This is a genomic window from Paenibacillus sp. NPDC055715 (assembly GCF_053617595.1).
The window spans coordinates 1-57,671 of sequence record NZ_JBSHGA010000019.1; the positions used below are offsets into that span (position 1 = coordinate 1).

At 48.4% G+C, this 57,671-nt stretch carries 49 protein-coding genes, 2 pseudogenes and 4 riboswitches; of the genes and pseudogenes, 24 read left to right on the forward strand and 27 right to left on the reverse strand.

Features of this window, described 5'->3' with window-relative positions:
• Nucleotides 1-364: 364 nt before the first annotated feature.
• On the forward strand, nucleotides 365-580 hold the full coding sequence (locus ACWGOO_RS20530) for a transposase (RefSeq protein ID WP_452486547.1): 216 nt from the start codon (nucleotides 365-367) through the stop codon (nucleotides 578-580).
• A 183-nt stretch (nucleotides 581-763) separates the two neighbouring features.
• On the opposite strand, the gene ACWGOO_RS20535 is transcribed toward ACWGOO_RS20530, so the two are convergent.
• On the reverse strand, nucleotides 764-2,866 hold the full coding sequence (locus ACWGOO_RS20535) for a bifunctional 2',3'-cyclic-nucleotide 2'-phosphodiesterase/3'-nucleotidase (protein WP_452486460.1): 2,103 nt from the start codon (nucleotides 2,864-2,866) through the stop codon (nucleotides 764-766).
• Nucleotides 2,867-3,086: 220 nt separating this feature from the next.
• Entirely contained in the window at nucleotides 3,087-3,521 is a 435-nt protein-coding gene (locus ACWGOO_RS20540; protein ID WP_452486462.1) for a pyridoxamine 5'-phosphate oxidase family protein, read from the reverse strand.
• Nucleotides 3,522-3,723: 202 nt separating this feature from the next.
• Nucleotides 3,724-3,833, forward strand: a riboswitch (TPP riboswitch).
• 195 nt (nucleotides 3,834-4,028) lie between these two features.
• Between ACWGOO_RS20540 and ACWGOO_RS20545 the strand changes: the two genes are divergently transcribed.
• From ACWGOO_RS20545 to ACWGOO_RS20565, 5 genes are all read left to right on the forward strand, one after another.
• Nucleotides 4,029-5,075: an ABC transporter substrate-binding protein gene (locus tag ACWGOO_RS20545; RefSeq protein ID WP_452486464.1), complete on the forward strand. Its 1,047-nt coding sequence runs from the start codon at nucleotides 4,029-4,031 to the stop codon at nucleotides 5,073-5,075.
• 359 nt (nucleotides 5,076-5,434) lie between these two features.
• Nucleotides 5,435-5,728 carry an MTH1187 family thiamine-binding protein gene (locus ACWGOO_RS20550; RefSeq protein WP_134911458.1) on the forward strand — a complete coding sequence of 98 codons (294 nt, stop codon included), beginning with the start codon at nucleotides 5,435-5,437 and terminating at the stop codon, nucleotides 5,726-5,728.
• Nucleotides 5,725-6,501 carry an ABC transporter permease gene (locus ACWGOO_RS20555; RefSeq protein ID WP_452486466.1) on the forward strand — a complete coding sequence of 259 codons (777 nt, stop codon included), beginning with the start codon at nucleotides 5,725-5,727 and terminating at the stop codon, nucleotides 6,499-6,501. Before ACWGOO_RS20550 ends, ACWGOO_RS20555 begins: the two co-directional genes overlap by 4 nt.
• Before the next feature lie 64 nt (nucleotides 6,502-6,565).
• A complete protein-coding gene (locus ACWGOO_RS20560; RefSeq protein ID WP_452486468.1) occupies nucleotides 6,566-7,522 on the forward strand; it encodes an ABC transporter ATP-binding protein in 957 nt (318 codons plus the stop codon).
• Nucleotides 7,519-8,367, forward strand: coding sequence for a TatD family hydrolase (locus ACWGOO_RS20565; RefSeq protein ID WP_452486470.1), 849 nt, complete (start codon nucleotides 7,519-7,521; stop codon nucleotides 8,365-8,367). Before ACWGOO_RS20560 ends, ACWGOO_RS20565 begins: the two co-directional genes overlap by 4 nt.
• A 176-nt stretch (nucleotides 8,368-8,543) precedes the next feature.
• On the opposite strand, the gene nfsA is transcribed toward ACWGOO_RS20565, so the two are convergent.
• From nfsA to ACWGOO_RS20590, 5 genes are all read right to left on the reverse strand, one after another.
• Nucleotides 8,544-9,287, reverse strand: a complete 744-nt coding sequence (gene nfsA / locus ACWGOO_RS20570) for an oxygen-insensitive NADPH nitroreductase (protein WP_452486472.1) — start codon at nucleotides 9,285-9,287, stop codon at nucleotides 8,544-8,546.
• A gap of 294 nt (nucleotides 9,288-9,581) precedes the next feature.
• On the reverse strand, nucleotides 9,582-12,038 hold the full coding sequence (locus ACWGOO_RS20575) for a heavy metal translocating P-type ATPase (RefSeq protein WP_452486473.1): 2,457 nt from the start codon (nucleotides 12,036-12,038) through the stop codon (nucleotides 9,582-9,584).
• Between the two features lie 114 nt (nucleotides 12,039-12,152).
• Nucleotides 12,153-12,353: a copper ion binding protein gene (locus ACWGOO_RS20580; RefSeq protein ID WP_452486475.1), complete on the reverse strand. Its 201-nt coding sequence runs from the start codon at nucleotides 12,351-12,353 to the stop codon at nucleotides 12,153-12,155.
• A gap of 60 nt (nucleotides 12,354-12,413) precedes the next feature.
• Complete coding sequence (locus tag ACWGOO_RS20585; protein WP_452486477.1) at nucleotides 12,414-12,764, reverse strand: metal-sensitive transcriptional regulator; 351 nt, start codon at nucleotides 12,762-12,764, stop codon at nucleotides 12,414-12,416.
• 111 nt (nucleotides 12,765-12,875) lie between these two features.
• The gene (locus ACWGOO_RS20590) at nucleotides 12,876-14,108 is read right to left on the reverse strand and encodes a multidrug effflux MFS transporter (RefSeq protein ID WP_452486479.1); all 1,233 of its coding nucleotides are present in this window, start codon (nucleotides 14,106-14,108) and stop codon (nucleotides 12,876-12,878) included.
• Between the two features lie 201 nt (nucleotides 14,109-14,309).
• Between ACWGOO_RS20590 and ACWGOO_RS20595 the strand changes: the two genes are divergently transcribed.
• From ACWGOO_RS20595 to ACWGOO_RS20615, 5 genes are all read left to right on the forward strand, one after another.
• Nucleotides 14,310-14,903 (forward strand): DUF5317 domain-containing protein, encoded by a 594-nt coding sequence (locus tag ACWGOO_RS20595; RefSeq protein ID WP_452486481.1) that lies wholly within the window; start codon nucleotides 14,310-14,312, stop codon nucleotides 14,901-14,903.
• 281 nt (nucleotides 14,904-15,184) lie between these two features.
• On the forward strand, nucleotides 15,185-17,035 hold the full coding sequence (locus tag ACWGOO_RS20600; protein WP_452486483.1) for a bifunctional diguanylate cyclase/phosphohydrolase: 1,851 nt from the start codon (nucleotides 15,185-15,187) through the stop codon (nucleotides 17,033-17,035).
• A 271-nt stretch (nucleotides 17,036-17,306) separates the two neighbouring features.
• Entirely contained in the window at nucleotides 17,307-18,983 is a 1,677-nt protein-coding gene (locus ACWGOO_RS20605) for a copper resistance CopC/CopD family protein (protein ID WP_452486549.1), read from the forward strand.
• A gap of 48 nt (nucleotides 18,984-19,031) precedes the next feature.
• Nucleotides 19,032-19,781, forward strand: coding sequence for a YcnI family copper-binding membrane protein (locus tag ACWGOO_RS20610; protein ID WP_452486485.1), 750 nt, complete (start codon nucleotides 19,032-19,034; stop codon nucleotides 19,779-19,781).
• A gap of 375 nt (nucleotides 19,782-20,156) precedes the next feature.
• Nucleotides 20,157-21,404: a stalk domain-containing protein gene (locus ACWGOO_RS20615; protein WP_452486486.1), complete on the forward strand. Its 1,248-nt coding sequence runs from the start codon at nucleotides 20,157-20,159 to the stop codon at nucleotides 21,402-21,404.
• 112 nt (nucleotides 21,405-21,516) lie between these two features.
• On the opposite strand, the gene ACWGOO_RS20620 is transcribed toward ACWGOO_RS20615, so the two are convergent.
• Nucleotides 21,517-21,900, reverse strand: coding sequence for a winged helix-turn-helix transcriptional regulator (locus ACWGOO_RS20620; protein ID WP_452486488.1), 384 nt, complete (start codon nucleotides 21,898-21,900; stop codon nucleotides 21,517-21,519).
• A 187-nt stretch (nucleotides 21,901-22,087) separates the two neighbouring features.
• Between ACWGOO_RS20620 and ACWGOO_RS20625 the strand changes: the two genes are divergently transcribed.
• On the forward strand, nucleotides 22,088-22,762 hold the full coding sequence (locus ACWGOO_RS20625) for an NAD(P)H-dependent oxidoreductase (protein ID WP_452486490.1): 675 nt from the start codon (nucleotides 22,088-22,090) through the stop codon (nucleotides 22,760-22,762).
• A 542-nt stretch (nucleotides 22,763-23,304) separates the two neighbouring features.
• Here ACWGOO_RS20625 and ACWGOO_RS20630 read toward each other — a convergent pair.
• Nucleotides 23,305-23,712, reverse strand: coding sequence for a TIGR02328 family protein (locus tag ACWGOO_RS20630; protein WP_452486491.1), 408 nt, complete (start codon nucleotides 23,710-23,712; stop codon nucleotides 23,305-23,307).
• Between the two features lie 41 nt (nucleotides 23,713-23,753).
• On the reverse strand, nucleotides 23,754-25,010 hold the full coding sequence (locus tag ACWGOO_RS20635) for a DUF445 domain-containing protein (protein ID WP_452486493.1): 1,257 nt from the start codon (nucleotides 25,008-25,010) through the stop codon (nucleotides 23,754-23,756).
• A 288-nt stretch (nucleotides 25,011-25,298) separates the two neighbouring features.
• On the opposite strand from ACWGOO_RS20635, the gene ACWGOO_RS20640 reads away from it, so the two are divergent.
• The 5 genes from ACWGOO_RS20640 to ACWGOO_RS20660 all read left to right on the forward strand — a co-directional run bounded on the left by ACWGOO_RS20640 (nucleotide 25,299) and on the right by ACWGOO_RS20660 (nucleotide 35,598).
• Nucleotides 25,299-26,186, forward strand: a complete 888-nt coding sequence (locus ACWGOO_RS20640) for an AraC family transcriptional regulator (RefSeq protein WP_452486495.1) — start codon at nucleotides 25,299-25,301, stop codon at nucleotides 26,184-26,186.
• Between the two features lie 99 nt (nucleotides 26,187-26,285).
• Nucleotides 26,286-26,365: riboswitch (cyclic di-GMP riboswitch) on the forward strand.
• Nucleotides 26,366-26,405: 40 nt separating this feature from the next.
• A riboswitch (cyclic di-GMP riboswitch) is annotated at nucleotides 26,406-26,488 on the forward strand.
• A 13-nt stretch (nucleotides 26,489-26,501) separates the two neighbouring features.
• Nucleotides 26,502-27,308: a transglutaminase domain-containing protein gene (locus tag ACWGOO_RS20645; protein WP_452486497.1), complete on the forward strand. Its 807-nt coding sequence runs from the start codon at nucleotides 26,502-26,504 to the stop codon at nucleotides 27,306-27,308.
• Nucleotides 27,309-27,494: 186 nt separating this feature from the next.
• Entirely contained in the window at nucleotides 27,495-31,133 is a 3,639-nt protein-coding gene (locus ACWGOO_RS20650) for a collagen binding domain-containing protein (RefSeq protein ID WP_452486499.1), read from the forward strand.
• Nucleotides 31,134-31,229: 96 nt separating this feature from the next.
• Nucleotides 31,230-31,856, forward strand: a complete 627-nt coding sequence (locus ACWGOO_RS20655) for a class D sortase (RefSeq protein WP_452486501.1) — start codon at nucleotides 31,230-31,232, stop codon at nucleotides 31,854-31,856.
• A 205-nt stretch (nucleotides 31,857-32,061) separates the two neighbouring features.
• Nucleotides 32,062-35,598: a collagen binding domain-containing protein gene (locus ACWGOO_RS20660; protein WP_452486502.1), complete on the forward strand. Its 3,537-nt coding sequence runs from the start codon at nucleotides 32,062-32,064 to the stop codon at nucleotides 35,596-35,598.
• Between the two features lie 237 nt (nucleotides 35,599-35,835).
• Here the strand turns inward: ACWGOO_RS20660 and ACWGOO_RS20665 are convergent, their stop codons facing one another.
• On the reverse strand, nucleotides 35,836-36,309 hold the full coding sequence (locus tag ACWGOO_RS20665) for a cupin domain-containing protein (protein WP_452486504.1): 474 nt from the start codon (nucleotides 36,307-36,309) through the stop codon (nucleotides 35,836-35,838).
• A 304-nt stretch (nucleotides 36,310-36,613) separates the two neighbouring features.
• Here ACWGOO_RS20665 and ACWGOO_RS20670 point away from each other — a divergent pair, with 304 nt between their 5' ends.
• From ACWGOO_RS20670 to ACWGOO_RS20685, 4 genes are read left to right on the forward strand one after another with little or no spacing between them, the layout of a single operon-like run.
• Entirely contained in the window at nucleotides 36,614-37,372 is a 759-nt protein-coding gene (locus ACWGOO_RS20670) for an amino acid ABC transporter ATP-binding protein (RefSeq protein WP_452486506.1), read from the forward strand.
• Between the two features lie 54 nt (nucleotides 37,373-37,426).
• The gene (locus tag ACWGOO_RS20675) at nucleotides 37,427-38,254 is read left to right on the forward strand and encodes a transporter substrate-binding domain-containing protein (protein WP_452486508.1); all 828 of its coding nucleotides are present in this window, start codon (nucleotides 37,427-37,429) and stop codon (nucleotides 38,252-38,254) included.
• A gap of 18 nt (nucleotides 38,255-38,272) precedes the next feature.
• Complete coding sequence (locus ACWGOO_RS20680; RefSeq protein WP_452486510.1) at nucleotides 38,273-38,932, forward strand: amino acid ABC transporter permease; 660 nt, start codon at nucleotides 38,273-38,275, stop codon at nucleotides 38,930-38,932.
• Nucleotides 38,933-38,946: 14 nt separating this feature from the next.
• Nucleotides 38,947-39,597: an amino acid ABC transporter permease gene (locus ACWGOO_RS20685; protein ID WP_452486512.1), complete on the forward strand. Its 651-nt coding sequence runs from the start codon at nucleotides 38,947-38,949 to the stop codon at nucleotides 39,595-39,597.
• Nucleotides 39,598-39,974: 377 nt separating this feature from the next.
• Here ACWGOO_RS20685 and opp4A read toward each other — a convergent pair whose 3' ends face one another.
• The 6 genes from opp4A to ACWGOO_RS20715 form a co-directional block, all read right to left on the reverse strand.
• A complete protein-coding gene (opp4A, locus tag ACWGOO_RS20690; protein ID WP_452486514.1) occupies nucleotides 39,975-41,795 on the reverse strand; it encodes an oligopeptide ABC transporter substrate-binding protein in 1,821 nt (606 codons plus the stop codon).
• Between the two features lie 41 nt (nucleotides 41,796-41,836).
• Complete coding sequence (locus ACWGOO_RS20695) at nucleotides 41,837-42,736, reverse strand: ABC transporter permease (protein WP_452486551.1); 900 nt, start codon at nucleotides 42,734-42,736, stop codon at nucleotides 41,837-41,839.
• Between the two features lie 39 nt (nucleotides 42,737-42,775).
• Complete coding sequence (opp4B, locus tag ACWGOO_RS20700; RefSeq protein ID WP_452486516.1) at nucleotides 42,776-43,744, reverse strand: oligopeptide ABC transporter permease; 969 nt, start codon at nucleotides 43,742-43,744, stop codon at nucleotides 42,776-42,778.
• Nucleotides 43,745-43,757: 13 nt separating this feature from the next.
• Entirely contained in the window at nucleotides 43,758-44,684 is a 927-nt protein-coding gene (locus ACWGOO_RS20705; RefSeq protein WP_452486518.1) for an ABC transporter ATP-binding protein, read from the reverse strand.
• Nucleotides 44,662-45,711: an ABC transporter ATP-binding protein gene (locus ACWGOO_RS20710; protein WP_452486519.1), complete on the reverse strand. Its 1,050-nt coding sequence runs from the start codon at nucleotides 45,709-45,711 to the stop codon at nucleotides 44,662-44,664. The genes ACWGOO_RS20705 and ACWGOO_RS20710 overlap by 23 nt, the downstream gene beginning before the upstream one ends.
• Nucleotides 45,712-46,017: 306 nt before the next feature.
• Nucleotides 46,018-47,607 (reverse strand): DUF6359 domain-containing protein, encoded by a 1,590-nt coding sequence (locus ACWGOO_RS20715; protein WP_452486521.1) that lies wholly within the window; start codon nucleotides 47,605-47,607, stop codon nucleotides 46,018-46,020.
• Nucleotides 47,608-47,820: 213 nt separating this feature from the next.
• Nucleotides 47,821-47,934: riboswitch (glycine riboswitch) on the forward strand.
• Between the two features lie 210 nt (nucleotides 47,935-48,144).
• Here ACWGOO_RS20715 and sdaAB point away from each other — a divergent pair.
• Nucleotides 48,145-48,834 carry an L-serine ammonia-lyase, iron-sulfur-dependent subunit beta gene (gene sdaAB, locus ACWGOO_RS20720; protein ID WP_452486523.1) on the forward strand — a complete coding sequence of 230 codons (690 nt, stop codon included), beginning with the start codon at nucleotides 48,145-48,147 and terminating at the stop codon, nucleotides 48,832-48,834.
• The gene (sdaAA, locus tag ACWGOO_RS20725) at nucleotides 48,824-49,723 is read left to right on the forward strand and encodes an L-serine ammonia-lyase, iron-sulfur-dependent, subunit alpha (RefSeq protein ID WP_452486525.1); all 900 of its coding nucleotides are present in this window, start codon (nucleotides 48,824-48,826) and stop codon (nucleotides 49,721-49,723) included. The genes sdaAB and sdaAA overlap by 11 nt, the downstream gene beginning before the upstream one ends.
• Nucleotides 49,724-49,879: 156 nt before the next feature.
• On the opposite strand, the gene ACWGOO_RS20730 is transcribed toward sdaAA, so the two are convergent.
• Both ACWGOO_RS20730 and ACWGOO_RS20735 read right to left on the reverse strand, forming a co-directional pair.
• Nucleotides 49,880-52,216 (reverse strand): Ig-like domain-containing protein, encoded by a 2,337-nt coding sequence (locus ACWGOO_RS20730; RefSeq protein WP_452486527.1) that lies wholly within the window; start codon nucleotides 52,214-52,216, stop codon nucleotides 49,880-49,882.
• Nucleotides 52,217-52,350: 134 nt separating this feature from the next.
• On the reverse strand, nucleotides 52,351-52,812 hold the full coding sequence (locus ACWGOO_RS20735) for a pyridoxamine 5'-phosphate oxidase family protein (protein ID WP_452486529.1): 462 nt from the start codon (nucleotides 52,810-52,812) through the stop codon (nucleotides 52,351-52,353).
• Nucleotides 52,813-53,002: 190 nt separating this feature from the next.
• On the opposite strand from ACWGOO_RS20735, the gene ACWGOO_RS20740 reads away from it, so the two are divergent.
• Nucleotides 53,003-53,374 carry a LysR family transcriptional regulator substrate-binding protein gene (locus ACWGOO_RS20740; protein WP_452486531.1) on the forward strand — a complete coding sequence of 124 codons (372 nt, stop codon included), beginning with the start codon at nucleotides 53,003-53,005 and terminating at the stop codon, nucleotides 53,372-53,374.
• Between the two features lie 29 nt (nucleotides 53,375-53,403).
• On the opposite strand, the gene ACWGOO_RS20745 is transcribed toward ACWGOO_RS20740, so the two are convergent.
• The 8 genes and pseudogenes from ACWGOO_RS20745 to ACWGOO_RS20780 form a co-directional block, all read right to left on the reverse strand.
• Complete coding sequence (locus ACWGOO_RS20745) at nucleotides 53,404-54,588, reverse strand: response regulator transcription factor (RefSeq protein ID WP_452486533.1); 1,185 nt, start codon at nucleotides 54,586-54,588, stop codon at nucleotides 53,404-53,406.
• Nucleotides 54,569-54,766, reverse strand: coding sequence for a sensor histidine kinase (locus tag ACWGOO_RS20750; protein ID WP_452486535.1), 198 nt, complete (start codon nucleotides 54,764-54,766; stop codon nucleotides 54,569-54,571). The genes ACWGOO_RS20745 and ACWGOO_RS20750 overlap by 20 nt, the downstream gene beginning before the upstream one ends.
• Nucleotides 54,767-54,793: 27 nt before the next feature.
• The gene (locus ACWGOO_RS20755; protein WP_452486537.1) at nucleotides 54,794-54,964 is read right to left on the reverse strand and encodes a sensor histidine kinase; all 171 of its coding nucleotides are present in this window, start codon (nucleotides 54,962-54,964) and stop codon (nucleotides 54,794-54,796) included.
• Between the two features lie 113 nt (nucleotides 54,965-55,077).
• Complete coding sequence (locus ACWGOO_RS20760) at nucleotides 55,078-55,254, reverse strand: hypothetical protein (RefSeq protein ID WP_452486539.1); 177 nt, start codon at nucleotides 55,252-55,254, stop codon at nucleotides 55,078-55,080.
• A gap of 52 nt (nucleotides 55,255-55,306) precedes the next feature.
• The gene (locus tag ACWGOO_RS20765; RefSeq protein ID WP_452486541.1) at nucleotides 55,307-55,597 is read right to left on the reverse strand and encodes a hypothetical protein; all 291 of its coding nucleotides are present in this window, start codon (nucleotides 55,595-55,597) and stop codon (nucleotides 55,307-55,309) included.
• A 30-nt stretch (nucleotides 55,598-55,627) separates the two neighbouring features.
• Nucleotides 55,628-56,226: pseudogene (locus ACWGOO_RS20770) on the reverse strand (carbohydrate ABC transporter permease).
• A gap of 13 nt (nucleotides 56,227-56,239) precedes the next feature.
• Nucleotides 56,240-56,526 (reverse strand): annotated as a pseudogene (locus ACWGOO_RS20775) (carbohydrate ABC transporter permease); the annotation flags it as partial.
• A 157-nt stretch (nucleotides 56,527-56,683) separates the two neighbouring features.
• The gene (locus ACWGOO_RS20780) at nucleotides 56,684-57,424 is read right to left on the reverse strand and encodes a Crp/Fnr family transcriptional regulator (RefSeq protein WP_452486542.1); all 741 of its coding nucleotides are present in this window, start codon (nucleotides 57,422-57,424) and stop codon (nucleotides 56,684-56,686) included.
• Nucleotides 57,425-57,671: the final 247 nt, after the last annotated feature.

Genomic DNA, 57,671 nt, shown 5'->3' on the forward strand with positions numbered 1-57,671 from the left:
CCTGCGTAGGGTCGTTGGTGGTACTTCTATTTTACGCGGAGAGTCAAGTGTGTCTCTTTTTACATTTCATGGAACTGATTTTTAGCAAGTACAGTCAATGACATAGATACCTACAGAATTATCATTACTGTTCACATATAAAGTGTATGCCATATTATTGTATTCGACGGTTGATAATAAATATCCACTCAAAAGAATAGTTCTATATTTCAAATTTTCTTTATCAAAATAAACCAATTCATTGGTGTACTGTGTGGGAGAATAACCCGGATTAATACCCACCAGAGCAAGACTAGCGGAAAAAGCTAACCGTCGAGCAGAAAAAAGAGTTCCAAACCTTGAAAGACAGTCCCCTGAAGAAGGGATTCTTCGCTGGTTCCACAGCCGCATGACCAATGGTCTGCTGGAAGGGATTAACGGTCGGGTACAGGCCTCCAAACGACGAGCCCACGGCTACCGTAATGTGGACAATCTCATTGCGATGGTCTACATGGTAGCGAACAAAATGCGTATGCCATCTCTTGTGGCACGGAGGAGCGAGAACCGTGTTTTCCTCCTCCCTTTTTATACAAGATTGTAATAGATCTTTTAGAGTGAAGCTAATCTATGAAACGATTCTACTGTGGTCTACCCATCCAATAGAGCGAAGAGCCAAACAAATATCCTTCTCTAAAAGCAAAGGGGTGCCCATAGCCATTTCCGTAGCTTTTTGGGCACCCCTTTAAGAGATGTAGATCCTGTTCTACACATTAGTATAAAAAATTCACCTGGAAGTCTTTGGTTTGGTTGTTTTAGCTGGTTTAGCAACCGCAGGTTTAGTTGTTTTTACGGCTGGCTCCGCTGTTGCTTTTGCTGGAGCCACGGTTTCCTTTACAGAAGTCGTTGCTGCATTGGACTTCACGCCAGATTTCAGGCTATATTTGGCAAATCCGTCAGCCGCGCTGCCCAGGAATGAAATTTGTTGATTTCCGGCAAGCGCGTCTTTTGCATTAGGCGAGGATTCGAAGGTAACCTTAGCCTCATCGAAAGGAGCAATAGACCAGTTGTCATCCGCAGCCGGGTTAATCGTTCCGTTCGTACGAATGTAATCAATAACGACTTGGCGGCTTTCATCCGGCGCTGCCAGCACAATGCGTTTGCCGTCCGGGTTCGCCAGTTTGGATGAGGAAGCACGATAGTTATTGGTCGCTACGATAAATTTCTGTGCGGGATCAATCGCTTTCCCGTTGTATTGTAAATCCTTGATACGATGAGCCGAAGGATTAATAACGGTTCCCTTGGCATCATATCGTGCAGGCTGAGTCACATCAATCTGGTACTTCACACCGTCAATAACATCGAAATTATAGGTCGGGAAATCCTTGTTAATCAGCGATTGTTCCTCGGTTTTCTTTGGATCGATACGGGTGAACTGGCCCGCAGACCATTCCAGCCATTCCTGAATTTCAGCACCGGTAACTTCTACGGCCTGAACCGTGTTTGGGTACACGTACAGATCGGACACGTTTTTAATGGCTATCGTGCCTTCTGGAATGTTGGTGTAATACTCGGCACCATTTCGACCACCAGCCTTGAATGGGGCGCCAGCCGACAATACGGGAAGATTTTCGTATTCGGTCCCTTTAAGATGGTTTTGTACATACCACTTTTGTGCATTCGTCACAATCTGAATGGAGGGGTCATCCTGCACTAATGCAAAATAACTGTTAATCGGAGCGGTTGTGGTTCCTACCGGTTGACGAACATAATCCAGCGTTCCTTTATGCTCATCCTTGATCGCATCTATCAGTTTAAAGTCAGGAATAATCCGCACAGCCTGATTTTTGGTATTCACAACTGGACGCACCTCAGACTGAGAATTAGTTACGTTCCACTCGTTTTTTTTCTTTTCCAGACTCAGGTCAATAATGCCTAGCTCCTTGCCCCACGAGGAAGCTTCTACAGCCGGTACGCCATTAATCGTTCCTTTATCCAGATCTACACCCCTCATTCCCTTAAAGTCAGGGCCGGGGAAAGATTTATGTGCATGTCCAAATAGAATAGCGTTAATTCCCTCCACCTGGCTCAAATATTTAACGGCATTCTCCATCAATGGAGTTTGCGGTACATCCTCATAACCTGTGTGTGCCAGCACAATAATAATGTCGGCACCCTCGGTTTTCATTTGAGGAATAAACTTTTTCGCCGTTTCCACAATATCCTTCGTAACGACCTGACCCTTCAAATTGGCTTCATCCCACTGCATAATTTGAGGGGCTACCAAGCCGATTACGCCCACTTTGATCGTATAATCATCACCCTTTTCATCCGTTACCGTTTTATCAAGAATCCGATAAGGGGTAAAATAATTTTTAGTGCTTTGGCCCCCGATGTCAGCATAAACATTCGCATTTACGTAAGGAAAATCGGCTCCCTTGAGCGATTTCTCCAAAAAGTCGAGGCCATAATTAAACTCGTGGTTTCCCAGGGTAGCCGCATCGTAGCCCATCAAGTTCATCATCTTGTAAACAGGATGGACACGGCCTCCTTGCTCGAAGGTTTTGCTTCTGGCCATATAATCGCCCAACGGACCGCCCTGCAACAAGTCGCCGTTATCAAACAACAGGCTGTTTCTCGTTTCACTGCGCGCCTGCTGAATCAGTCCGGCAGTGTTAATCAAGCCATATTCGTTAATTTCCTTGTCTGCATAATAATCGTAGTTCATCAACGTGGTGTGAATATCCGTTGTTTCCATGATGCGCAAATTCACTGTAGAGCTCTCCCGAGAATCATTGGCAGCCCAGGACGGAGCGGCTGTAAATACCAGCATGCTACTGGCTACGGCTGCTGCTGTAAAGCCTTTAAACCATTTTTTATGAAATAACAAAATATATCCCTCCTCATAAGGTGTAGGCGTTATACACATACTTTTGCACATATATGTAAGCTTTGAACCCACCTTTCCTATTTTAATCCAACACCAGGAAAAAAAGTAGTCATTTACTCCACTTATTTATGAAGAAATAATAAATTTCCGAGAATATAAAAACCAGCAAACCTCCCAAATAACTCGGAGAATTGCTGGTTTCCTCCTATTCTATCCGTTTCTATTTCTCCCACACCTGACGTCCAGTTTGCTTACCCACATACTCAATGCGAGTCGGGTTTACATCCAGAATGACATAATCGGGATCATCCGGGCCGGAAAACCATTCTTTTAGGGAGTCGTTCCACACCTGTTTGCGTAATCCCTCATTAGCCGTTACCCGGACTGTAGCCTCGACCTCTACAACTTCCTTCGTACCGCCAACCTCATAGCCCAGCAGCAGATAAGCGTTTGGATTGTCCTTCAGCTCTTCTACCTTATGTGTTTTGCGATCTGTCGCCAGATGAATGTTCAGCCCTTCGTTAAAAAGAGCCATATAGCGCACCTTCGGCTTGCTGCCTTCCACCGTACCCAACGAGCAGAATTTGTTGTTATCCAAAGCCTTTACAATGGCTTGTTCCAGTTGGCTGCGATCCAATGTTTCCGTTTTACCCACGGTACAACAACTCCTTTTTGCAAATTAGAATTCCTGTGAATTGGTTTCCGCAAGATCATGGTCATTTCCAGACCAAAGCTCACATTAAAAGTGTACCCTGTCGTTTGGCAAATGAACCGTCACTTCTTCCCCCATGCTGGACAGACCCGCCTTCTAAGCATATAATCGTCGTAGTCAACCCGAATGAATAACCCATTCGACTATACAATGCCAGGGGTGCTGGAATCGGCCGGCTGAGAGTGTGTCCCAAGACACTGACCCTTACAACCTGATCTGGGTAATGCCAGCGTAGGAATGCTTAAGCAAGATGCGCCCTTTCTTTGACCAGGCCCATCCCCTACTTTGGTATATACAAGCGCAAGCGTCCCGGAACATCGGGGCGCTTTTTTTTGTGAAAGATGATGTTGTTGGAACAGATAGCGTCCGGCAGAAGTTATTTTTGTGAAATGGGAAAGATAAGCTGTCTGATCCGACGGATTACGGGTAATAAAAGGAGAGAACACAACGATGAAACGCATGAAAATGTTAAGCCTTGGGCTGATCAGTCTGTGGCTAATGGCCCTGACTCTGACCGCCTGCGGCGGAAGCTCCCCCTCTGCACCGCAAGGCGCGGCTCCTGCCGCCAACACCCAAACGTCTCCCCCGACCAAGGGACTCAAGGACGTTAAAGTCGTGCTCGACTGGACGCCAAATACAAATCATACGGGACTCTATGTCGCCAAGGACAAAGGATTTTACGAAAAAGCAGGCTTGAATGTCCAGATCGTTCAACCCGGCTCAGGCGGAGCCGATCAAATGGTTGCTTCCAATGCTGTACCTTTTGGTATCAGTTATCAGGAAGGCGTCACACAGGCCCGTACGCAAGGGGTACCACTCGTATCCATCGCTGCGGTCATTCAGCATAATACATCTGGCTTCGCAGCCCCGGTGGATCGCGGGATTAAGAACCCGAAGGATTTTGAAGGCAAAACCTACGGGGGCTGGGGTTCGCCCGTAGAAGAAGCGGTCATGAAATCCATCATGGACGCAAACAAAGGCGATGTAAGCAAGGTGAAGATCATCAACATGGGTAATGCCGATTATTTTACAGCCGTGAAGCGGGATATCGACTTTGCCTGGATTTTCTACGCATGGACCGGGATTGAAGCCCAATTACGGGGTGAACCACTGGATATGCTGTATGTAAAAGATTATTCCAAAAGCCTGGATTACTATACACCTGTGATTGTGAGCAACGAACAGACGATTAAAAATAATCCCGAGCTGGTCAAGGCCTTCATGGACGCGACCGCCCAAGGCTATGAATATACCATCGCTCACCCGGAAGAAGCCGCAAATATCTTGATCAAAGCTGTGCCGGAGCTGGACAAAAAGCTGGTACTCGCCAGCCAAAAATGGCTAAGCCCGCGTTATCAGGACGATGCTACCCAATGGGGCGTGCAAAAAGCGGAAGTATGGCAAAACTACTCCAACTGGATGTACGAGCGCAAGCTACTCAGCAAACCCTTGGAAGTCGATAAAGCCTTCACAAACAACTTCCTGCCCAAGCGCTGATCTTGTACATCGAACTTGAAAGTAGCCTTTGTGCCACTACGCAGTCGGATGGTGCTTCGCTTGTAAAGCACCATTCCGCCTACTTCGTTCTTATGCTTGTTTCGCTTTTATAAAAATGCCACACAACCTAGCTTAAAAACTAAGGTGCTTTTAAGGTGGTTGGCAGCGCAGCGGTTCATTTGAATCTGGAGAAGCGTAGCGCTCGCCTTTGCTGTGGGATTCTTACCTTTTAAATTTATCCAAAGAATCCCACAGCAACAGCGATCGTAAGATCAAATGAAACGCGGAGTGGTCTCTCAACCACCTTAAACCACCATATTTTCCCAAAAACACTCCACATGAAGGACAGGTGAATTCACATGGCTAACACACTGCTCAGTATTCAAGTGATTCCTAAAACCCCAAATAACGAGGACTCTTATGCATATGTAGATAAGGCGATTGAAGTTATTCAGCGCTCTGGTGTCAAACATCAGGTGAACCCCTTGGACACAACCATGGAAGGTGAGCTGGATGAGCTGCTGAAAGTGGTTAAGGACATGCACGAGGCACTGACAGAAGCAGGCAGTCCAAGTGTCATTTCACAGATCAAAATCGCACATAACCCGCAGGGCATCAGCATGGATAAGCTGACCGAGAAATATCGCCCATGAACCCGAAAGGCAAAAGCGCATCCTGGTGGAGAAGCGTATGGCCGCCCCTTGTGGCGGTCCTCTTCTTTTTAGCGGCCTGGCAGGGAGCGGTTTCCTATTGGCATATTGAATCATGGATACTGCCTGCTCCGTCCCTGATCGTGCAGGAGGGCATGGCCCAGTCAGCACTGCTCAGCGCGCACACTTGGGCTACCATTCGCTTAACGCTGGCGGGATTTGCTATCGGCACAGTGACAGGGCTATTGATCGCTATCATTCTTCATACCATCCCTTTTCTCAAATCAGCTCTGTATCCACTGCTCATTCTCAGTCAAAACATTCCGACCATCGCTCTCGGCCCATTGCTGATGGTGTGGTTTGGTTTTGGCATGTTGCCCAAGCTGATGGTTATTACACTGGTCTGCTTTTTCCCCGTGGCTGTAGCGGCCATGGACGGGCTAACTCGGACGGACCGCACGATGATGAGCTATATGCGCATGTCGGGCGCAGGCCGCATGGCTATTTTCATGAAGCTGGAGCTGCCGCATTCCCTGCCACAAGTATTTTCGGGCATCAAGATTGCCGCCACCTACAGCGTGATGGGCGCAATCATTGCCGAATGGATCGGAGCCAGTGAAGGAATTGGATATTATATGAACCTGCAAAAGTCGGCCTACCGTACAGATCTGATTTTTGCCGCCATTGGCATTATCGTTACACTTAGTTTGCTAATGTTCGTAGCTATTCTACTGCTTGAAAAATGGCTGGTACGCTGGAAACCCGATCAGGAATAGCTTCCAAATGGTATGACCAGAATACGCTGGAACCGAAGGATACCAAAGAAAGGACGTGGTGCGTATGAGTCTGCATCCTACTGACCTATCACCGCAAAATATGGCTGATGGACAATCAGCCCAAGAGGCCGTGGAACAGCAGGAACGTCCCTTTACTCCTCCAGCCTTGGAGCTGGACGGTATCAGCCTTGCCTTCCGTGAAAAGCGAAGCTTGCTACCCGTATTGCAAGATGTATACCTGACCGTCCAACCCGGGGAATTCGTCTCCCTAATCGGTCCGTCCGGCAGCGGCAAAAGCACGCTGTTTCACATCATTGGTGGGCTGCTCAAGCCCCAGCAGGGGCACATCCGTATGCACGGACAGGACGTAACCGGCGAACGCGGGCATATCAGCTATATGCCCCAGCAGCCCGCGCTCTTCCCGTGGCGTACCACGCTGGACAATGTGCTGCTCGGGCAGGAAAATGCGCCGCGTAAGGCTACAGCAGCGCAGCCCCGGCACACCAGCGAACGCGAACGCCGTGAGGAAGCCCTGCAATGGCTGGAGCAGGTCGGGCTTGGCCCATTCGCCAAGGCGTATCCGCATATGCTCTCTGGCGGCATGCAGCAGAGGGCGGCTTTCTTGCGCGCGCTGCTCAGTCCGCAAGAGCTGATGCTGCTGGATGAGCCGTTCAGCGCACTGGATGCGCTGACGCGCGGAGACATGCAGCAATGGCTATTGCGGATGTGGGAGAAGAACCGCCGCTCCGTGCTGTTCATCACTCACAGCATTGAGGAAGCGTTGCTGCTCTCCGACCGCATCTACGTACTGTCGGCACGACCTGCTTCGGTGATACACGTCGTAGACGTTCCCTTCCCCCGTCCTCGCAGGGAAGAAATCACCCTCGATCCGGGCTTTATCGAATGGAAACGGAAAATGACAGGCTGGATGCGCGAGGAAAAGCACAGACTGGAAGGAGACACGGGCAACGCTGGAGGCGTCCGTGAGGGTGCTTCAGGCAATGAGGCGAAACCGTTATGAATGACTCGAAGGACATGAAACTGGATGTGAGAACGCCATCGGCAGCACCCGCGCCGCTCATCGACGCGCACATTCATGTGGATAGCTATCCGCCTGAGCAGCAGGAGCTATTGCTCGCTTCGCTTGCTGATAGCAGCGTCGAAGCCGTCATAGCCGTGTCCATGCATCTCGCCTCCAGCCGGGCCAATTTGCGCTTGTCTGAGCGTTTCCCCGGTCTGGTACGCCCCGCCTTTGGCTTCCATCCCGAACAGCCTCTTCCATCGCAAGCCGAGCTTGATCTGTTGTTCGACTGGATGGACAAGCATGCAGAGCATATGGTCGCCATAGGTGAGGTCGGCTTGCCCTACTATAATCGGCTGGAAGCCTTGCGGAGCGGTGTTTCCTTTGACCTCGCTCCTTACATAGAATTACTGGAGCGTTTTGTCCGGTTTGCTCGGAAGCATAACAAGCCGATTGTGTTGCATGCCGTCTACGAGGACGCAGATATTGCCTGCGACTTACTGGAACGCCACGGCGTCACGCAGGCGCATTTCCATTGGTTTAAAGGCTCTGCCGCCACGACTGAACGCATGGCCCGTAACGGCTATTACGTCTCCTTCACACCGGATCTCTTGTATGAGGACGAAATCCGAAGTTTGGCAACACAGTATCCATCCGGTCAGGTGATGGCGGAAACGGACGGCCCTTGGCCCTTTGAGGGGCCTTTTGCCGGACAACAGACCCACCCACACATGACCAGCGAAGTTATTCGCGCGTATAGCAAACTGACAGGTCAAGATGAAACTGCCGTTCGGCAATTATTTTATGACAATACGAGACGCTTTTACGCACTGCCTGCTTTCTAAAGCCATATCAGCTATTCCCTGAAAAGATATACAAGCCAGCTTATAACAAAAGCAAAGAACCTCCTATTTTGCGGACTCATCATGCGCAAAAAGGAGGTTCTTTGTATTTTTCAAACATACCTATGGCTTCATGCCATTTATAGGTTGCTGCGTTATTTTTATCGCCTGCCCGACCTTTATTGCTTCAAAAATCCCTTTTGCTCCAAAAAAGACTTCATCTGCAAGCGTGCAGGCTCGGTCAGTCTTGCTGCCATCTGCTCTGACCATGGGGTAGACCGCTGGCCACCTGTGCGTTCCTTCAAATATTCAGCCGATGTGTGATCATACAGATCCACAGCTTTCATCGTCTGATTTTTATCGTAGCCGTTCATATGCAAGACACCGGACAGCGGAAGACGCGGACGTAAGCCCCCTTCCTGATCCGGTACACCAATACACATACCGAACACCGGATATACCAGCTCAGGCAATCCCAACAGCTCGGATACCTCGGCTATTTTCGTACGGATGCCCCCGATGTAGACAATGCCCAAACCGAGTGATTCGGCGGCTACCGCTGCATTCTGTGCAGCTAACGCGGCATCAATGGTCGCAACCGTATAATTTTCGACGGAACCTTCATAGGAAGGCTGGCCCGGCTGATGGTGAACCGTGACCTGCTTCAATCGGTACAAATCTGCACACCATACGAGGAACGCCGGGCATTGCTCAACATGAGCCTGCCCACCCGCCAACTCAGCCAGCTTTGTTTTCAAAGAAGGCTCTGTAACGGCAATGACGGTATAAGCCTGTACATTGCTGGACGAGGAAGCCATCTGGCCCGCTGCCACAATAGCTGCGAGCTGCTCGTCGGTAACAGCGTCTGATTTGAATTTTCGTACAGACCGATGATTCATCAACAAGGAAATCGTATCATTCATAACTGCTTCACTCCTAATCCATAAAATAAGCTCTTTATCTGTGTCAAGCTGTGCGTATACGAAGAAGTTTTTTCATGTTTGCATGGCACTACTACAAGTAGTATGAAACTTTCGCAAATGATAAGCAACCCAACACGACAGGATGAAGGGTGACAGCATTGCTAAAAAAGCTGAACATAGCAAAAAGGCAAGCACGCTGGAGGTTAAATCCCTGCGTACTTGCCTGATGAACAACTGATCATGCTTTATCGTGATGTCTGCTGCTCGCGTCCCTTCTCTGATAAACAAACCTGATTACAGCTTTACCCGTTGGAGACGCAGTGCATTCAGCACAACCGAAACAGAGCTAAATGCCATGGCCGCTCCCGCCAGCCACGGGGCAAGGAAGCCCAAAGCTGCAATCGGGATGCCAATTACGTTATAACCTAACGCCCAAAATAGATTTTGGCGTATATTCGTCATCGTGCGGCGGCTCATTTCGATCGCATCGGGAATGCTGTTCAGATTACCGCGCATGAGCGTGATATCCGCAGCTTCCATAGCCACATCCGTACCTGTGCCCATGGCCATCCCGATATTAGCGGTAGCCAGCGCGGGTGCGTCATTAATGCCATCCCCGACCATAGCTACGATCAGGCCCTGCTCCTGAAACCGTTTTACTTCTTCGGCCTTGCCCTCTGGCAATACCTCAGCCAGCACCCGATCAATTCCGGCCTCGGCAGCAACAGCCCGCGCGGTCCGCTCATTGTCACCCGTAATCATAATGACCTCAATGTTCATTGCACGCAGACGGGCAACTGCCTCCCGTGACGTTTCCTTAATCGTATCCGCCACGGCTACCAGTCCGGCATAGGAACCGTCCACCGCAATTAGCATTGCTGTTTTGCCCGCGTTCTCCAGCTCATGCATATGCTGCTCGGCTAATTCGCCAACCGCGATGCCCTCACGACTCATCAAACGACGTGTACCTGCCAGCACTTGCTTGCCTTCCACATGAGCCTTCACGCCATAGCCCGGAATATTTTCAAAATCCGTCGGCTCTACTAGCTCAATGCCGCGATCCGCAATCCCTCTTACAATGGCTTCTGCCAGTGGATGCTCAGAGCTTTTTTCCGCCGCAGCCAACAACCGCAGCAAATCTGTTTCGCCCAAACTCCCTTCTCCGACCACAACATCCGTCAGCTCAGGCTTGCCGTTCGTGACCGTGCCCGTTTTATCCAGCACCACAGCATTGACCGAACGAGTCATCTCCAGATGTTCGCCGCCCTTGAACAGAATGCCGTATTCAGCGGCGCGTCCCGATCCCGCCATGATAGAGGTTGGCGTAGCCAATCCAAGCGCACAAGGGCAAGCAATGACAAGCACCGCAATCATTTTCTCCAGGGAGCCTGCAAAGTTAGCCGGAGTCACAAGGAAAAACCAGACGATAAAGGTCAATGCAGCTATAGCTACAACGATTGGAACAAAAATTCCTGATATTTGGTCAGCAATCCGCTGAATCGGTGCCTTAGAATTTTGCGCATCTTCCACGACCCTAATAATACGTGCTAACGCCGTATCTCCACCGACACGCTCAGCCTGGATACGAAGCACACCGTTTTTATTGAGCGTGGCTCCTGTGACCGCAGAACCTGCCTCTTTTTCCACCGGAAGGCTTTCGCCACTCAGCATGGATTCATCCACCGCCGAGCGTCCGTCCACCACCACACCATCGACAGGAATTTTCTCGCCGGGGCGTACAATAAAAATGTCCTTCACGCGAACCTGCTCAATCGGTATGTCAAGCTCTTGCCCATCACGTACTACACGCGCTGTCGTCGCCTGTAGACTCATCAGACTCTTGATCGCCTCGGATGAACGGCCCTTGGCTACTGCCTCAAACCATTTGCCGACGAGAATAAGCGTAATCAGGACCGCACTTGTCTCATAGTACAGTTCAGGCATTTTCATGACAGACATCCCCCCCATACCATCCATCATGGTCGACGGACGCAAGGTGAGATACAAGCTGTAAAAATAAGCCGAAGACGTGCCCAGAGCAACCAGTACATCCATATTGGAGCCGCCGTTGCGCAACGCCTTATACGCCCCAACGTAAAACTGCCAACCAATCACAAACTGTATCGGCGTAGCCAGTGCGAACTGGAACCATGGATTCAAAAACAAGCTCGGTACATACATCCATGAGGTAAATGAGAAATGAGTGACCATCGCCCACAACAACGGAAATGACAGTACCGCAGACACAATCCACTTCCATTTTTTACGATCCAAATCCTTGCTGCGCACGTCTGCGATATTATCCTCGGCACTCTGCGGGATGGCTCCATAGCCAAGCTGCTCAATCTTGCTCACCAGATCACCGACTGCAATACTTCCCGCCGCATATTCCACATGCGCCGTTTCCATCGCCAAATTTACCGTAGCACCCGTAACACCCGGCATCCGGTTCAGACCCTTCTCAATCCGGGTTGCACAGGCTGCGCACGTCATGCCCGTCACATTCAGATTGGCTTCCTCACTCACGGTTCCAAAACCAAGTGAAGCAATTTTATCGCGAAAATCAGGAATATCGGCCTGCTTCGGATCATACGAAATCGACGCCTGCTCCAAGGCCAGATTCACATTAGCCTGCGCCACGCCGTCTATTCGATTCAGTCCCTTTTCAATACGGCTGGCGCAGGCAGCACAGGACATCCCCGTAATATGAAGCGTGGTCTGCTTGTCACCGTCGGTCACACGGTTTTCCATGGTTACTCTCCTCCTACATACCCCTATGGGGTATATTCATGTCCAAAAGAAAAAGCCTCTTCATGGAAGCTTCTCCTTTAAAACAAATCTTTTTACGCGTTATATATCCTTAACTTAAACAACGTCGTAGCCTTGGTCCTCGATTGCGGTTTTTAGAGCTTCCACATTCAGCTTGGACTCATCGTATTCTACTGCCACTTGTTTCGCTTCAAGACTGACCTTGCCGGAAGCGCCGACTTTCTCCAAAGCTCCTTCTACTGCTTTCACGCAATGATTGCAGTTCATGCCTTCTACGTTCAATGTAACTTGTGTCATTTCTGTTTCCTCCTCCGGGGTATTTCATGTACCCGATTTTCATGTGTATGGGCATTGCTCTTAACGGATTAGCTTCTTGACCGTAACCAGCAGCTCGTCGATCACTTCCGGCTCTCCGGCCTGCATGCGCTCAATGACACAGCTTTTCATATGCCCTTCCAGCAGCAGCTTGCCGACACCATTCAGGGCGGATTGGACAGCCGCAATCTGGTTCAGCACATCGTCACAGTAGGTATCCTTCTCGATCAAGCCCTTGATTCCTCGAACCTGACCTTCAATACGGTTCAATCGGGATGTAAGACTGTTCTTGAATTCTGCCGAGTGGTGACTTGTTCTGACGGTCTTTTCCCCTTCTGTTCCGCAATGAGCCTCATGGACTTCAGCGTTGGAAACAGGTTGCTCTTCAGCCATACATCAGCCTCCTGTATTGTGTATATGCATTCATGCATTTGTAATATGCTTCTAGCATAATATACCCCCACGGGGTATGTCAACCTTCTAGAAAAATGTCCCTTGTTCGCCTTACTTCAAGTTTTTGCGTGCTTCCTTGACAAGCACCATAAAGCCTAACAGCGCACCAACTTCCGCTATAGCGATGACGATAGCCATCGGTATAGGTGTTGTTCCACTGCCCAAGCCCACCAGCGGCGAAGCAATAGAGCCAAGCAACAGAGGCAGCAAGCCGAGCATGGCGGACGCACTCCCTGCGGAGCGCTGCTGGCTTTGCATCGCGAGTGAGGTGGTGGTTGTACTCACGATCCCGACACAGGAAACAACAAAGAACAGCGGAACCAGAACAGCAAACAGTTGACCTCCGGTAAAGGCCACCGTAACCAGGCTAATTCCGGCTACAGCCGCAATCAACAACCCCGACAAGAGCAACTTCCGTTCGCTGAAGCGGCCCACAAGCCTCCCCGTCAATTGGGAAAACAGCACAATCCCCAAACCATTCACCGCGAAAATAATACTGTATGTCTGAGGTGAAACCCCGAAAATATCCTGAAGCACGAACGGCGAGCCAGCGATGTACGCAAACATGGCTCCTGTAATGAGCGCCTGCGAGAAGGCGTATCCCATAAAGCGCCGATCCGTAAATAAATGACCGAGTGTACGAAGCGTCTGCTTCAAACCACCCGGTGAACGGCGGCTGACAGGCAACGTCTCCGGCAGGCCCAACACAACGGCAATTAATATAGCCACCCCGACTACGCAAAGCACCATGAACACACCGCGCCAGGATACAAAATTCAAAAGCACACCGCCCAGCACAGGAGCAGCAATCGGAGCCACGCCGTTCACCAGCATGAGCAGCGAAAAGAAGCGCGTTAGCTCTTTGCCCGAATATAGATCACGCGCAACGGCTCTGGAAATGACGATCCCCGCAGACCCGGTAAGTCCCTGAATAAAGCGTAGCCCGATCAGCACGCCGATATTCGGTGCAAACACGCATAACAGCGAAGCGGCGGCATACAGGACAAGCGATACGACCAGCGGCCCTCTACGTCCTTTTACATCACTCAGCGGTCCCGCAACGATCTGCCCGACTGCCAGACCCAACAGACAGGCGGTCAGACTGAGTTGCGCCAGCGAAGTCGTCGTATGCAAATTGTCGGCTAATTTAGGCAATGACGGCAAATACATATCTATGGACAAGGGTCCAAAAGCGCTCAACGCTCCCAGAACAAAGGCAATCCATAAAATCCGGGATTTGGTCATATCGGCGGCAACCATTGCCGTATTGGAAAACCGATTCATAATAACAATCTTCCTTTTCTGAGAATATGAAATATCACTTCAGTATATTATGATAACATTCATTTCATCCTGCTTCGATCATTTACACGCTTATCCGCAATTTTTTTCAAAACTGCTACATAATCAGGCAGGAATTTACTAATTTAAGGTCGAATGATACCTTAACCAAAACAAAAAATTTACGAAAGTTGGAGAATAACTATGGTCTATGATGGAGTGCTGCTTGGTCTCATTGTAGGTCTGTTCAGAGGAGGGCCGCGACAGGGTTTAATTCGTTTCAGCCAAATTCGCCTCATAGCTGGCTGGATGTTCCCTGTGCTGCTACTGGTGCAGTTCATTATTTTTTATGCTCAGGAAAAGTGGACTGGGCTTGCGTCTATCAACGGGTATCTGTTTATGGGCATCTATGTGATTGGATTGATTTTTCTCTGGTTAAACAGGCACCATAATGGATTCAATCTTATTTTACTCGGAGTCCTGTTGAATTTTGTCGTCATGGCGGTAAATGGCGGCAGGATGCCAGTATCGTTGAGCGCTTCTGAGGTACTAGGCCCCTATTATACAGATATGCTTAAATCTGGAAGCGTTATCTCGAAGCATTACATGATGGATGCGACTACGCGTTTATCATTTTTGGGTGATATTATTCCACTCTCCAAGCCCTATCCCCGTACGCAGGTGATCAGTATTGGAGATGTCGTCATGAACTTTGGGATGTTTCTATTTATTCAAAGTGTCATGGTCGTGAACAAGAAAAAGACCACCCAGCAAGAAAATCGTCCCCGCCACGCCTAGTGTGCGCCTTATTCCAAGGAAAGGAGTGAACCCAATGAAAAATTTAAAATATTCCCGTGTGATTATCAACGCTATTATCGTCGCTTCTGTCGTAATCGCTTTGACATCCGGTTACAAAATCGGAGGCTAATAACCGATAAGGAAAAGGGAAGCGCAGGCTCAAAAACAGGCTGGATTCCGGCCTGTTTTTTTATGTGAAATTTTCGATTACAAAATTGCAAATTATCCCATTTACCCCCTGGTAGCTTTGACATCAAGATACGACAAGGCAGGAGAATGAAATGATGAGTATAATAAAAAAGCTGCAACAACAGGTAAACGCGACGGGATTATACGTTTTTCTCATATGTACGGCAGGCTTAGTCGTCCTCTTGTATACGAACCATTGGTCCTTTATGCATTATTCGCCTACAGAGTGGGTCACGATCTACTCCCTGCTGGGAGCAGTTCTAATTCTGGAGCATTTTACCTTCCAGCTACCGCCAGCCAGTAACAAGCAATCGATGGACTCCTCCGTGTATCTTGCTTGTATTTTTGTACATGGCACTGAAATCGCTATGCTCATTTTATTGTTCAATGTACTCATTGCCGCAATCCGGTATAGAGAACTGTCCTGGTGGAAGCATGCCGCCAATTTTTCCATCTATGCGCTCTCCATTTTCCTGTCTTCTACCGTCTTTGAGCTAAGCGGCGGAACGCAGGGGAGCCTGAACGAAGAGCATTTTACTTCCTATCTGCTGGCGCTGTTCTGCTACTTTGCGGTAAATACCGTTACACTGGGTCTTTACTTTTATATTGCTTATAAAGGCTCTCTTCATGAGCTAAAAAAGGCTTTTCTCGCTGAATCCCTACTTGTTTACTTATGCACACTCGTCCTGTCTCTCGTACTGACCATACTAATTTATCATAACGGTATTTTGGGGCTTCTGCTGTTCCTTGCGCTAAGTATGCTTCTATCCCACGCGTTCAAGCAGTTGTTTACGATGTATCGGGAAATTGAAGAAAAAGCCAACATGGACCGCAGAACAGGGCTGTACAATCACAGTTACTTTGAAAATGCACTCGAAACCGAGTTGAATATAGCCAGATCCCAGAGTACTCCCCTCAGCCTTGCCCTGATTGATATTGATGATTTCAAAAAATATAACGATCACTTCGGTCACCTAAAAGGCGATCAACTGTTGGGATTTCTCGGAGTGATTCTCAAAAAGGAAACTTCCGGCTCCAATATTATCGTCTCCCGCTATGGCGGAGAAGAATTCACTCTGCTTATGCCTGACCATACCGCGGAGCAAGCCTACGAAACGGTCAATGCCATCCGAAAAAGGCTGAATGATTCCCGCTACGAGGGCGTCGAAATCTTTCCGCATGGCTGCTTGTCCTTCTCCGCAGGCATTGTGCAAAGCCGCGTCGACATCTATGACAAATCACAATTGGTCGATCTGGCGGATAAAGCCTTGTATTACGCCAAGAAGCAGGGGAAAAATATCGTTCATACGCACGGCAGCCTGAATGGGGTGGAACGCGAAGTCGATCTCGGACAGGATATTCGTGATATTGAGCAGCAGCTGAATTTGTTTTTGTACAAGGATATTAATACCTTCAAGCATTCCAAGCGAGTGTTCAAATACGCAGTAGACATGAGCGAAGTGCTTCAGCTCAGCCAGGAAGACATGCGTCGTTTTGTACTGGGCTCGCTCATTCATGACATCGGCAAGCTGGAAATCCCCTGGAATATTCTGAACAAAAAAGAGAAACTGTCCGAAGAGGAATGGTGCATGGTGAAAGCACATGTCAATTGGGGCAGAAGAATTGTAGAGGCCAACGAGCGGTTCATGGATCTGGTTCCTTTTGTGGAGCTTCATCATGAACGCTATGACGGAGGCGGCTATCCATTCGGCTTCAAGGGCGAACAAATTCCCCGGCTATGCCGGATGTTGACGATTATTGACTCATTTGATGCCATGACTACCGAGCGTCCCTACCAGCTCACCAAAACGTTGGATGAGGCAATTGAGGAACTGCTTGCCTGCTCTGGCAGCCAATTCGATCCGGAGCTAACAGCTATTTTTATCCACTATGTCCAGCATAAGCAGCCTGCCTTCTTGGATTCTATAGAAGCTGACCACTAATTCGCATATGCTTGCCGCTTTACCCCTACCGTTAAAATCGTCCAGATTTCAACAACGGCAGGGGTTTTTATATTATTTCAAATTTCATATAAATGTCATAATTCGCTTCATCTATGCCTGCCAAATGCACTATGATTAAAGGTATAACTTTAGGTTTGACCGTATGAGATGTCGCACTTTGGGACATCCTCGCTTCAAGTAATCGAGAGAAGGTGAATTCACGGGTATGTTGCACCTGTCAAGACCAACCCGCGCGGCTTGTCTTCTGCTACTGTGTCTACCGTTACTTTTACTGTTTCCTCACTTATCATGGGCCCATGCATTTATCATTGAATCCAACCCGACTGAAAATCAGGTTTTGGACAAGCCGCCTTCCCAGGTGACCATCACCTTCAATGAGAATTTGCAGTCTGCTTTTATGTCGATGAAAGTGACCGATGAAACAGGAAAACGGGTCGATACAGGTAAAGCGCTCCTTAATCCTGAACATGAAGACACGATGGAAATCAAGCTGATTCGGGGGATGAAAAATGGAATTTACACTGTCAGTTGGAGAGCCTTATCGGCGGACGGACATCCGGTCAATGGAGTGATTCCATTTCAAGTCGGCAGCGGTTCCAAGGCGTATACGGACCCCGCTGCCGCTACCTCCGAAGGCTCGGGAGCATCGCGGCTTGACCTAATTGCTATTCGCTGGTTGCTGTATATAGGACTGTCGCTGCTTTTGGGGGCGCTCTGTTTCCGGCTGTTTATCCTGCCAGGAACGGATCAAAGCAAGGACACAAGTGAACGGCAGAAACATGATCAACAGACCGGCATTACGTTACCACGCTGGTCCGCACTGCTATGGAGCGGCTACGGCATCACATCTGTCGCCATCCTGATTAGCTTGCCGCTTCAAACATCTTGGGATGCCGGGGTTTCCATCGGGGAGGGCTTTTCGCCTCCAATCCTTGGAGAAGCCCTCCAGTTTACGGGCGCAGGGCAAATCTGGTTTATCCAGATGATTCTCGTGCTGCTATTGAGCGTAGCGCTGATTTACGCGCTGGATCACAGCATTTCCAACCGCCAGCACCGTCTCTGGGGCTACGGCTCCGTCATCATGACGTTGGGCCTTATGCTGTCCAGGGCCTTCACGGGCCATCCGGCGGCGGCTGCCCATCCGGCTCCAGCCATCACGTCGGACTTCGTCCATCTGGCGGCGGCAGCCTTCTGGGTTGGCTCACTTGCCGTCATGGCGGTGTGCCTGCCTGTTGCAGGGCCAGAGCTGCCCAAGTCTGAGCGGGCAGTTCTGCGGCAAGCGTCCCTGCGCCGCTTTGCCGGCTGGGGCATTGCCATGGTGGCGGCGCTGCTCGCCACCGGCATTTATGGAGCCGTGCTGTACGTCCCGGCTCCCTCCATGCTGCTGAACACGTCCTACGGACTCGTTCTGCTCGGAAAAGCAGCGCTGCTGCTGGTCATGCTGGCCTTCGCGGCCAGCCAATTCCGCAGCGCCCGGCAAGCGGCGGCAGCCAAGCGTGCCATCGGGGGCTTGCGCATCGAGCTGTCCGTCGGCCTGCTCGTGATGCTGTTGGCGGCGGTGCTTACCCACCTTTCGCCTGGTCAGGCACCTGCAGTGCCGTTTGAGGAAACCCGCACCGCAGGCCAATACAGCATCTCGCTGGCGGTTAGCCCGAATGCTGTGGGCAGCAATGAATTTAAGGTAACCGTAAGGGATAACAAAGGAGCCACCGTTCAGGGCATCCAACAGGTCACACTGACACTCGTTCCGGACGACCCTGATAAAGCCCCGCAGGAATTTGTTCTCCCTGCGCGCCAACAACAGCCATTCCTTACTCAGGAGCTGCTGACCGCTGAAGGTACATGGGCTGTACAGGTACATGCTCTGACCGCATCATTGGATGCAGTTGACGCCGAATTTACTCTGCATGTCAGCGCAGTAAAATAACCTAGGACACATCATTGAAAATTTTCTAAAATAAAGGAGTTTGTTTATATGAACACAACGATTCAAATGGTAAAATCCAGATGTTCCAGGCTTGCCACCTCTATGGGTCTGATGGCAGCAGGTGCTTTACTTTTTGCAGGTATGGCCAGTGCCCACGTGACAGTCAAGCCCTCCGTTTCACAGCCTAACGCTTGGGAAACGTACACGTTGAAAGTGCCTGCAGAGAAAAACATTCCAACCACCAAAATGGCTTTAAAAATCCCGAAAGAGGTCGTTTTCAAACAGTACGAGCCTGTACCAGATTGGAAGGTAGCAACCGAAAAAGACAGCTCCGGCAAAGTAACCACCGTTACCTGGACAACCGATAAGGATGGCATCCAGGCGGGTCAGTACCAGCGTTTCAGCTTCGTAGCACAAAATGCAGACCAGAATACTGAAGCCGCATGGAACGCTTTTCAATATTACAGTGACGGAAGTATCGTGGAATGGACAGGCGATGAAGGAAGTAACAATCCACATTCCATTACAAAAATCACGGCTGATGCCACATCCGAGGCTCCTGCGCCTGCCACAGACAGCGGACACGATTCTGCTGGCACCGCAGCAGGTCATGCGAGTTCAGACACGGCCAAGGATAGCAGCAGCCCTGCACCCGCTTCGAACAATGCTACCGAAGCCGCACCTGCCGCCGCTGCTCCTGCCAGCTCTGCCGCACAAACGACAGCACTCGTTCTGTCGATCATTGCGGTTGTGCTTGGTGCAGTAGCCGTCGGCATTGCACTTAAGCGCCGCAAGTAATTTTGGTTTGCAAGTGTATAGAAGTTAGTTATATGAATGTATGAATTATATGAGCGGTATAAAAAGCAAAAGCGGGCACCTATATAGACGGTGTCCGCTTTTGTTCTATTCCTTAGTAAACTTGCAATATTTATGAAGCAATTAACCATCGTCCCTAGATCTCTTTTATTTTTCATCTTGTATTATTCTCATAAAAAATTTTTAATTCAAAGTCGGTTACTCCTAAGTAATCGACTTTTTTGTATTCTACATAGAATTCGAAGCGGTGTATACCATTTAAACATTCACCTATCTATCATTTTTTGGTAAAATGATAGATACCTCACAATTCTAACATGATAGCTTTGCAATCTATGATGCATAGGAGAGTATAAGATGAAAATCGTAAATAAGGCTCTGTTATCTAGCGCCATCTTTCTGAGTGCCGCAGCAGGCATCTATAGCCCATCGGCGCGGGCGGATGCGGGGCAGGTCAGCATTGTGCTGGACGGATATCCGCTGCCTTTCCCGGTACAGCCCGCAGTCATGAGCGGCACGACGATGGTTCCCTTCCGTGCCATTTCCGAAGCCCTCGGCATTACTGTGAAATGGGATCAGGCCAGCCAAAGCATTACCGCCACCAAGTCTCAAGGCTCTGCGACCAAACAAGTTGTACTGAAAATGGGCAGCCGTAATGCCACAGTGGATGGACAGACAGTGCAACTAACAGCCGCACCGCAAACCGTGCGCGGCAGCACAATGATTCCGTTAGGCTTCTTCGGGCAGCAGTTTGGAGCCACGGTCAACTGGAATCAGGGAACGCGGACGGTATCCATTACATCGCCGCGTGAGTCTATGTATACAGTCGGATTCTATGCGCTGTCTTCCTTCGACCAAAAATCCAAAATACCGGATTTTAATGCTGTAGCCTTCGGCTGGAGCCGAATTGATGCGAACGGACAATTTACGACCATCGGCAAGGAATACAAATGGCCTCAAGCCGCCAGCACCGTGACACCAGAGTCCATTGTACAGGAGGCAGACAGTCAGGGGACTTCCCCTTACCTGATGGTCTATTCTGGAGACGGTAATCACGAGCTGACCAAAGTTTTGGAAAATTCACAGCTTCAGGAGCAGACTATTTCCCGAATCGTTAGTACCGCCGCTGACAAGCAATTTAAGGGCATCACGCTGGATCTGGAGGGACTGGGCTGGAGCGGAGATAAAGCCAAGGCGCGTTCAGACTACAACGCCTTCATCCAAAAGCTGTCGGCCAAAGCGCATCAGGCCGGACTCAAGCTCACCGTCGTCTTGCATCCGCTTAACAGCTCTTACTCAGGCTACGACTACAAGACGCTGGGCAATCTGGCGGACGATCTGATCATCATGGCCTATGACTACGGGCAAAAAGCAACGCCTGAACCACTCGATAAAGTGGACGAAGCCATTCGACTGGCTTTGAAGGAAACCTCGCGAGACAAGCTGATTTTAGGTATCTCTATGGGTAGCGAAAAAGACAGCACCGTCAACGCCAAGATCGGTCTGGCCAAACGTTATGACCTGAAAGGCATCGCCATCTGGCGGCTGGGCATTATTGGAGAAACCGCCTGGACGCAGATGAACCAATCCATCGAGTTCAAATAAGTAAATTAAATCTCACAATAACATCTCGCCCTTATTCCGCCCGCTGATGAATTTCATGCAACTTCCATGCGAAGCTCATGAGATCATCAGCGGGCTTTCCTCATTTCTCACCTCAACAAGAAGGCTCCCTACACTTGGAATTTGCCGTCACAGACTCGCAGGCCTGTTCCCCATAAAAGATACCCCAGTCTCTCATAAAATCCAGCAACGGCCTCAACGTATCGCCCAACGGGGTAAGCGAGTACTCTACACGCGGCGGATTCTCGCTATAGATTTCACGGTGTACGATACCATCACGTTCCAGCTCACGCAGCTGCAAGGTTAGCATACGTTGCGTAATATTGGGCAAAGTCCGTCGAATTTCGTTATAACGCATCGGTCCCGTGGTCAAATGATATAAAATGACTCCCTTCCATTTGCCGCCTATAACCCCTACGGTTTTCGCTACCGGACACCCAAAGTTCACGCTAACTGTATTTTCCATCTCTTGCGTCATGGTTTCCCCTTCTTTCTACCGATTGTAGACCCAAAGTCTCCAGACTTATGACAAGGAACAAATATGTGCGTACTTGTTCCTTCGAAAAACTTTTTATATGATGACTATACATTCGATATCAGCTCCATTATAGTAGCAGAAAATAAATGGAGCACCAACTCAACCCAAACCGAAAGGAGTATACTTCATGTCCAATACATCAGCTAAAAAACAGGAAATTCTGGATGCCTTTCTGTTCAGACATGCCACCAAGGAATTCGATCCTGATCGCGTCATACCAGAGGAGGATTTTCAATTTATTCTCGAAACCGGGCGACTTTCCCCAAGCTCCGTCGGTTTTGAGCCGTGGCGATTTGTGGTCGTACAAAATCAGACATTAAGAGAAAAGCTGGCTGCGGTTTCAAGCGGTGGGCAAAAACAGATTCCTGCCGCCAGCCATGTCGTCCTGATTTTGGCACGCAAAGATGTCCGTTACGACTCTCCTTATGTGGAGTATATGTATAAAGAGGTTAAAGGAATGTCTGAGGAAGACTTTGCCTCACTGCCGGGCCGATATAAAATTTTTCAGGGTGAAAATCAGCGCCTGCTGGAAAACGAACGTACGTTATTCGACTGGGCATCCAAGCAGACCTATATCGCCTTGGGCAATATGATGACAGCGGCGGCTCAGATCGGCATTGATTCCTGCCCGATTGAGGGCTTTAACTACGATCAGGTGCACGCCATCTTGGAGGAAGAAGGACTGCTGGAGGACGGACAACTGGATATTTCGGTCATTGCTACCTTCGGTTATCGGACTCATGAGCCTAAACGGGAAAAATCCAGACTGCCGCTGGAACAGATCACACGCTGGGTTCTGTAACTGGCCATCTTCTTATTAGACAATGGCACTGGAACATAAAAAATAACAAATAGGCGGGCTGTGGCATATTCATCTTAATGATGGATATGCCACAGCCCGCCTATTTCATGTGATCATACAAGAATACGATTTGGGGTGGGACCTGTCATCGTTCATCATGATGGTTAAAACGGTACACACTACGACACCTGAAAAATAGAGCAGCAGCTTTTTATGAGACGCCATAAAAAAGATGGCACCCGCATACGATCATCTGCATAGTAATTGAAAAGTTAGTCCGGTAGTTAACAGCCTAATGACTTCCGAAGCCATATGCAGTAGAATCAGGTGAATGCAAGCGGCATTCCATTTTCCCGGAACACGAATCCATTGCCCTGCTCTTTCGCTGGCAAGATTTCAAAAGATCCGGTTTTGATAAATTAACTGCATAAAAATCCCATTCGCCCTTTAACAGAATAGCCTCACGACCCTGCAAGCCCCAGCCCCGCAAGTCCAACACTCCCTTTTTGGGCCTCAGGATACTCCTGTCCTTGATCATGAATTTATACATTCGATCCATTTCTTGAATTTCCTGTACTGTACTCCACGATCAGAATACCCTTGGAGGCCAGATTATCTAGGCATTCCTTCATATAAGCATCGTCATGCTCCGCATACACGCCGACAGCTTCCAGCTCCTCGCCAAGCTCTGTCGCCCACGGTTCGCACTGCTTGCCGCGATACAACGGCTGCTCCCATAGCGGATCAACGTTGTATCCGCGACTTTTCATTTCGTCCATGATGAGCTTATGATAGCGGACCAGCAGCATCGGGTGATACTCGAACACATAATTAACTGTAGCATGTCGCTTTCCCCACCCGTTCCCACGCAGTGCACAGCACTCGCGGTGCTGCCCCAGCAGCTGCGGCCGGGGCAGCTTGTCGATCAACTCTTCGTGCCAAAGCCTCATGCTTCCACAACCTTACCTGTAGTATTTTCTTCTCTAATGAATCAACTGATCAGCATACGGATACCTGTCAGGACAATACCGATCAGGAAGCCCGTAACCGCGCCGTTAATACGTATCCACTGCAAGTCCTGTCCCAGCTTGTCCTCCATCAGAGCAATCAGGGAATCGTTATCCATTTTATCTACATTTTCGCGTACTAGATTACCAATCCGACTGTGGTTGGCTTCCACCAGCCCGGTAATGCCTGCCACAATTCTAGAATTGATCTTATCTAGCAGCTCGGTATTCCCTCTCAAGTCAGTTAGCATCCGATCCAGTAGCGGCAAAATATAGGTCGGTACATAGCTACCGTCTTCCATATAGTCCAATAAGCGTACGCGCAGCTCTTCTATCTTACTGAGCACCGACGCATCACCTTCCCAGGTATCAACAAGGTTGTTCTTCCAGCTGTTCAATCCTTCCTGAACCGTATCTTTCGTCGCCAGACGGGTCAGCTGTGTTTTCAGACCATCCAGAACAGTCTGCCGGCGGGGATGTTCTTCCCTTTGCAGCTCCGCCACCTGATCCAGCAGGAAATGGCGAATCATTTCACCCATGCGCTCTTCGTTGAGATAGCCAAGGAACGCGTTCAGGGCAAATTGCATCAGCCCGCTCACTTGCAAGCCGCTGACAGCCTGCATGCCCAAGGTACCCAGCGTGTAGCCCGTTTCCGGCTTCAAAAGCCAGGATTCAGCCTGCTCCAGCGAGTAATCCAGCGCGCGGCGGTCATAGCCCTTCTCACCGGTTTGACGGACAAGCGCCTCCAGCAGCGGTCCGGCGTCGAAATCTGTCACCTGTCGCTTGATCTCGGCCGCAATTACCGGAGCCAGCTCCGCAAGCGGAAGCGACCGGACCAGTCGTTTGGCGAGAACATCTATAGATGCGGCCGCTTCCAGCGTGGGCAAGCCCTTTTCCACACCATCCAGCATCAAATCGGCCAGCTGGATATCGGCAATTTTAGATGCGATACTTTCTTTGCCCAGCAAGTTATTTTCCACCGTACTCACCAAGGTACTCGTGAGCTTGTCCCTGTTCTTGGGAAGAAGCGCCGTGTGCGGAATCGGAATGCCCAGCGGGTGGCGGAACAATGCCGTGACGGCGAACCAGTCCGCCAGTCCTCCGACAAGCCCAGCCTCGAAAGCACCTGCTAGCAACCGAGCCCAGCTATATTGCTGAAAAGGCAACATAGCTGCAAAGCCCGCTCCCAGAATAACGAGCGACCAAGCCGCTGCGGTTTTTGTATTTTTGGGTTTTCCCATCCTATAATCCTCCAAACTGACTGTCGAGTAAGTGAAGCCCTATATCTGTATTACCCATCATATCATTGCCCGTATGAATTCCAAAGCTAACGTTACTCTATTTCCTATTATATTAGAACGCACCGGAGTAGAATAAAAAAATATTTCAAAATATTATTCGCTACATGCATTTAGGTGATGTGATAAAATAAACCGTATTAATAGGAAACCATGTGTAAATCACCATTTTGTTTGTTAAACAAATAGCGACTAGCTTGATAAATTTGCTCTTTTGTAAAGGAATTGGATATGACAACAGACCAAAAAAACAACGAGAATGGGACCCCTTGGAGCAGCGATCCAGCCGTCATTGCACGTACTCCCTCCGCTTTTGCCAAGCGATCCCTTTTTTATATACAGGAGATAGGTTATTTCAACAAAACATCTGCTTATGCCATGAAACGGAAGGAACTCACCTCGTTTCTGCTCGTTTTTACGTTATCAGGCCAAGGGGAATTGCTGTACCGGGAGAAAAAACACATATTGAAGCCTCATGATATGTGTTTCGTTAATTGTGAGGAATACGTACAGTACAGCACCGCTGGTCATGAAGCATGGGAGTTTATCAGTGTAAATGTGTACGGCAATCTGATCGACAATTTCTACGAACAATTTGCCAAGCACAACAAGCCTGTAATATCACTCAACGATCCATGCACCATATTGGACAAGCTGCATTCCCTGTTATGCGTACAATCTGACAGAACTCTCTCTGCTGAACTGGTGACATCCAGACTCATCAGTGAGTTGCTGACGTATATCTTGCAGCACCCCTACGATCATCCGTATCTAAACCAGAATACGATCACCGAGGTACGCAAGGTTCAGCAATATTTGGAGCGATCCTACAGTGAACGAATTACGCTGGATTCGCTGGCAAATATGTTTAAGTTAAACAAATTTAATCTCGCTAAAAACTTCAAGAAACAGATCGGATTTTCTCCTATCGATTATCTCATTAATGTTCGCATCACAGCGGCTCAAGGCTGGCTTAAAACCAGTGACGAATCCATTGTGGATATCGCACGGTTTGCAGGGATTCCCAACACCAGCCATTTTATCAACCTATTCAAGGAACATGTCGGAGAAACCCCGCATTCCTTCCGGAAAAAATGGGGGAATCGATCAAAACTATAATCTCATCTATCCGACGACTTTGTCGAGAAACAGAGAACATCTGAGATTGTGCTTGCCTGATCGGGAGCCCAACTGATAGAATGATAGATATAGACTGTTCAGGATAAATGGCAAACCTGTCGAAAGGCAGGGACTCAAAGCTACAGGGCCTTCTTTTAAGATGGCAGCCAGCTATCGGTTGAAGAGGCTCTTTGTCGCGTTTTTTTCCTGAAAAACTTTATACGATAATAGCAAACCTGTCGAAAGACAGGGACGCAAAGCTATAGGGCCTTCTTCATTAAGATGGCAGCCTGGCCGCCGAAAGGAAGTTTTTCTATGAGGAAATTGTCATATTTTCCACTCATTTTAGTATTTTTGTTAACTCTCTCTCTACATACGACAGTATTTGCTGCCGGAAGTCAGGAGTGGCTGAACCAAAATAACGTAAACCACGGTATTGTTAGTATACGTTATCCTGTCAAGTCCAATGTCAAAACCAAGATCGTAATTACCAAGGATGGGGAGAAATACTCTTATTATCTGAATTCGAGCAAACCTGAGGAAACATTCGCTCTTCAAATGGGCAATGGCAATTATAACATTCGTTTATTGGAGCAGCTAACTGATAATCAGTATAAAGTGTTAGGTGAAGAAACGGTCCAGTTAAATTTGAATGACAGTAAAACCATATACCTCAATTCTATTCAAAATATTGACTGGAGCGATGCGGATCAGGCGATCCGGAAAGCCAAGGAATTAACCAAGGGTGCAACGACAGATAATGAAAAGGTGAAACGTATTTACGAGTATGTCATTAGTCATATTAAATACGATTCCAACCACCCTTTTTCCTTATCAACAGACTATCTTCCACAAATTGACCGTACACTAGTTTCGCAAAAAGATATTTGCTATGGGTACGCTTCACTGTTCGCCGCCATGCTTCGAAGTGTGGATGTTCCAACCAAGCTGGTTATGGGTGAATCCTCCTATGTGAATACTTACCACGCCTGGAATGAAGTCAATATCAACAATCAATGGATTATCATTGACACTACAGTAGATGCCGCTCTAAAAGACGGAAAACAGAAGTTTGCAATGGCCAAAGAATCCTCCAAATACACAAAAACAAAGCAATATTAATTCTCTTAGAAAGCCCTGATCACTGCGATCAGGGCCTTCTTCTATTCTTGTTAAGATAAGGAAGGTATTGTATACTTAGTCAATCATTCAAAACCTATCGTGTTGAATATACTAATTCCGGGACAAGAAAGAGAGGGGAACCAAATCCGCCCGGGTACTTTCCATAATATCAAGGAGACTAAGAGTATGAGAACAAAAATAAACGTAACGATTATTGTGCTATTGCTTATTCTCCAAAGCTTTTTTAGTGCAGCGCTGGCTTACGCAGAAACTTCGACCACAGCTGTACCGGGAAGCGCTGTAAGCAATCCTACGAATACAGTTATGGAAGATGTATACAGTATCCCAAATCCTGAACCATTAGGGAACTCCATTTTAACCAAGCTGATCTTGACGGATGAAACCGGCTGTATTATTGATGCTGTATATAATCCTAGCGTCCGTGTAGACATTGGTGCAGCAGTCCAGTTGAGCTATGAATGGGAGATTCCTGACAATAAGTATAGAGCAGGAGATACCTTCACCTTTAACTTACCGGAACAATTTGAAATTTACACAGATATCTCGTCTCCGTTGATTACAACAGATGGAGCGGTTGGTACCTTTACGGTAGATCGTCAAGGGAAGGTCATTATGACCTTTAACGATTACGTAGAGAATCATTCCAACGTAATCGGAAAACTGCAAGTAAAAACCGAGTTCAGTAAAGAAATTGTAAAGGGCAGCACAGAGGTCATTATTGCGACTCCAATTAAAATAGGGGTACAAACATCCGTCATCAACATCAAACCCGTTTCTGGGCCCCCGATAAGTAAACAAGGAAAAGCTAACGGCAAAAACAAGATTGACTGGGCCATTAATGTGAATACACAATTGGACACCGTAAAGAATGCTATCCTAACAGACCCGACTCCTCAAGGGCTGAAGCTGTTGCGAGACTCCTTCCAACTGTATAATCTGCAAGTCAATATTGACGGCTCGACAGTAGTTAAGGACCAGATTAGTGAGGATAGGTATACGCTCGAACCAGATCAAGCCGGTACAGGCTTTGTTATCCGTTTTAAAGACGAGAGCATTAGCCAAGCCTATCAGATTCAGTATTCCACAGATATTACAAGTGACGAAACCCGTTTCTCCAACACAGCTACTTTTTCTGGAGACTCTATGAATGGTGTCTCTGCTACCGCTACCGTACAAGTTGATCGCGGAGAATTTTTGTCCAAAAAGGTGGAAAGTTACGATCCTGTTACACAAACGGTATCTTGGGTGATCAAGTACAACTTCAGCGAAAAGAAGATACCTGCCGACAAAGCCTTGTTAAGTGATCGGTTCAACAACAGTCAGGTATGGCTCCCCGATTCACTTGAAATATACAAAGGCGACACTCAAGAGGTACTTCCATCCTCAGAATATTCCGTCTCTCCGGTTACGAATGATCTGAACAGAGACGGCTTTGATCTCCAATTCAACTCCGATGTGGATACAGCCTATACCATTCGTTATCAAACGAAAGCCAAAGCACGTGTATATCAAGATGATAAGATAACGAACCGTGTGACCTCAGGCGGAGTCTCTAAGGATGCCACCGCACAACTTAAAAGTGGAATTATCATTAAAGAATCCAAGGAGCCGAACTACAACGCCAAATTCATACCTTGGGTTATTACCATCAATAAAGATCAATATACTATGAACGATATCGTCATCAAGGATGTATTTCCCAACGACGGCCTAGCCTTGTTGCCGAACACTTTGAAAATCCAATCCGCTGACGGAAAGACGGAACTTCAAGCCCCCGCAGATTATGAGCTTATTCCGTTATCAACGGATTATAAACAAGGATTTAATATCATTTTCCATACATCGATTAAAGATACTTATACGATCAAATATTCAACCACATTCAATAATGACTGGAAAAAAGATACGACAAAGCCTGAGTTCTGGAATAAATCCGTCATTGAATGGCAGCAGGACGGAGATTCAAAATCTGCAGAAGCAGACGCCCGGCTCTTTCCGGACATCATGACGCAGCAGAATGGAGCCAAGCAAGGAAGCTACAATGCCAACTCCAAACACATCACATGGGACATTAAGGCCAACTATAACCGTAAGACCCTGAAACAACCGGAAATAAAGGATCCCTTGCTGCAAGGTCAGAAGCTACTGCCAAACTCCGTTAAAGTGTACAACATGACACTGTCTGGATCGAGGAACGGCGTGGAAAAGGGCTCCGAATTACCAGCAGACCAGTACACACTTATTCTTCCATCCGAACAAAATGGCAATATGTTGCGTATTCAATTTAAAAATCAGATCCAAACCCCATATTGGATTACGTTCCAAACCACGCTGGAAGGAGAACTTATTGAAAAAGAAATTCGCAATAAGGCCCTTTTTCTGGATGGAGAAAGTATAATCTCAGAATGGTCAGACCAAGTAACCTTACCTCATGGGGGGGAATATGTTTCTAAAAGCGGCAGCCAAAACGGGAATAAAATGGACTGGGAAATCCGTATAAATGAAGGACAGTCTCAAGTAACAAATGCCAAAATTGTGGATCATCCCAGCAGCAATCAGATTCTGATCGAGGATTCTTTTCATCTGTATTCAACTGTAGTGTCTGAAAACGGGAAGGTTACCAAGAGCGTAGAACTAACCAGAGGTCCTGATTACAAGCTCATTTTCAAGCCAGATGCTCAAGGTCAGGAAACGTTTGAGCTTGCTTTTACGAAGGATATTTCCTCCGCCTTTATCCTGGAATATCAAGCGTTCATTGATGCAGCTGACAAAGAAAAGGTGAGCAACAAAGTATCCTTCGAAGGGGATCGCTTAACGACAGAACAGAAGGAGACGAATCAAGAAATTATTGTGCGGACTTCTTCCGGCTCCAGCTCAGGCAGCGGTATTAAAGAAAGCCTCGAAATTACAAAGGTCGATCAAGATGAGCCTGATAAGGTGCTGCCCGGAGCAAAATTCGCACTCTATGATAAAGCGGAGAAAAGAGCCCCAATCATTAAAACTACCAATGCGGAAGGAAAGATTGTATTCTCTTCATTGCTCCATGATGATTACATCTTGGAAGAGCTTGTAGCTCCCCAAGGCTATAAAATAATGGATAGTAAGCTTGAAATCAAAATAGACGACACGATCAAACAAAGCGCCGGCATAAAGAAGGTTGTGGTAACTAACAAAAGAGAAAACACCACAGATGCGGGCACACCTACTAATCCAGGTACGCCTACTAATCCAGGTACGCCTACCAATCCAGGTACGCCTACCAATTCAGGTACGCCTACCAATCCAGGTACGCCTACCAATCCAGGTACGCCTACCAATCCAGGTACGCCTACCAGCCCGGGGGGATCAAGCAAAAAACGCGACAAAGATTCTGAAACAACAACTACGCCGTCTATATCCATTCCTTTAGTGGACAATAAAGAACAGACTGTGGATGATAAGAGCTCGGTAGTAGATAGCATTGTGCCTGAATCACTACCTAATAAAGAACAGACGGATGATGATGGGGGCCTGCCAACCGGTGGTATTGTGCCTGAATCTACACCTGCACCGAAAGCAAAACCGAAATTACCAGTCATTAAACCTAATAAGGAACCTAATCCCCCCGTGGAAAGTGATGACGACTCTCTGCCTCGTGGTGGAATCAAAGTTCCTGTTGATGTACCGGAAGATCCAGATGTTTCACCAATGGCAAATAAATTGCCACAAACAGGAGAAAACAGCCCTGCTCCCTTCTATTTAACAGGTCTAGCTATGATCATTTGTGGCGCGTATCTGAAATATAGACAGATGGGCAAAAAATAATTTTACCCTCCCTTTCTCAGACTATACTAAATGGGAAAGGGGGGATTTTTAAAATCAATACGCGATACACCATACATATGTTAGGAGGTTTTTAGATTGCGTAAGCTATCATACTTGTTCATCGCCTTGGGATTACTCATTATTTTGTTTCCTAAAGCCAATGAATGGAACGAAGATCGGAAGCAGAGCGAGCTTTTGAAAGAATCAGAGGTTTTGAACCCTAGCATTATCGACGGCTATAAGCGCTTGTCCAGCAAGCTTACAGAAAACACGGGAATCGAAACCAGACGAGGTCCTTCGGTACCCGCAAATGAAACAGATTCTAAGCAACTCCCCATTGCCACCATTAGCATTAATCGCATTGATTTGAAGCTTCCTGTGCTGGAGGGTGCAACTCGGGATAATATGAAGCACGCATCTGTACATATGTCGGAAACGGCAGCTCTGGGCCAGACCGGAAACGCCGCCATAGCAGCCCACCGTGCGCGTACAGCAGGACGTTTATTTAATCGGCTGAATGAGGTAAAGATTGGAGATAAAGTTATTATTAATACTCGGGGTGAACAATATAGCTATACAGTCTATAAAATTTCGATTGTCGCTCCTACAGACGTCTCCGTTCTGAAAAGCTTCAAAAATCAAAAGCTGCTTACATTAATTACATGTGACCCTCTTGTAAATCCGACACATCGCCTCATTGTTCAGGCCCAACAAAACACCTAAAGCTGGATCTGTTCCCCATATCCCAATCCCCTTTGCTACTCAGATTTACTTACACTCATTTGCAGCGTTAGGGTTTATCTATATTTCATTGAACAGACTCTTAGTCCTTGAATATATTACTTCCGGGAAAGAAGGAGGGATGCTATAAACGCCCGGACATGAATACAATATACAGTAATTTTTAGAAAGGAGACTTGATTAGAGTATGAGAAGAAAATGGAATGCAACGATTATTGCATTATTGCTCATTTTACAAAGCTTTTTTGGTATCACACAAGCTTATGCTCAAATCCCTGCCCCGGATCAGCCGGAAATTGCTGGAACCGAGACAGGGCAAACCGTTACAAATGATGTATATGAAATCGTAGCACCAAAAACAGAATCAGTAATAGAGCCTGAACAACAGAAGCCTCCTCCCCTACCAGCTCCTATTGTTCAAGCAGCGGCCGCCACAAATTCTGAAAAAGCTGCTCAAGCGAGTATTTTAACGAAACTTACCCTGACCGATGCGACCGATCAAGTGATTGATGCGGTATACAATCCCGATAGTCGCTTGGACATTGGCGAGGCAGTCCATCTCATTTATGACTGGGAGCTTCCCAACCATACGTACAAAGCCGGAGACACCTTTATCTTTCAATTGCCCGAGCAATTTGAAATCTACACAGATATCTCCTCTCCTTTGATTACGACAGATGGAGATGTTGGCCGCTTCAAGGTAGACCGCCAAGGCAAAGTGGTCATGACTTTTCACGATTACGTGGAGAGCCATTCCAACGTCAGCGGAAAGCTGGAGGTTAAGACCGAGTTCCGCAAGCAAATAGAAAAAGGCAGTACAGAGGTCATTATTGCCATCCCGATCAAGGGTGGAGTACAAACAGCCGTCGTAAATATCAAGCCTGCAGCAGGCCCTGCCTTGGATAAGCAAGGGAAAGCCAATGGAACCCACCAGATTGATTGGACGATTGACGTAAATAAACAATTGAATACGGTTCAACATGCTGTAGTCACCGACCCGACTCCCCAAGGATTGGAATTGGTAAGGGACTCTATCCGGTTATACCATTTGCAAATCAATGTGGATGGTTCAACCTTGCTGCGCGATCCAGTGGATAGGGATAAGTATACGCTGGAAGCCGATTCGGCTGGTACCGGCTTCATCATCCGTTATAAAGATGAAAACATCCGCAGCGCATACCGAATCCAATACTCCACAAACATCACCAGTGAAGAATCCCGTTTTTCCAACACAGCCACTTTTTCAGGCAAAAATACGAAAGACGCTTCTGCTACAGCTACAGTAACCGTTCAACGCGGTGAATTTTTGTCCAAAAAAGTGGAGCAATACGACCCGGTTACTCAAACGGTGTCCTGGGCGATCCAGTATAATTTTGGTGAAAAGAAAATCCCCGTCGGAAAGGCCGTGTTAGCTGACCGCTTCAACAAAAGCCAGCGGCTCGTGGCCGGTTCACTTAAAGTGTACAAAGGAGCTACTTCTGAGGAACTTTCATCCTCCGAATATACCGTCTCACTGGTTAGCCATGAAACAACCAACGGCTTCGATTTACGCTTCAACTCCGATGTGGAGGCAGCATATACGATCCGTTATCAAACCAAGACGATAGATCGTGTACTTAAAAATGAACGGATTACGAATACCGTAACGTCTGATGGAGTAACCAAAGATACCACCACCCAGCTAAAAAGCGCGGTCATTGTTAAAGGCTATAAGAAACCGAACTACAACACAAAAACCATTCCCTGGGTTATTGCCATCAATACGGATAAATACACGATGAATCAGGTTGTTATCAACGATACGTTTCCAAATGGCGGTCTGGCTCTCTTACCGGATACATTAAAGATCCAAAGCGCGGACGGAAAATCAACACTAACATCACCAGCAGATTATGAACTGATTCCTTTATCGCAAGACTATAAGCAAGGATTCACGATACGTTTCCATAAAACGATCCAGGATGCGTATACCATCAGCTATTCAACAACGTTTAATAATGAATGGAAAAAAGATACGCGCAAACCGGAGTTCTGGAATAAAACTTCCATCTCATGGGTGCAAAAGGAAACAGCTTACTCTGCTGAAGCCGAGGCCCGGCTATGGCCTGACAATCTGACACAGCAGAACGGTGCCAAGCAAGGAAGCTATAACGCCACCTCCAAGCACATCACATGGGACATCTTGACGAACTATAACCGTAAAGTCCTGAATCAGGCTGAAATAAAGGATACGCTGGAGCAAGGGCAGAAGCTGGTTCCCGGCTCTGTCAAAGTGTATGACATGACACTGCTCGGATGGTGGAATGGTGTGGAAAAGGGAGCTGAACTGCCAGCAGACCAATACACCCTTGTTCTTCCCACCGCTGATAACGGCAATGAGCTGCGTATCCGTTTTAATGAACAGATCAACACTCCCTACTGGATCACTTTCCAGACCACACTGGAGGGAGAGCTTATTGATAAAGAAATCAACAATAAGGCTCTGCTAAGGGATGGACAAAACATCGTCTCCGAGTGGACAGCCAAGGTAGCTGTGCCTCATGGGGGAGAATACGTCACGAAATCCGGTAGCCAGAATGGTAATAAGATCGACTGGCAGATCCGGATCAATGAAGGGCAATCTTATGTCTCCAACGCCAAAATCGTGGATACACCCAGCAGCAATCAAATTCTAATTGAAGATTCCTTTCATTTGTATTCCACCAAGTTATCCACCAATGGAGAGGTTGCCAAAGACACTGAATTAGTCAAAGATCAGGATTACAAGCTGAAAATTACGACAAACGATCAAGGTCAGCAATCCTTCAAGCTTGGCTTCACGCAGGCCATTTCATCTGGCTATATACTGGAATACCAATCCTTCATTCATGCGGATGACAAAGCGAAAGTAAGCAACAGCGTCTATTTCGAGGGCGACCGCTTGACTACGGAAATGAGAGAAACCAGCAAGGAAATCACCGTGCGGACATCCTCTGGCTCCGGCTCAGGGGGAGGAACAACAGGAAGCTTGGAAGTGACCAAGGTCGATCAGGATCATCCTGACAAGGTGTTGCCCGGAGCGCGCTTTGCACTCTACGATAAGGGCCAAAAAAGAGCCCCGCTCATTCAAACCACCAATGCAGACGGGAGAATTCTGTTCAATTCATTGCTTTATGATGATTACATTCTGGAAGAACTTGCGGCTCCAGTAGGCTATAAAATAACAGTCTCGAAGACAGCAGTCAAAATAGACGCCACAGTTAGACAAAGCTCAGGTATTAAACAGATTGTGGTAACTAATGGAAAAGAGACCCCTGTTGATCCGGGTTCAGGTAAAAAACGCGATAAAGATCCCGAACCCACAGAAACGACGATTGTGCCCGTTAAGCCTGTAACCAATGAACCACAGATCGTTAAAGATGAAGATGTGCCATTGGGTGTTCCAGTGATTGAGCAGCCTCCTGCAGAACCCAATGCGCTGCCGGAATCGCCAGAGATTGATCCTCCTCAGGAATCGTATCCACCTGTAGAGATTGAAGATGAGCCTGTACCCGAAGGAGGCATCAAGTTCCCTGTTGAGGACCCCGAGAACCCAAGTAATCCAGATCACACTCCGCAGGTAAATAAATTACCGCAGACAGGAGAAAACAGTCCTGCTCCCTTCTATTTGAGCGGAATGTCTTTCATTCTTCTGGGTGCCTATTTGAAATACAGACGGATGCATAAAAATAAAAAAATTAAATAATCAAACAATCTCCCTTTCTCAGCTTAGGCAAAGCGAGGAAGGGAGATTGTTTTAAATGACGGCATGCTATCCGATAGCTGTTATAAGGAGGCTCTCGCATTAGCAGAACGAGCTTTTGAAAACAACTGATCTGTAGCAGTAACTCCTCTTAAGAAAAATCAGCAGAGAATATAAATCAGGCGGGCCATTCCTGTTGATTTACAGAAATACACCCGCCAAATGCACACATCATTACAATTATTCAGTTGGACCGGTAGGACCCTTTGCAATCAGCTTGAAATCGTCAAAGTGGAATCCCGGCGCAACGACACAGGTGACCAGCACAGGCTCATCCCCAAGCGGACGTGCCGTTTGCCATACTGCGCCCGGTACCAGCGCTTGTGGATGCTGTCCTGCCTCCACATCAGCACCGACGATAATTACCGTTTCTTCACCCGGTTGTTCTCCGCTTCCACCCAATTTCAACTCCACAGGACTCCCGCTATGATACAGCCACAGCTCATCCGAATGCACAACATGCCACTCGGAGAACTCGCCCGGATGCAGCAAGAAATACGTCGATGAAGCTGCAAAGCGCGGACCGGAATACACATCCGGCAGTACAGGCTTCGGAATTTGAAAATGGGCCTTCCACATCTCTTTGTACCAGCCGCCTTCCGGATGGGGTTCCATCCCCAATGCGGTTACCAGCGGTGAAATAGCTTTCGTCATTGCACTAACCTTCCTTTACCCTGAATTCCTTCTCCCCTACTGTAAAACATAGCGTTGCTTTTGTCACGTTCTTCCTTGGAATGTCGAAGGACGTTGTTTCGTGTGAAATTTAATAACATTAGATTGTGCATTTTTGCTCATTCTCATGTGAAAATAGCCATGTATTCATAAATAATTACATAAAAATATATTATTCGTGAAGTTTTATGACATAAAATCTTGTTTTTTATTGTAAGCTTATAGTGTCATGAGAGAACATTTTGAAATTGATAGAGCTTGATCATGCCAGCCAGTCTACCAAAATATGTATCCATTCCTAAAAGGGGTGAGGCTTCTGATCCAGTTTCGCAACGTCAACAAGCATTTTGGTCACTTCCATGTGCTTAAAGACATCAATCTTCAGATTAAGGAGGGTGAGGTCGTCGTGATCATCGGACCCTCCGGCTCGGGTAAAAGCACCCTGCTACGCTGCATCAATCGTCTGGAAACCATATCGGATGGGGAGCTGATCGTCAACGAGATACCTGTACATGACAAAAAGATTGATATTAACGCCTTCCGGCGCAATATCGGTATGGTATTCCAGCATTTCAATTTGTATCCCCATAAAAAGGTAATTGAAAACATTGTACTCGCACCCATGGAGGTGCTGGGCATCTCGAAGGAAAAGGCTGCCCAAACAGCTACCACCTATTTGAAGCGTGTTGGAATCGAGGACAAAGCACAGAGCTACCCCGCCCAATTGTCCGGGGGACAGCAGCAACGGGTTGCTATCGCCCGTGGTCTCGCGATGAATCCGAAAATTATGCTGTTTGATGAACCTACCTCCGCTCTTGATCCCGAAACCATCGGGGAGGTACTGGATGTTATACGTTCGCTCGCGCATCAAGGCATCACCATGGTCATTGTGACTCATGAAATGGGCTTTGCCCGTGAAGTAGCGGATCGCGTCATTTTCATGGACAAAGGACAGATTTTAGAAGACAGTCAGCCTGCCGAGTTTTTTCAGAATCCGGGTGAAGAGCGGGCACGCCTGTTCCTGAGCCGTCTGATTCATCATTAAACAGAACTTGATGGAGTGTAAATTCAAAGTGCAAATCGAAAGGGGATTGTTCAGATGAGAAAAAGATATTCATGGAGTACCCTTATACTGTTTATGCTGTCCTGTCTACTCGTTTTAGCTGGCTGTGGAGGGAAGCAAGGAACGGCAATGTCGGGGAATGAGGCGGCAGCCAACGGGCTGGAAGCCATCAAGCAACGTGGCAAACTGGTTGTTGGCGTGAAATACGACACCAAGCTGTTCGGTCTGAAAGACCCGGCTACCGGGAAAGTAGGAGGCTTTGATATCGACATTGCCAAGGCGGTAGCCAAACATATTTTCGGAGACGAAACCAAGCTTGAATTGAAGGAAGTCACGTCCAAGACACGAATCACCTTACTGCAAAATGGAGACATCGACGCCATTATCGCAACCATGACCATTTCGGACGAACGTAAAAAGCAGGTCGATTTCAGCGACGTCTACTTTAACGCCGGGCAATCCCTGCTCGTGAAAAAAGGAAGCCCGATTACCAGCCTGGAGTCCCTGACCTCAGATACCAAGGTACTCGCAGTTAAAGGCTCCACCTCCGCGAAAAATATCCGCGAAAAAGCACCCCAAGCGACTGTACTGGAGCTTGAGAACTACCAGGATGCATTTAACGCGCTCAAGGCTGGCCAAGGGCAGGCGTTGACCACCGATAACTCTATTCTGCTCGGCATGCAACAGCAAGATTCGAATTACACCCTCGTAGGCGGGAACTTCACCGAAGAGCCTTACGGCATTGCGGTGAAGAAGGGACAGACCGAACTGCTGCAAGCTGTTAACGATACACTCAAGGAACTGAAAAGCAACGGTGAATACGATAAACTCCACGGGCAATGGCTTGGGGTTAAACCCGAATAATGGAGGGGGTGTCCTCAGATGCTTACTTTTGATATCAACGTACTTTTCGACCATAGCGACCGCTTTAGAGAAGGCTTGCTTCATACCGTTCAAGTCAGTGTCATTGCCTTGATCGGAAGCTTTATTCTGGGGGCGATCATCGCCATCCTCCGAATTTCACCCTTTAAATGGATGAACTGGATTGGCACCGTCTATGTAGAGGTTATTCGTAATATCCCGTTGCTGATCGTTGTGTTGTTCTTTTATCTAGGACTTCCCACTTTGGGCGTTCCTTTAGACGGGTTTGTGTCTGGAACGTTTGGTTTGACCGTGTACACAGCCTCCTTTATTGCAGAAGCGATACGTGCCGGCATCCAGTCCGTACCGAGGGGGCAATTCGAAGCCGCACGCTCCTCCGGGCTGAGCTACAACCAGACGATGATCAGCATTATTTTTCCGCAAGCGATTACAATTGTACTGCCTGCGATTGGCAACCAATTCATCAATCTGGTCAAAAACTCTTCCGTACTAGCCATAGTAGCTGGACTGGACCTGATGTATTATTCGGATCTGATTAACTCGGATACCTTTATGCCCATCACCGTCTATGCCATCACAGCATTGCTATACCTTACCTTGACGGTTCCACTTAGCTTTCTTGTCCTGTATATGGAGCGTCGTCTGTCCAAAACATCCTAAGGAGGGACGCACGTATGGATTTCAGCGGCTTGTTTGTATGGCCTAATGTGCGTTTTATACTGGAGGGCTTCCTGCTAACGCTGGAGGTCGCCGTTTATTCCATCATGTCCAGCTTCGTGCTCGGTATCGTGTTTGGCATCCTGCGCTATACACGCTTACCTGTCATTTCACAAGTAGCGGCCTTTGTAATCGATCTGATTCGCAATCTTCCGTTATTGCTCATTATTTTTTTCATCGGTATGGTCTTACCGTCCATTGGCCTGACCATTTCGCTTAAATGGGCAGCCATTACGGGCTTGTCGATCTTTGAGAGTGCCATGATCGCCGAGATTGTCCGTAGTGGTTTGAACTCCGTTCATAAAGGACAGATCGAAGCCGCACGTTCCTCCGGGCTGAGCTATTCCAGAACGTTATGGCATATCATTCTGCCGCAAGCGCTCCGCCGCATGGTGCCGCCCATCGTCAGCCAGTTCATTTCCCTATTCAAGGATACTTCTCTCGCGGTCATTATCAGCCTGCCGGAGCTGACACATAACATTCAGATTATCGGAGGTCAAAATCAATCCTTCGTCATTCCGGCTCTGCTATTCGCCGCCTTCCTGTACTTTGCTGTCAATTACAGCATGTCGCTGCTTGCACGCAGGCTCGAAGTACGCACTCATTAGCACTCAGCACAGCATGTATTTTTTCAATCAGCCTCTTAATGGCTTCTCCCATGTAACGGTCTGACCGATGAATCAGCTCTAGTCGAACCTCGGGTACTCCCCGTGAAATAGGTACTGCACAAAGGGATGAACGGTCCAGGTTCAGGGAAGCTGCGAGGGATTTTGTCTGGATAGTCACTGCAAGTCCCTACGGGACAATAAGACAGTAGCTCTCCGTCGAAGCGGTACCTGCACGATCGAAGAGGATTTACACCTTTTCTTGCTCCTAAGCCTTAATTTGTGAACTCAACGCAGGCTGGGAGGTTCCGCAGATGGTTAAACTACAAAGCTAAAAGAAGCACGAGATCGGATCACTCCGGTTCGCGCTTCTTTTTAAATTATTGTGCTACTTCTGCTTTTTCCGCCGTCAACGTAATATTGGCAAACATGTCTGCACTATACTCCTTGCCACGGGTAATATCGTAATTGGCTACCCGGTTATTCAGAGCCTCCACCGAATAGCGGAATAACGTCGGTACGATTGGAGCTTCCTCACTCATATACGCCTGCCACTGATTATATACATCTTTACGATAGCTGTCGTCAAAGGCTTTGACCGACACGCCTTCCTTCAACAGCTTATCATTTTCTTCACTCGTAAAACGCGAATAGTTAAAGCTGGCTCCGCGTCCATACAACCCACTAGGATCTACATCTGAACCTGTTCCCCATGCGCCGCCAAAAATATCAATGCCGGGATCATCCTTTTGCACACGATCATAGAAAGAATTGAACTCCAGCAGACGACCGTCTACCAGTTCCACATGAAGCCCGACATCCTTCCAGTTTTGCAAATAGAACTTTGCCAGTGATTCGGCTGTTGCATCCCCGCTCATTGCTGCATAATGGAGCACCAGTTCCTTACCCTTAGGGTCCTCACGGTAGCCATCTCCATTGGTATCCATATATCCTGCCTCGTCCAGCAGCTTTTTCGCCTTGTCCGGGTCATACGTAATGCCCTTCGCGTTCGTGTCATGATATCCCTTAAAGGCAGGCGGAATCAGGGACGTTGCCGGAACCCGAAGTCCGTGATAGAGCTGCTTGCCGACCTGCTCATTATTCAGCGCATGGCCAAGGGCCTGCCGCAATAACTTGTTCGCCAACTTGGCGTTCGGGTCCATAATACTTAGACTCTTGGCCTGATCGAATTTGCCCAGTTTAAAGCCTACATAGCTATAAGACAATTCCTCCTGACCGAGAAACTGTACATTTTTCGGATTGCTGGCCTCATTGTAACGGGTGGTTGGATAGCTGGCCCAGTCAATCTCTCCGCTTTTTAGCGCTTCCGTAATGACATTCGGGTTCACAACCTTTAGATGAAGGCCATCCAGCTTGGGCTCACCGTGAAAATAACCCTTATTTTTGATGAATTCCACAGATTCACCTGTGACCATCGATTTAATTTTGAACGGTCCGTAGCCAATCGGATTTTTACGGACAGGATCAGATCCAGCCATATCCTTCACGGGAATGTTCTGAAACACCTCTTTCTCTAATGGCGTAGACCATAGTCCCGATTTCACCGAAGGATTAGGCTCCTTGAAGTGAATGGTAACCTCTTTCTCATTCAGCACCTTGATGCCGGAAATCGTTTTGGCCTTGCCCGCGTGATATTCCTCCATGCCCACAATATTGGTCATAAAGCTATCGTAACGCGGACCTTCGTAGTCTTTGTGACCGATCACTTCATAGGAAAAAGCATAGTCCTCCGCCGTTACGGGATTACCATCCGTCCAGTTAAGCTTGGGATCTATTTTCACAGTCACCGCCTGATTGTCTGCGGAAAAGGAAATCGTCGCCGCCCCTTTATCGTCAATATTCAGATTGGAGTCAATAGAGAATAAAGAAGGATAGAAGAATTGAAAAACTTGAAAATCCGGGTTTCCCTTATAGAATACAGGGTTCAGAATACCTTCAAAAGGGGTATCAGACACAAGTGCAAAGTTGATGATACCGCCCTTGATCGGTGCCTTATCGTTCTTGACCACCTTCGCCAGCGCTGTCGCTTTCACCTGCTTGCTGTCTGACGCTGTGCCACCTGTACCGTCAGACGATTCCCCTCCATTCGAAGCGGAAGGCGAGCCGCCGCATGCGGCCAGAGAAAGTAACAAAATTGCAGATAGCATAGGCAGAATTCCTTTTTTCCAGCATTTAACCATTGTAAGCCCCTCCTTGAGATTGCCTTATCCTTGAGCTTCGGTTAACCCAGTCTTTGTCTGGCATCCGTGGCGCGTTTGAGCGCCTGGCCGATAAAGTTGATCGCCAGCATTAGCACCAAAATAAGTAAAGAAGCAGGCGACCACATCCACCAGCTATGCTGTAATACATCCGGATCATTGGCGTAGCTCACCAGCGTACCCAAGCTTGGAGTGGATTCTGGCAAACCAAAGCCGAGATAGGAAAGTCCCGTCTCAATCCCGATATTTCCCGCGAGGCTGAGCGTCAGGTTAACGATCACCACCGAGCTGAGATTGGGCAGCACGCCAAACCAGATGATTTTCCAATTGGGTGTGCCAAGCGTTTTGGAGGCCTGCACATAGTCCAGCTCCCGCTCCGACAGCACCTTGGCCCGAATCAGGCGCGCTTTTCCAATCCACAAAAAAGCAGTCATGATGAAAATAAAAGACCCTATGCCGCTCTTGGGCACAATACTGACGAATACGATGACCAGCATCAAAAACGGAAGCACCAGAATAAAATCAATGATCCGCATGATCATGTTATCAACCAAGCCGCCATAAAAACCGGCCAGCAGTCCCAGCGTCAAGCCGATGGCGGCAGACCATAGCGTAATCGTGAAACCAATCGTGAAGGAATTGCGCGCCCCAATGACCAGTTGACCAAAAATATCTCTGCCCGCCCGATCCGTGCCCAGCCAATGCGCCGAGCTTGGAGCTTCACGGATTGCGCCCAAATCCACCGTCGTGATTACATCCTGATTCACAAACAGAACAGATGAATAAATAAAGACCAAAAACAAAACCACAAACGCGATGGACACCAGCGCCGTTTTGTCACGCACCAGTTCGCGGCGCAGTACAGACCAACTGGATGGTGATTTACGAATGATTTCTGACGTGAAAGCCTCCTCCGCCTGTATGGACACCTTACATCCCTCCCCTTCCTCCGAAATTGTTCGTTATTCGATCCGAATGCGGGGATCGACCTTGCTCAGGATGACATCAGACAAAAGGGTTCCCAATAATGCCAGGAAGCCGGAAATCATCACCAGCGCGGTCACGACTGAGAAATCACGTTGGGTGATAGACTGGAGAAATAGCTGACCCAACCCCGGATATCCAAAGATGGATTCAAGAAAAATGTTGCCCGCGATCACTCCCGTCAGGTCATAGCCCAAAAAGGCGGCAATCGGCAACAGCGAATTTTTGAAAATATGACGGGAATAGATTTTTCCCTCGGGTACCCCTTTGGAACGCGCCGTTTTCACAAAATCCTTTAACCGTGTGTCGATGACCTCATTGCGCAAGTACTGAATCGTGGCTGTCGTACCGAGCAATGCTCCTGTAACCGCTGGTAAAATGAGATGGTAAGCCTTGTTGATGTAATATGCCGATGTTCCCGGCTCCATGCCCACATCCACACTGCCACTGGTCGGAAACCAGCCGAGCCTGAACCCGAACACGTACAGCAGCAGCAACGCGAGTATAAATAAGGGAGTCGCAAAGCTGAGATAGGTATAGCCAACCACGGTTTTGTCCAGTGGGCTATGCTGATAGCGGCCGCTAAGTACACCGAGCGGAATAGCGATCAGATACGTCAGAACCAGAATTACTACGCCTAGAAAGAACGTGTTCCCCAAACGGCTGCCAATCAGATCGGTAACGCCGATTTTATGTACATAGGATTTTCCCAAATCCCCATGAACCAATCGGGCAAGCCAGTTTCCATATTGTACCCATACCGGATCATTCAGCCCTAGTTTTTGCCTTTGCTCCTCCAGCGCCGCCGGATTCAAATTGGGCGTCGAGGTTATGAGTCCTGTCAGGGCATCCCCAGGCATGGCCTTTGCCAGAAAAAAGATAAGTATGCTCAAAGCAAACAGCTGAGGGATCATAGTCAGCAGCCGACGCAGTGTAAATTTCCACATATTTTGTCCCCCTTTATGGTAAAGCGACTTGATGGGACGGGCTTACCGCTTTTAGCGCAAACGGCTTGCCGTTCTCGTCCAGATGTTTGGGCAGCTCTGTTTTGTAGGAGGACAACAGCGTTCGTCTTTTTTGAGCATTTTCCAGCCGTTTGGCGGGGTCTATATCCGGAATGGTTGCAATAAGACGCTGGGTATACAAATGCTGCGGATGCTCATAAATATCCTGCTCGCTCCCCTGCTCCACCAGACGTCCCCGGTACATAATTCCGATCTGGTCGCACATATGGCGAATAATACCGAGATCATGGCTGATGAACAAATACGTCAAATTGAATTCCCGCTGCACATCCTTCATAAAATTAAGCACCTGTGCCTGTACCGACACATCCAGCGCCGATACCGGCTCATCGGCAATGATCAGCTTGGGATTTAATGTGAGCGCACGCGCAATGCCGATCCGCTGCCGCTGCCCCCCGGAAAATTCATGTGGATATTTGTAGGCCGCATCGGCGTTCAAGCCCACCTTTTCCAGCAGCGTCTGAACTTTTCGGCGTTCTTCCTCACTACTCAGCCTTTCAAAATTTCGCAACGGCTCAGCGATGACATCCAACACACGCTTACGCGGATTGAGCGAGGAATACGGGTCCTGAAAGATCATCTGAATATCTCTACGCAGCGGATGGCGGTTGCTACGGCTCAGAATCGCAAGGTCCTTTCCCTTAAAAACAATCTGTCCACTCGTCAGCTTGTTCAGCCCAATAATTGTTCTGCCTGTTGTCGTTTTTCCGCATCCAGATTCCCCCACCAGCCCGTACGTTTGACCCGCAGCAATGCTGATGGATACACCATCCACCGCTTTTACCTGATCGACAACACGCTGGAAGAAACCACCTCGCACCGGATAATGAACTCTCAGATCATTTAACTCCAGCAGTGCCATGAGCAGTTCCCCCCTTTACCTCGTCTTCAAAATGAAAATACTGATAGCATGTGCAGCGGACCCAATGCCCGGGAGAAACCTCACTTACATGGGAATGATCCTCATGCGCCTCATGCTGAATCCAAGGGATACGTGGAGCAAAGCGGCAGCTATTGCGGGGAATATCCTGCAAGGAAGGGACGATTCCTCCGATGACGTGCAACGGCTCTCCCTTGGTATGCGATCCCGGCATGGATGCGAGCAAAGAACGCGTATACGGATGCTGCGGATGCCGGAACAATTCAAAAACATTGGCGCTTTCCACGATTTCTCCGGCATACATGACCACCACGCGGTCCGCCACCTCTGCCACAACGCCAAGATCGTGCGTAATCAGGATAATGCCGCTTCCAGTCTCCTGTTGAAGCTGCTTGAGCAAGTCGAGAATTTGAGATTGAATGGTTACATCGAGCGCTGTAGTCGGCTCGTCTGCAATAATGAGAGCAGGACGACAAGCGATGGCAATGGCGATCATCACACGCTGCCGCATCCCCCCTGACAGCTCATGCGGATACTGGTCGTATACACGTACGGGATTCGGAATATCCACACTCTCCAGCAGCTCCAGCACACGCACCTTTTTCTGCTTCGTGGAGAGGGTCGTATGATAATCAAGGTTTTCCCCAATTTGCTTACCAATGCTCATTAGCGGATTCAGCGCTGTCAGCGGGTCCTGAAAAATCATGCCGATGCCTGCTCCGCGGATTTGATTCATTTGCCCTGTGGAGAGACGATTCAGATCCTTGCCTTTAAAAAGAATCTGTCCCTCTACGCGGGTACGCTCCAGATCATGCAGTTGTGCTATTGAAAGCGCCAGCGCGCTTTTGCCGCAGCCGGACTCTCCGACCACAGCCAGCACCTCATTGGGGTTGACCGTCAAATCCAGATGGTCAACTGCGGGATAATATTGATCCTTAATGCGAAAAGATACCGTTAACCCTTTGATCTCCAACACCGACTCGATACTCAATATGTGTGCTTCCTCCATTCTCCATGGCCTTGTCCTGCTTATGCATGCCACGTTTGATGTTAAACCTCTCATAAACATTACACACTGATTCAGTCGGAATAATTCGAATTCATCCTATCACCAGTATATGGATATATCAATTAAAAATAGACTATCAAAATCATTTATAAAACCAATAATTCAGCAGCAGCGCGACCTTTCTGGAGCAAAATGTAATAAAATAACCAACCTCAGGTTAATTTTCAGCACAAAAAAAGCCGCCTGACCCCCTTAAAGGGATCAAGCGGCTGGCTGGTCAAGCTCCAACTGTACTCTCTTCGTTAGTTACGAAGCCGCTCCATAGGAGCCGGATTTGAACGTTCTTGGATCGTACCATTTGTAGCCCGCTGCCGGAGCAGCCCAAGGCTCAGGCTGCGGTTCCGTGGAAGCCGCAGGCTCCTCGAACGGCAGCAACTGTGTTGGCTGGTCCAGCGTCAGACCCGCCACATCGGACAGCTTCGTATAGTCCTGCTTCCATGCGAGCCATTGGACCGTCTGTACCAGGAAGGTGGAATCGTCCACTTCCTTGAAGCCATCGTACGTCTTCTTCGACTGTCCGTTTTCCTCACGTACATATTTCGGTGTGGCATCCTCAACTGGCGAAGAATCACCGATAAACGCTGCCTTGCCCTGACCTACCTTGGCTACAGCAGCATAAGGACCCTCAGCACGGCCCCCGTCGTTATAGACACCCTGGTCCACGGCATTGCCCCATTTTTTCGTGCCTGTAGGGATATAAGCGATTCCTTTAGCCTTGGTCGGGTCAATAATCGCCAGTGTAGAACCAGCATGCATCGCAATCGAACGTACACCTTTCGTAATGCCGAAGGATTGATCTGCCGCTACGATATCCGTAGCATTCACGTCACCAAGTGCATTGTAGCGGAAACGAACGCCAAAGTTCGTCGCCAGCCAGTCGGAACTGGTTAATCCCTGCATAGCCGGTGATGCAGCTTCTTCTGTAGTCATGCCTTTGGCCGGATTGGAATAGGCTCCACGGCGGTAGCCGTTCATAACCTCGGAGGAATCCCAACGGTTTTTGTTCCGGTCAGCGTTATAGTGGTCAGAAATGAAGAAAATGCTGCCTCCATTCTTCACATATTGTACCAGAGCAGCCTGCTCGGATGCCTTAAAGGCAACATTGGCTTCACCAATGATGAACACATCGTATGGACGCAGCTTGTCGTACGTTATAGCCTGCTCTCCATAGGTAAAAGGGATGGAACGGTTCAACGGGTCCACCGTAAAACCTGCATTACGCAGTCCGCCCGCAAAATCGGAAAAGGCGCCATCTATAACCCAATCCGCCGCTCCGGCAGTCTGCGCGTGCGTATTATCGAACAGCACTTTTTTGCCTTTTCCATCCGGCAATGTCGTACCAGGTTGACCCGGGGTACCAGGATTACCGGGATTCCCAGGCTCGCTTCCGCTTACCAGTTCCACAGCGCTTGGGCTTTTCACTCCGCCAAAATTGTTATAGGCACCAAGCGCACCCGTCACACGAATTTTACTGCCGATCAGCTCAGGATGGCCTGACAGCCCAAATGGTCCTCTATACGCGGATGTCAGTTGTACATTTAACAGTTTAGACGTATTGCGTTCACTCGCCTGATCCGCAATCAGTACGTTAAAATCATTTTCAAACGGTGCAGAGAAATTAGCCGTTTTCGATCCGGCGGCATGTCCGACGACGTAGCCTTCTACCGTCACCGTACTTCCACTGCTTTGGCGCTGAAGCGCTTCCGCTACCGTCAATGCGCCTTCTGCCTTGACCTGACCGAATGGAACGAAGATCCCTACTAGCAGCGATACGATTGCCGCCAGATGCAGCATTCCTTTCAAGCGTGAACCTGTGAACCAGAAACCTTTTACCATACGTAAACGCCCCTCCCATTATTCCATAAATTAGTTTGTTCTCTATCAGATTAGCTATCAGTCTTCTAATTCCTTCCTGATTTCATCCATAATTGTGTAAAGTTTAATAATTTTTTTCGAGAAGGTACCTGATTATATAAAATCCCAGCCTGTGATTGACACCGGGCATGGCATACATTACGCTTAGGAGGGAATGTTGAACGGTATACGCGAATGAAGATGACGGGAGAGTCTGTCTGGGAAGCACACCCCGGCGGCACCGAAGGAGCAAGACGCTAGCACCCGGCTGGCGGATAATCTCTCAGGTCCATGTATCGTCATCTGACGCAACTCTGGAGAGAGCGCAAGCCACCCAAGGGGTAAGGCGGTATTACACCGCACAAAACTCTCAGGTAACGAGGACAGAGATAAGGGAGATTTCCTTATCCTGTCCTTTTTTGCGCTCACATGCTGCGTCAGCATTAGAAACCGTCACACCCGCGCAAAGGCACGGCATCACCATATACTATGGTATTCAAACATACAGGGGGCCACACCATGCGTTTCAAAGATGTATTTTCCATTATCGGTCCGGCTATGACCGGACCCTCCAGCTCGCATACTGCAGGCGCGGTGCGGCTCGCACGCGTTGCCCGGCACTGGCTCGGTGCGCAACCTGACCGTGCCCGCATGACGCTGTATGGCTCATTTGCCGATACGTACAAGGGACACGGCACAGACCTGGCACTCATTGCCGGACTGCTGAATTACGATACAGACGACCACCGGATCCCGGATGCCGAGCAATGTGCAGAGCAAGCCGGGATGGAACTAGAGTTCGCCGTCAGCAGACTACCTGCCCCCCATCCGAACACGGTCCGCTTCGAGCTATGGAAGGGCGAAGACCAGCGCACGCTGCTAGGCTCCTCCATCGGCGGTGGAAACATTCATGTCCAGCAGCTTAACGAATTCCGGGTCAATCTAACCGGAGAGCTGCCTACATTGGTGCTTCTTCACTCGGATAAGCCCGGAACATTAGGCATGGTGACTTCGGCGCTGGGCGCGGCTCACATTAACATTGCCTATATGCACGTAGATCGCAAAGGCCGGGATGGCGAAGCGCTCACTGCCATTGAAACCGATAGCCCCGCTCCGGCTGAATTAATTGCCGAATTACGGGCATTGCCTCATATGTACGAAATCAAAATAATTAATTTAAAAAAAGGAGCTGAATCCGATGCGGTTTAACCATCTGCATGAATTAGGTGCCTTGTGCGCCGAGGAATCCACTACGATGGGCCGGCTGATGATCAAGGAACAGGTACAAGAGACGAACACACCGGAGGAAGAAGTCTTCCGCCAAATGTCTGATTATTATGAAGTCATGAAGGAGGCCGTTCATCGGGGACAAACACAGGACACTGTATCCCGCAGCGGATTGACGGGCGGCGACGGCAAACGTCTGGCGGAATATTTGCGCGCAGGAGAAACCTGCTCTGGCGACGCCTCGGCGCTCGCTATGGCGTACGCCCTCTCCGTATCGGAGGTCAATGCGTCTATGGGGCGCATTGTCGCCACGCCCACCGCAGGCTCATGCGGGGTCATCCCCGGCGTGTTCATCAGCGCGCAGGAGCGGTTTGGCTGGGATGACGAGCATATGGTGCGCGGACTGTTCGCCGCTGGAGCGATTGGCTACGTCATCGCCAACAACTCCTTCATCTCCGGTGCGGAGGGAGGCTGTCAGGCCGAGATTGGCTCAGCCATCGGGATGGCCGCAGGCGCTATGGTCGAGCTGCGCGGCGGTACGCCGGAACAGGCCATCCATGCAGTGGGCCTCGCGCTCAAGAACACCCTCGGCTTGATTTGCGACCCCGTCGCCGGACTCGTGGAGATTCCATGCATCGTGCGCAACGGGCTGGGAGCCGTGACCGCGCTTGCCGCCGCGGATATGGCTCTGGCGGGTGTGCGCAGCGCCATCCCGTCTGACGAAGTCATCGACGTGATGCTTGAAGTCGGCAGCGCGATGCCATCCAAGCACCGCGAGACCGCCAAAGGCGGCCTGGCCCAAACGCCAACTGGTAAGCGTTTAACCGAATCACTTACGCGCAACATACCAGCCAAGAAGGATAAGTCATAGCTTCTAGGCGACTGCCACCCCAAATACACATGGGGAGAGAAACAGTCGCCTTATAAGAAAAGAGCAAGCATATCGTCCCTGGACGTATGCTTGCTCTTTTTTACACTTCACTCCGTTGCAAGTCACATCCATGTGCCTCCCCAAAAATAGGGCAGCTTACTGAACATTTACCTGTACCTTCGTCGTTTTACCTGCATATTTCACAGTAATTACAGCTTTACCTTTACCCTGTGCCTTAATGCTGCCGTCTTTGACCGTAGCAACAATAATTCGGGACGAGGACCAGATAGCCGGCTTGGATACATCCTTCTCCGACTCATCCTTATACGTAGCTGTAGCCGTAACCTTAGCTACCTGTCCTGCTTTCAAATTCAACGAGACTTCGTTAGTCTGCAAATATTTAAGCGTATCGACATCCACCGGTACGGTGATATATTTCCCGCCGAACTTCGCTTGAATATTGGTTTTACCGTAGCTTACTGCGGTAACCCGGCCCTTTTTGACCGTAGCTACCTTATAATTGGACGTTTTCCATTCGGCTTGGGCCGTAACGTCTTTTTCTTTGCCATCACTGGATTTGACCACAATCGCGATGGTTTTTTGATCTCCGGATTGAAGCGATAACGCGATAGCATCCGTCTCAATCTGTTGAGCTACATCCACTTCTACTGTAAATGTAATGCTTTGCTTGCCATAAGAAGCGGTAACGGTTGCCTTACCGCTGCCATTAGCTTTGATCAAGCCCTCGCTAACCTCGACCACCTTCACACTGCTGGTGGACCAGGTGGCGTCCTTGGTTACATCTGTTTTGGTACCACCGCTCTTGACGCCTGTTACTTTCAACTGCTTCGTTTCCTGGGCACCGAGCGCAATTACGCGTGTGTCTGTTTCCAGACGGTCTACGAGGCCGACTTGTACGTTGATCGCCAGCTTTTTGCCATTATAGGTGGCGGTAATAACCGCCTTCCCCACTGCTTTACCTGTAATTGTACCTTTGGACACCGAAGCAACATCTTCCGCACTTGAAGTCCATTCTGCATTCTGTGTCACATCTTCCTTACGTCCATCGGCATAAGTAGCAGTCAAAGTTGCAATGTAATCCTCATTAATATCAATCGTTGCTGTTTTGGAGGACAGGGCCAGGCCACCAGGCACATTCACAGATACCGTCGCTGTGACTGTTTTGCCGCCATAAGAAGCAGTGATCGTTGCCTCACCTGTTTTATAGCCCGTTACTTCGCCCTTACTGACAAATGCAATATCTTCATTGCTGGATTTCCAGCCTGCCTTGCTTGTAATATCTTCTTCCGTACCTGTTACGTACGTCGCGGTCAGCTTGAGCTTTTTGGTTTCCTTGGCATTCAGGCTCAGCTTCTCCTCACTCAAATTGAGATATCTGGAGGTTTCAACGTCTATTTTAATCGCAACTGTCTTATCACCATACTTAGCGGTCACCGTAGCTGAACCCGCTCCAATTGCCATAATCGTTCCTTTATTCACCGTCGCAATTTTCTCATCACTTGTTGACCATGTCGCTTTATCTGTGATATCGGTTACCGTTCTATCCGGGTAAACGGCAGAAACCTGTACTTTTTTAGATTCATCTAAATTTAGAAAAATATTGGATTCGCTGGCTTTCAGCTTATTCGTTTGATCGACATCCACCGAAATGGTAGCAGACATCGTACCGTATTTACCTGTAATCGTCGCTTTACCCGCACTGTAGCCCGTAATGGTACCTTTCAGTACATCCGCCACTGCTGCATTGCTGGAGCTCCAGTCTGCGGACTCCGTAACATCCTGCACCGTTCCATCCGGGAAGCTAGCCGTCAATTTAACCTTCTCGGTATCCTTCAACAAAAGGGAAACTTCTGATGAACTGACATCCAGACGCTTCACCTGCTCCACCTGCACAGCAATCGTTACGGTCTGTTGACCGTATACAGCTTTCATATTGGCTGTACCTGCTCCCTGAGCGGTAACCAATCCGTTAACAACGGTAGCCACCTTTTGATTATCCGAGGTCCAAGTCGCATCACCCGATACCTGAGCTGTCGTGTTATCACTGTAAGTCGCTGTCAGATCGACCTGTCCTGTGCCACTTGAACGCAAGTTCAGGCTTTGCACACTAGATGTGAGCGCCTTAACCTTTTTCGTTACATGTACCTGAACCGATTGTATCTTATCTTTATAGGTCGCAACCACAGTCGCATCCCCTTCGCCCTTACCAGAAACTGTACCGTTATATACCGTAGCAATAGCAGTATTATCACTTTTCCAATCCGTACTTACGGTTACATTTGAGGTTGTCCCATCGTTAAAAACAGCCGTAGCCGTTATCGCAGACGTACCTCCCTGCTGTAAACTTACCTCGTTAGAGGAAAGAACAATTTTGGAAAGCACCGGATCAGCCGCGAATGCAAACCCTGCATATGATGTAAAACTTGAGATCAGGATGACCAACGCCAAAAAACCAGACCACCTATTCTTCAAAATCTAATTCCCTCCCATTTCGAAACTTAAAATTAAGGATTTCGCAAAATCCTTATACCTACGTTTTATGTCGACATATGGAAAAAAATAATTTAGGTTTTAGGGAAAACTTGGTCCTTATTGACTACTAAATTTTACATTAACAGTTCTGCTACTGTTTCTTTCCAGCGATTCACCACCAATTCCGGCTTCTTGAGACGAACCGTGACACCCGTCAAGATATCTGCATATTGGGCCGAATCCTCTCTGGCTGCGAATACTTGTGCCGCAAAACGCTCGCGTACATGCTTCGCCTCAGGCAAAACCGGCAGATGTTCCAGCGACAAACGGACATAATGTGCCTTCCCGCCAATGAACACCGCGAGCGTAGCCTTTCCGGTACGAATCATGTTGCCCGTTGTGGTCGTGCCCGGCCACAGTGCCAGCCGCAGATTGCCTTCGTCTAGCGCTACAACCTCGCCCACGCTAACCATCGCAATATGCGGCCACTGGTCCTCTGTGACCGTTAGCAACATCATTGCTTCATGCTGCTTGTACTCCAGCCCCTTGCCGTCCAGCAGCGTGAACAGCTCCTTACCGATCCTTGGTGTCTGCATGAAGTATAACCCCCTTTACATTTGGCCTATATCTTCAAAGTACCATAATTTACAGCTCCTTACGAACAACCCTGTACCCACCCTGGAATAGGAGGGCGTTTCTTTTGTTGCGGTACTTCCATGTGAATGGGCAGATCGTCATCCGAGCGGCGAAATCACGTTACAGGAAGCTGCCAGCTATGACCTCTTGTTGGCACGCCGAACAGAAGGACACGGGCTATACGAAACTGTCATCTGCAAATTTCAGGAACACCATCTTATTCCGCGCGTCGTACTGGATTGTCCTGAAATATCGACCATTTTCTCGCTCGTATCCACAGGCATGGGGATTACCATCATTCCTGACGCTGGCTTGGGACAAGAATACGGAAACAGATTTCGCACACTCTCCATCAAGAAACCGTTTCCCTTTACCCGACCTGCCGTCGAATGGCGCAAGGATGTTATTTATCCAATACAGCTCGCAAATTGGTTGAACAGCTACAAGCTGGAGACACGAAAAAGACTGCTCCCGAGTAGATGCTCTACAGCTCTACTCATGAGACAGCCCTATGCTGGATGAACCTCTGCCATTCCTTCGTTAATACGGCCTTATTTGACTTCCTGATGCCGATACTCGGTTGGAGTCATTCCACATTTGCGCCGGAATACTTGCGTAAAATGCCGCAGGTCCTGATAGCCAATCCGCTCGGAAATATCAGCCAGGCGAAGATGAGGGTCACCGAGCAGCCGCTTCGCTTCCTCCATCCGCAAGCTAATAACGTAATCCTTGTAGCCTTGTCCGGTTTTTTGCTTGAACAACTGGCTGAAATACACTGGATTCAAAAAGACGACCGAAGCCACCTTCTCCAGCGACAATTCCTCTGTAAAATGGGCCCGGATATATTGCAACGCTACATCCACCGTATGCATGCCTTTTCGCAAACATTCTCCGGCGTCCACTGCCGCCGCTGCAATCTCATCGGGCGTTCGTCTTAGCCGTGCCACTTCTTCGGGAATGGACGCAAAATTGCGATGAACCCCCGAACGCGTAATTTGTAGCGGCACCTTCACATATCGCTTCAAGTGGGATTCGAGCAACGTTTTCAGCCGTGTCGCCTCTGCCTCATCCCGCAGCCGCGCAATGCCCAGCAGGCTATGGCGGTCGAGACTGACGACAAAACCGCTGCCACCCGCCTCAATCAGCTCAGATAGTACATTTTCAATCATAAAATGCTCCAGGTGCGTCTGCTTGTAATCAGGTTCCATACGAACCATGAAGAGATGAAACTCCGGATAATTTTCCACAAACGGCTGTATATCGAGCTTCCCAGTATCCAGTCCAAGTGCATATCGTTGAAAAACAGCTTCACGCAAATAGACCCTATTGGAATTGAGGAGCTTGCCCTCGTTCGCCTGCTGTGGAGCGACAAGTGCTTCGGCCGCCAGCATTTCAATGCATTCCAGCAGCTTTTTTTTGCCGATCGGCTTTAACAGGTAGTTTTTGGCACCCAGCTTTACTGCTCTTTGTGCATATTGGAAGTCGGAATGGGCCGAAATAACAATCCACTGTAGGTGAGGATGCTTTCGCTTGGAAATACGCATGAATTCCAGACCATCCATACCGGGCATTAGGATATTGGTCAATACAATATCCACGGGATGCTCCGCCAGAATGCCCGCTGCTTCCTCGGTGGAAGCAGCGAGATGAATACCGCAGGCTGGCAGAGCCTGGCCAATGGTGCGCCGAATCCCCTGCCGAATCATACTTTCATCGTCAGCGATCAGAATATTCATGTTTCTCCTCCTTCTGTGGCTGAGGCACACTTACAGTGGCAGTCGTTCCGGCCCCAGGTGCGCTGGAGATCCGTAGACTGTACTCTTCTCCGAACATGTGCCGTAGCCGTAAATTTAGGTTTTGCAGGCCGATGCCTCCCGCCTGCCCGCCGCCCGTCTGCTTGTCGGGTTCTGCCAAAGCAACCTGAACCACCTCCCATCGTTCCTACTCCATCCCTGCACCGTTATCTATAATATCCAGACTTAATACGTCACCATATTCCTCTGCTCTGACGAGCAGCTTGCCGCCTGTATTCGCATGAAGAGACTCCAGTCCTTGCTTGGTCGCATTTTCAATCAACGGCTGTAAGGTCATTTTCGGCAAACGAATACCCATCCAGCGCTCATCAATACTGATGCCTACGGATACCCTGCCTTCCAGCCGTGCCTAGATAATCGTGAGGTAATGCCCGATCTGATCCTGCCCCTTTTCATCCAGCATCCAATAGATCATATCCAGCGCTTCAGCGGAAGCGAAATACGTCTGGAGACGATGGACGCAATCAGCACGGACACAATCATGAGTACAGGCACCGCAATGAGCAAATACCTTTGATTTTGCACCAGTTCCACGTTCAATTCCCCGCTGGATGTCACACTAATGACCGACCCATCGGCAAACGACAACTTGAGAGCGATTACAGCCTTCTCATTACTCCGATTTACAATGACATCATCCTCAGGTACCTGCTGCTTCAGACTTTGCAGATCCGGAGTTATATACCTTGCCTGTGTCTGTAATGACGTGAATGCTGATCGATTTGGACAGACTGTTATAGCTGCTGAGCAGCAATTCGAGCAGTCCTGCCGTTTGGGAAACATTTTTACGAGCCAACTCACTGACCTTATCATGGAACTGTACTGTGATACGGTTATAAAATAACAAACTGATCGCCAGCACCATACCAGACATGCTCAATAGGAATAGAATAAATAAGCAGTAGTGAATAGACTGAAAACGGCGCATCATACCTCTGTGCGCTCCTTTCGAATCGCTCGCCTACCCTTTAACCGCCCCCGCTACATGCCCTTGATCATCTTTTCGGACAGGACAAAATAAATAATGATGATTGGTAAGGCTCCCATGACCAGAAAAGCACCAATATTACCGTAATTCACAGAATACTGGCTGACGAACGTATAGACACCGAAAGGGAGCGTTTTAAGCTTCTCCGATGAGATAAAGGTAGCAGCCATAATGTATTCATTCCAGATGTTCATGAAAGTTAATATGCACACCGTCATGATGGGTGGATTCGAGATGGGTAAAATTACACTGCGGAAAATACGATACACGCTCGCTCCATCAATGTAAGCGGATTCTTCAATTTCGTGGGGAATGGACCGCATAAAGCCGGATAAGATGAAGACCGCAATCGGTGTCTGAGCCTGCATCGGAATCATCATCCCGATCAGAAACTCATAGGCTTCCTGATAGTTGTGCTACTGGGGCACTTGAGGGAGTGCAAAGAAGCTTGCACTCAAAATTTCTTCATTTGTCTTCAACGAATAGGTCAGCAGCCAAAAGAGTGGATACAGCTGCGTGACGATCAAAACCGCCAGCAAGGAAAAGACCAACGTTTTTTTCATGGTGTTCACAGCTTTATCCCCTTTAGTTTACCTTATTTTCGATTCTTGGAAAACAAAATTTATCACAATTGTAAATGACAAACAAATTACTACAAGAAATGAAGCCAATGCGCTGCCATATCCATATTTCATAGACAAAAAGGACATGTTGTACATATACGTGGACACCGTATCCGTCGCATGAGCCGGACCTCCACCCGTCATCACCCAGATCAGATCGAACGATTGCAAAGAACCAATAAAGGCCAATACAATTGATATTTTGAAAATAGGCACAACGAACGGCAGCGTAATATAGCGGTCTGCTTTAACAGGTTGAAATAGATTAATAATTGTCTCCCCAGCTAATTAACCGCTATACGGCGTTGATTAGCTTTTTCATGTTATACATGTATAAAAAAAGGTTGTCAGAAGGCATAAATAAGGCGGGTTCTCAGGGACTCCGCCTTATTTATGTTCATATTTTTTAGAGTCGGCAGATTTCATGCGCACATGGGCCGTACGAAGGGCAGGAGCACATCACGCGCAGTACCTTGAGGTCATGAATGACTATTTTGCCATCCCGCGTATCAAGCGTTCCCTGCTCTTTCAACGAGCTCAGCATCCGATTCACACTCTCACGCGTCGCTCCAATTATTTCACCCAGCTCGGTGTGACTCAGCTTCATATTCAGTAAAATGCCGTCTTTTACTGCTACACCGCATGTGTTGCTCGCCCGGATTAGCGTAGAGGCCAGTGCTCCTGCTTTGCCGTATAACAGCAGATCGCGAAACCGCGATTGCATAATCCGTTGCTTCATTGCCATCCACTGAATAAATTGCAGTCCCATTGCTCCATTTTTGGACAGAAGCGATTCTAGATCCTGGACACGCACCACGCCCAGCTCACAGGCATCGGCTGTTTCTGCAGTGCAGCTATACTCTTCTCCATCCATCCCGCTGAACTCCCCGATCAAGTCGCCTTGATGCTGAATGGTCAAAATCAATTCTTTTCCGTCTTCTGTAGACTTGCGAAGCTTAACATGGCCCGAATGTATATAATATAGCTGCTCCGATTCTTCGCCCTCTCTAAAAAGCGTAATACCCGCCTTCACCTTTTTCCAGGACATGAGATCCTTCAACAGCCCAAAATGTTCCTCAGTCAAAAAAAGCTGAATTCCCGACCGTTCCACCTCAACCCCAAACCGTTCCGTACAAGTGGCTTGCATGTTAGCGTCCTCCTCGTATTTACCTGATATCTATATCATAATGTTTTGACGCATCATTTGTTATCAGGAGAACACCTGATTTTACACCTTCCTACTCCCTGATTCGCTATGATAAATATCACTTCCATCATCAAGCAGAGCCTAATTTATTGGCTTCCCTCCTACTCCTTGCCCCGCTGTTCAAAAGTCAGTGTTTCCTGCACCTATAGATCAGGGGGTTCCCTGACTTACTTTTATAACTGCCGGG

Coding starts and splice junctions, on each gene's coding strand:
- ACWGOO_RS20545 (WP_452486464.1), top strand. CDS start 4,029: ATGAAACGCATGAAAATGTTAAGCCTTGGGCTGATCAGTCTGTGGCTA.
- ACWGOO_RS20550 (WP_134911458.1), top strand. CDS start 5,435: ATGGCTAACACACTGCTCAGTATTCAAGTGATTCCTAAAACCCCAAAT.
- ACWGOO_RS20555 (WP_452486466.1), top strand. CDS start 5,725: ATGAACCCGAAAGGCAAAAGCGCATCCTGGTGGAGAAGCGTATGGCCG.
- ACWGOO_RS20560 (WP_452486468.1), top strand. CDS start 6,566: ATGAGTCTGCATCCTACTGACCTATCACCGCAAAATATGGCTGATGGA.
- ACWGOO_RS20565 (WP_452486470.1), top strand. CDS start 7,519: ATGAATGACTCGAAGGACATGAAACTGGATGTGAGAACGCCATCGGCA.
- nfsA (WP_452486472.1), bottom strand. CDS start 9,287: ATGAATGATACGATTTCCTTGTTGATGAATCATCGGTCTGTACGAAAA.
- ACWGOO_RS20575 (WP_452486473.1), bottom strand. CDS start 12,038: ATGGAAAACCGTGTGACCGACGGTGACAAGCAGACCACGCTTCATATT.
- ACWGOO_RS20580 (WP_452486475.1), bottom strand. CDS start 12,353: ATGACACAAGTTACATTGAACGTAGAAGGCATGAACTGCAATCATTGC.
- ACWGOO_RS20585 (WP_452486477.1), bottom strand. CDS start 12,764: ATGGCTGAAGAGCAACCTGTTTCCAACGCTGAAGTCCATGAGGCTCAT.
- ACWGOO_RS20590 (WP_452486479.1), bottom strand. CDS start 14,108: ATGAATCGGTTTTCCAATACGGCAATGGTTGCCGCCGATATGACCAAA.
- ACWGOO_RS20595 (WP_452486481.1), top strand. CDS start 14,310: ATGGTCTATGATGGAGTGCTGCTTGGTCTCATTGTAGGTCTGTTCAGA.
- ACWGOO_RS20600 (WP_452486483.1), top strand. CDS start 15,185: ATGATGAGTATAATAAAAAAGCTGCAACAACAGGTAAACGCGACGGGA.
- ACWGOO_RS20610 (WP_452486485.1), top strand. CDS start 19,032: ATGAACACAACGATTCAAATGGTAAAATCCAGATGTTCCAGGCTTGCC.
- ACWGOO_RS20615 (WP_452486486.1), top strand. CDS start 20,157: ATGAAAATCGTAAATAAGGCTCTGTTATCTAGCGCCATCTTTCTGAGT.
- ACWGOO_RS20620 (WP_452486488.1), bottom strand. CDS start 21,900: ATGACGCAAGAGATGGAAAATACAGTTAGCGTGAACTTTGGGTGTCCG.
- ACWGOO_RS20625 (WP_452486490.1), top strand. CDS start 22,088: ATGTCCAATACATCAGCTAAAAAACAGGAAATTCTGGATGCCTTTCTG.
- ACWGOO_RS20630 (WP_452486491.1), bottom strand. CDS start 23,712: ATGAGGCTTTGGCACGAAGAGTTGATCGACAAGCTGCCCCGGCCGCAG.
- ACWGOO_RS20635 (WP_452486493.1), bottom strand. CDS start 25,010: ATGGGAAAACCCAAAAATACAAAAACCGCAGCGGCTTGGTCGCTCGTT.
- ACWGOO_RS20640 (WP_452486495.1), top strand. CDS start 25,299: ATGACAACAGACCAAAAAAACAACGAGAATGGGACCCCTTGGAGCAGC.
- ACWGOO_RS20645 (WP_452486497.1), top strand. CDS start 26,502: ATGAGGAAATTGTCATATTTTCCACTCATTTTAGTATTTTTGTTAACT.
- ACWGOO_RS20650 (WP_452486499.1), top strand. CDS start 27,495: ATGAGAACAAAAATAAACGTAACGATTATTGTGCTATTGCTTATTCTC.
- ACWGOO_RS20660 (WP_452486502.1), top strand. CDS start 32,062: ATGAGAAGAAAATGGAATGCAACGATTATTGCATTATTGCTCATTTTA.
- ACWGOO_RS20665 (WP_452486504.1), bottom strand. CDS start 36,309: ATGACGAAAGCTATTTCACCGCTGGTAACCGCATTGGGGATGGAACCC.
- ACWGOO_RS20670 (WP_452486506.1), top strand. CDS start 36,614: ATGTATCCATTCCTAAAAGGGGTGAGGCTTCTGATCCAGTTTCGCAAC.
- ACWGOO_RS20675 (WP_452486508.1), top strand. CDS start 37,427: ATGAGAAAAAGATATTCATGGAGTACCCTTATACTGTTTATGCTGTCC.
- ACWGOO_RS20680 (WP_452486510.1), top strand. CDS start 38,273: ATGCTTACTTTTGATATCAACGTACTTTTCGACCATAGCGACCGCTTT.
- ACWGOO_RS20685 (WP_452486512.1), top strand. CDS start 38,947: ATGGATTTCAGCGGCTTGTTTGTATGGCCTAATGTGCGTTTTATACTG.
- opp4A (WP_452486514.1), bottom strand. CDS start 41,795: ATGGTTAAATGCTGGAAAAAAGGAATTCTGCCTATGCTATCTGCAATT.
- opp4B (WP_452486516.1), bottom strand. CDS start 43,744: ATGTGGAAATTTACACTGCGTCGGCTGCTGACTATGATCCCTCAGCTG.
- ACWGOO_RS20705 (WP_452486518.1), bottom strand. CDS start 44,684: ATGGCACTGCTGGAGTTAAATGATCTGAGAGTTCATTATCCGGTGCGA.
- ACWGOO_RS20710 (WP_452486519.1), bottom strand. CDS start 45,711: ATGGAGGAAGCACACATATTGAGTATCGAGTCGGTGTTGGAGATCAAA.
- ACWGOO_RS20715 (WP_452486521.1), bottom strand. CDS start 47,607: ATGGTAAAAGGTTTCTGGTTCACAGGTTCACGCTTGAAAGGAATGCTG.
- sdaAB (WP_452486523.1), top strand. CDS start 48,145: ATGCGTTTCAAAGATGTATTTTCCATTATCGGTCCGGCTATGACCGGA.
- sdaAA (WP_452486525.1), top strand. CDS start 48,824: ATGCGGTTTAACCATCTGCATGAATTAGGTGCCTTGTGCGCCGAGGAA.
- ACWGOO_RS20735 (WP_452486529.1), bottom strand. CDS start 52,812: ATGCAGACACCAAGGATCGGTAAGGAGCTGTTCACGCTGCTGGACGGC.
- ACWGOO_RS20745 (WP_452486533.1), bottom strand. CDS start 54,588: ATGAATATTCTGATCGCTGACGATGAAAGTATGATTCGGCAGGGGATT.
- ACWGOO_RS20755 (WP_452486537.1), bottom strand. CDS start 54,964: ATGGGTATTCGTTTGCCGAAAATGACCTTACAGCCGTTGATTGAAAAT.
- ACWGOO_RS20765 (WP_452486541.1), bottom strand. CDS start 55,597: ATGATGCGCCGTTTTCAGTCTATTCACTACTGCTTATTTATTCTATTC.
- ACWGOO_RS20780 (WP_452486542.1), bottom strand. CDS start 57,424: ATGCAAGCCACTTGTACGGAACGGTTTGGGGTTGAGGTGGAACGGTCG.